Origin of the sequence: Enterovirga sp. GCM10030262 (genome assembly GCF_042666435.1) — a bacterium.
Classification (GTDB): Bacteria; Pseudomonadota; Alphaproteobacteria; order Sphingomonadales; family Sphingomonadaceae; genus Allosphingosinicella.
Window position 1 is genome coordinate 1 of sequence record NZ_JBHTDC010000001.1, and the last position, 55,435, is coordinate 55,435.

At 66.5% G+C, this 55,435-nt stretch carries 54 protein-coding genes and 2 tRNA genes (1 of these 56 cut by a window edge); 31 read left to right on the forward strand and 25 right to left on the reverse strand.

The window, feature by feature from the left end:
- The coding region (locus ACFQRC_RS00005; RefSeq protein WP_379956460.1) for a hypothetical protein at positions 1 to 185 on the forward strand (185 nt) is incomplete at its 5' end.
- 495 nt (positions 186 to 680) lie between these two features.
- Here ACFQRC_RS00005 and ACFQRC_RS00010 read toward each other — a convergent pair.
- From ACFQRC_RS00010 to ACFQRC_RS00030, 5 genes are read right to left on the reverse strand one after another with little or no spacing between them, the layout of a single operon-like run.
- On the reverse strand, positions 681 to 2,117 hold the full coding sequence (locus tag ACFQRC_RS00010) for an amino acid permease (RefSeq protein WP_379956462.1): 1,437 nt from the start codon (positions 2,115 to 2,117) through the stop codon (positions 681 to 683).
- 49 nt (positions 2,118 to 2,166) lie between these two features.
- Positions 2,167 to 2,820: a GntR family transcriptional regulator gene (locus tag ACFQRC_RS00015; protein ID WP_379956464.1), complete on the reverse strand. Its 654-nt coding sequence runs from the start codon at positions 2,818 to 2,820 to the stop codon at positions 2,167 to 2,169.
- A 7-nt stretch (positions 2,821 to 2,827) separates the two neighbouring features.
- Positions 2,828 to 4,264 (reverse strand): aldehyde dehydrogenase family protein, encoded by a 1,437-nt coding sequence (locus ACFQRC_RS00020; protein ID WP_379956466.1) that lies wholly within the window; start codon positions 4,262 to 4,264, stop codon positions 2,828 to 2,830.
- 7 nt (positions 4,265 to 4,271) lie between these two features.
- On the reverse strand, positions 4,272 to 5,270 hold the full coding sequence (locus ACFQRC_RS00025; RefSeq protein WP_379956468.1) for a 4-hydroxyproline epimerase: 999 nt from the start codon (positions 5,268 to 5,270) through the stop codon (positions 4,272 to 4,274).
- A gap of 6 nt (positions 5,271 to 5,276) precedes the next feature.
- Entirely contained in the window at positions 5,277 to 6,179 is a 903-nt protein-coding gene (locus ACFQRC_RS00030) for a dihydrodipicolinate synthase family protein (RefSeq protein ID WP_379960357.1), read from the reverse strand.
- A gap of 63 nt (positions 6,180 to 6,242) precedes the next feature.
- Between ACFQRC_RS00030 and ACFQRC_RS00035 the strand changes: the two genes are divergently transcribed.
- The 3 genes from ACFQRC_RS00035 to ACFQRC_RS00045 are packed head-to-tail and all read left to right on the forward strand — an operon-like array spanning position 6,243 to position 10,393.
- Positions 6,243 to 7,520, forward strand: a complete 1,278-nt coding sequence (locus ACFQRC_RS00035; RefSeq protein WP_379956470.1) for an NAD(P)/FAD-dependent oxidoreductase — start codon at positions 6,243 to 6,245, stop codon at positions 7,518 to 7,520.
- On the forward strand, positions 7,520 to 9,916 hold the full coding sequence (locus tag ACFQRC_RS00040) for a beta-L-arabinofuranosidase domain-containing protein (protein WP_379956472.1): 2,397 nt from the start codon (positions 7,520 to 7,522) through the stop codon (positions 9,914 to 9,916). Before ACFQRC_RS00035 ends, ACFQRC_RS00040 begins: the two co-directional genes overlap by 1 nt.
- 12 nt (positions 9,917 to 9,928) lie before the next feature.
- On the forward strand, positions 9,929 to 10,393 hold the full coding sequence (locus ACFQRC_RS00045; RefSeq protein ID WP_379956474.1) for a YybH family protein: 465 nt from the start codon (positions 9,929 to 9,931) through the stop codon (positions 10,391 to 10,393).
- Positions 10,394 to 10,481: 88 nt separating this feature from the next.
- On the opposite strand, the gene ACFQRC_RS00050 is transcribed toward ACFQRC_RS00045, so the two are convergent.
- The 5 genes from ACFQRC_RS00050 to ACFQRC_RS00070 all read right to left on the reverse strand — a co-directional run bounded on the left by ACFQRC_RS00050 (position 10,482) and on the right by ACFQRC_RS00070 (position 15,139).
- Positions 10,482 to 11,567, reverse strand: coding sequence for an alpha/beta fold hydrolase (locus tag ACFQRC_RS00050; RefSeq protein WP_379956476.1), 1,086 nt, complete (start codon positions 11,565 to 11,567; stop codon positions 10,482 to 10,484).
- A 25-nt stretch (positions 11,568 to 11,592) separates the two neighbouring features.
- Positions 11,593 to 12,606 carry an Ldh family oxidoreductase gene (locus tag ACFQRC_RS00055; protein WP_379956478.1) on the reverse strand — a complete coding sequence of 338 codons (1,014 nt, stop codon included), beginning with the start codon at positions 12,604 to 12,606 and terminating at the stop codon, positions 11,593 to 11,595.
- A gap of 16 nt (positions 12,607 to 12,622) precedes the next feature.
- Positions 12,623 to 14,095: an amidohydrolase family protein gene (locus ACFQRC_RS00060; RefSeq protein WP_379956480.1), complete on the reverse strand. Its 1,473-nt coding sequence runs from the start codon at positions 14,093 to 14,095 to the stop codon at positions 12,623 to 12,625.
- Between the two features lie 138 nt (positions 14,096 to 14,233).
- Positions 14,234 to 14,308, reverse strand: a tRNA-Asn gene (locus ACFQRC_RS00065).
- 66 nt (positions 14,309 to 14,374) lie between these two features.
- Entirely contained in the window at positions 14,375 to 15,139 is a 765-nt protein-coding gene (locus tag ACFQRC_RS00070; RefSeq protein ID WP_379956482.1) for an NAD kinase, read from the reverse strand.
- Positions 15,140 to 15,307: 168 nt separating this feature from the next.
- On the opposite strand from ACFQRC_RS00070, the gene ACFQRC_RS00075 reads away from it, so the two are divergent.
- Together ACFQRC_RS00075 and ACFQRC_RS00080 are read left to right on the forward strand one after the other, a co-directional pair.
- Positions 15,308 to 17,329 carry a putative bifunctional diguanylate cyclase/phosphodiesterase gene (locus tag ACFQRC_RS00075; RefSeq protein WP_379956484.1) on the forward strand — a complete coding sequence of 674 codons (2,022 nt, stop codon included), beginning with the start codon at positions 15,308 to 15,310 and terminating at the stop codon, positions 17,327 to 17,329.
- Between the two features lie 69 nt (positions 17,330 to 17,398).
- Positions 17,399 to 17,722 carry a DUF6481 family protein gene (locus ACFQRC_RS00080; RefSeq protein WP_379956486.1) on the forward strand — a complete coding sequence of 108 codons (324 nt, stop codon included), beginning with the start codon at positions 17,399 to 17,401 and terminating at the stop codon, positions 17,720 to 17,722.
- A gap of 38 nt (positions 17,723 to 17,760) precedes the next feature.
- Here ACFQRC_RS00080 and ACFQRC_RS00085 read toward each other — a convergent pair whose 3' ends face one another.
- From ACFQRC_RS00085 to ACFQRC_RS00095, 3 genes are all read right to left on the reverse strand, one after another.
- Positions 17,761 to 18,549, reverse strand: coding sequence for an energy transducer TonB (locus ACFQRC_RS00085; RefSeq protein WP_379956488.1), 789 nt, complete (start codon positions 18,547 to 18,549; stop codon positions 17,761 to 17,763).
- An 81-nt stretch (positions 18,550 to 18,630) separates the two neighbouring features.
- Positions 18,631 to 22,092 (reverse strand): transcription-repair coupling factor, encoded by a 3,462-nt coding sequence (gene mfd / locus ACFQRC_RS00090; RefSeq protein WP_379956490.1) that lies wholly within the window; start codon positions 22,090 to 22,092, stop codon positions 18,631 to 18,633.
- Positions 22,093 to 22,359, reverse strand: a complete 267-nt coding sequence (locus tag ACFQRC_RS00095) for a succinate dehydrogenase assembly factor 2 (RefSeq protein WP_379956492.1) — start codon at positions 22,357 to 22,359, stop codon at positions 22,093 to 22,095.
- 186 nt (positions 22,360 to 22,545) lie between these two features.
- Here ACFQRC_RS00095 and recG point away from each other — a divergent pair, with 186 nt between their 5' ends.
- Positions 22,546 to 24,603: an ATP-dependent DNA helicase RecG gene (recG, locus tag ACFQRC_RS00100; protein WP_379956494.1), complete on the forward strand. Its 2,058-nt coding sequence runs from the start codon at positions 22,546 to 22,548 to the stop codon at positions 24,601 to 24,603.
- An 83-nt stretch (positions 24,604 to 24,686) separates the two neighbouring features.
- Here recG and tyrS read toward each other — a convergent pair whose 3' ends face one another.
- On the reverse strand, positions 24,687 to 25,916 hold the full coding sequence (gene tyrS / locus ACFQRC_RS00105; protein ID WP_379956496.1) for a tyrosine--tRNA ligase: 1,230 nt from the start codon (positions 25,914 to 25,916) through the stop codon (positions 24,687 to 24,689).
- Between the two features lie 425 nt (positions 25,917 to 26,341).
- Here tyrS and ACFQRC_RS00110 point away from each other — a divergent pair, with 425 nt between their 5' ends.
- The 3 genes from ACFQRC_RS00110 (at position 26,342) to ACFQRC_RS00120 (ending at position 28,580) form a co-directional block, all read left to right on the forward strand.
- A complete protein-coding gene (locus ACFQRC_RS00110; protein ID WP_379956498.1) occupies positions 26,342 to 26,575 on the forward strand; it encodes a hypothetical protein in 234 nt (77 codons plus the stop codon).
- Entirely contained in the window at positions 26,572 to 27,768 is a 1,197-nt protein-coding gene (locus ACFQRC_RS00115; RefSeq protein WP_379956500.1) for an exo-beta-N-acetylmuramidase NamZ domain-containing protein, read from the forward strand. The genes ACFQRC_RS00110 and ACFQRC_RS00115 overlap by 4 nt, the downstream gene beginning before the upstream one ends.
- A 164-nt stretch (positions 27,769 to 27,932) precedes the next feature.
- The gene (locus ACFQRC_RS00120; RefSeq protein ID WP_379956502.1) at positions 27,933 to 28,580 is read left to right on the forward strand and encodes a L,D-transpeptidase family protein; all 648 of its coding nucleotides are present in this window, start codon (positions 27,933 to 27,935) and stop codon (positions 28,578 to 28,580) included.
- Positions 28,581 to 28,720: 140 nt separating this feature from the next.
- Here the strand turns inward: ACFQRC_RS00120 and ACFQRC_RS00125 are convergent, their stop codons facing one another.
- A complete protein-coding gene (locus ACFQRC_RS00125; RefSeq protein ID WP_379956504.1) occupies positions 28,721 to 29,899 on the reverse strand; it encodes a VWA domain-containing protein in 1,179 nt (392 codons plus the stop codon).
- 228 nt (positions 29,900 to 30,127) lie between these two features.
- Between ACFQRC_RS00125 and ACFQRC_RS00130 the strand changes: the two genes are divergently transcribed.
- The 3 genes from ACFQRC_RS00130 to ACFQRC_RS00140 all read left to right on the forward strand — a co-directional run bounded on the left by ACFQRC_RS00130 (position 30,128) and on the right by ACFQRC_RS00140 (position 33,822).
- Positions 30,128 to 31,537, forward strand: coding sequence for a methyl-accepting chemotaxis protein (locus tag ACFQRC_RS00130; RefSeq protein WP_379956506.1), 1,410 nt, complete (start codon positions 30,128 to 30,130; stop codon positions 31,535 to 31,537).
- A 66-nt stretch (positions 31,538 to 31,603) separates the two neighbouring features.
- Complete coding sequence (locus ACFQRC_RS00135; RefSeq protein WP_379956508.1) at positions 31,604 to 32,029, forward strand: iron-sulfur cluster assembly scaffold protein; 426 nt, start codon at positions 31,604 to 31,606, stop codon at positions 32,027 to 32,029.
- Positions 32,029 to 33,822 (forward strand): cation:proton antiporter, encoded by a 1,794-nt coding sequence (locus ACFQRC_RS00140; protein ID WP_379956510.1) that lies wholly within the window; start codon positions 32,029 to 32,031, stop codon positions 33,820 to 33,822. Before ACFQRC_RS00135 ends, ACFQRC_RS00140 begins: the two co-directional genes overlap by 1 nt.
- 4 nt (positions 33,823 to 33,826) lie before the next feature.
- Here the strand turns inward: ACFQRC_RS00140 and ACFQRC_RS00145 are convergent, their stop codons facing one another.
- Positions 33,827 to 34,399, reverse strand: a complete 573-nt coding sequence (locus ACFQRC_RS00145; RefSeq protein ID WP_379956512.1) for a shikimate kinase — start codon at positions 34,397 to 34,399, stop codon at positions 33,827 to 33,829.
- A gap of 53 nt (positions 34,400 to 34,452) precedes the next feature.
- Between ACFQRC_RS00145 and ACFQRC_RS00150 the strand changes: the two genes are divergently transcribed.
- From ACFQRC_RS00150 to ACFQRC_RS00165, 4 genes are read left to right on the forward strand one after another with little or no spacing between them, the layout of a single operon-like run.
- Positions 34,453 to 34,590, forward strand: a complete 138-nt coding sequence (locus tag ACFQRC_RS00150; protein ID WP_379956514.1) for a hypothetical protein — start codon at positions 34,453 to 34,455, stop codon at positions 34,588 to 34,590.
- Positions 34,571 to 36,361, forward strand: coding sequence for a hypothetical protein (locus tag ACFQRC_RS00155; protein WP_379956516.1), 1,791 nt, complete (start codon positions 34,571 to 34,573; stop codon positions 36,359 to 36,361). The genes ACFQRC_RS00150 and ACFQRC_RS00155 overlap by 20 nt, the downstream gene beginning before the upstream one ends.
- Positions 36,358 to 37,260 (forward strand): tyrosine recombinase, encoded by a 903-nt coding sequence (locus ACFQRC_RS00160; protein ID WP_379956518.1) that lies wholly within the window; start codon positions 36,358 to 36,360, stop codon positions 37,258 to 37,260. The genes ACFQRC_RS00155 and ACFQRC_RS00160 overlap by 4 nt, the downstream gene beginning before the upstream one ends.
- Before the next feature lie 12 nt (positions 37,261 to 37,272).
- Complete coding sequence (locus ACFQRC_RS00165; RefSeq protein WP_379956520.1) at positions 37,273 to 38,214, forward strand: acetyl-CoA carboxylase carboxyltransferase subunit alpha; 942 nt, start codon at positions 37,273 to 37,275, stop codon at positions 38,212 to 38,214.
- An 89-nt stretch (positions 38,215 to 38,303) separates the two neighbouring features.
- On the opposite strand, the gene ACFQRC_RS00170 is transcribed toward ACFQRC_RS00165, so the two are convergent.
- Positions 38,304 to 38,483 carry a Flp family type IVb pilin gene (locus tag ACFQRC_RS00170; protein ID WP_379956522.1) on the reverse strand — a complete coding sequence of 60 codons (180 nt, stop codon included), beginning with the start codon at positions 38,481 to 38,483 and terminating at the stop codon, positions 38,304 to 38,306.
- A 113-nt stretch (positions 38,484 to 38,596) separates the two neighbouring features.
- On the reverse strand, positions 38,597 to 38,785 hold the full coding sequence (locus tag ACFQRC_RS00175; protein WP_379956524.1) for a Flp family type IVb pilin: 189 nt from the start codon (positions 38,783 to 38,785) through the stop codon (positions 38,597 to 38,599).
- A 112-nt stretch (positions 38,786 to 38,897) separates the two neighbouring features.
- Here ACFQRC_RS00175 and ACFQRC_RS00180 point away from each other — a divergent pair, with 112 nt between their 5' ends.
- Positions 38,898 to 39,287 (forward strand): (deoxy)nucleoside triphosphate pyrophosphohydrolase, encoded by a 390-nt coding sequence (locus ACFQRC_RS00180; RefSeq protein WP_379956526.1) that lies wholly within the window; start codon positions 38,898 to 38,900, stop codon positions 39,285 to 39,287.
- On the opposite strand, the gene ACFQRC_RS00185 is transcribed toward ACFQRC_RS00180, so the two are convergent.
- A complete protein-coding gene (locus tag ACFQRC_RS00185) occupies positions 39,284 to 40,180 on the reverse strand; it encodes a class I SAM-dependent methyltransferase (protein WP_379956528.1) in 897 nt (298 codons plus the stop codon). The two genes, ACFQRC_RS00180 and ACFQRC_RS00185, sit on opposite strands and share 4 nt — an antisense overlap.
- A gap of 10 nt (positions 40,181 to 40,190) precedes the next feature.
- On the opposite strand from ACFQRC_RS00185, the gene ACFQRC_RS00190 reads away from it, so the two are divergent.
- The 7 genes from ACFQRC_RS00190 (at position 40,191) to folE (ending at position 45,099) form a co-directional block, all read left to right on the forward strand.
- On the forward strand, positions 40,191 to 40,937 hold the full coding sequence (locus ACFQRC_RS00190; protein ID WP_379956530.1) for a ComF family protein: 747 nt from the start codon (positions 40,191 to 40,193) through the stop codon (positions 40,935 to 40,937).
- Between the two features lie 35 nt (positions 40,938 to 40,972).
- Positions 40,973 to 41,230, forward strand: coding sequence for a glutaredoxin 3 (grxC, locus tag ACFQRC_RS00195; RefSeq protein WP_379956532.1), 258 nt, complete (start codon positions 40,973 to 40,975; stop codon positions 41,228 to 41,230).
- Positions 41,231 to 42,058, forward strand: a complete 828-nt coding sequence (locus tag ACFQRC_RS00200) for a carbon-nitrogen hydrolase family protein (protein ID WP_379956534.1) — start codon at positions 41,231 to 41,233, stop codon at positions 42,056 to 42,058.
- Positions 42,055 to 42,495 (forward strand): DUF1178 family protein, encoded by a 441-nt coding sequence (locus tag ACFQRC_RS00205; RefSeq protein ID WP_379956536.1) that lies wholly within the window; start codon positions 42,055 to 42,057, stop codon positions 42,493 to 42,495. Before ACFQRC_RS00200 ends, ACFQRC_RS00205 begins: the two co-directional genes overlap by 4 nt.
- 35 nt (positions 42,496 to 42,530) lie before the next feature.
- Positions 42,531 to 42,607 (forward strand) — tRNA-Arg (locus ACFQRC_RS00210).
- Between the two features lie 90 nt (positions 42,608 to 42,697).
- A complete protein-coding gene (locus ACFQRC_RS00215) occupies positions 42,698 to 44,374 on the forward strand; it encodes a M10 family metallopeptidase C-terminal domain-containing protein (protein ID WP_379956538.1) in 1,677 nt (558 codons plus the stop codon).
- A 116-nt stretch (positions 44,375 to 44,490) separates the two neighbouring features.
- A complete protein-coding gene (folE, locus tag ACFQRC_RS00220; RefSeq protein WP_379960359.1) occupies positions 44,491 to 45,099 on the forward strand; it encodes a GTP cyclohydrolase I FolE in 609 nt (202 codons plus the stop codon).
- On the opposite strand, the gene ACFQRC_RS00225 is transcribed toward folE, so the two are convergent.
- From ACFQRC_RS00225 to rpsF, 4 genes are all read right to left on the reverse strand, one after another.
- Positions 45,093 to 46,190 carry a glycosyltransferase family 87 protein gene (locus tag ACFQRC_RS00225; RefSeq protein ID WP_379956540.1) on the reverse strand — a complete coding sequence of 366 codons (1,098 nt, stop codon included), beginning with the start codon at positions 46,188 to 46,190 and terminating at the stop codon, positions 45,093 to 45,095. The genes folE and ACFQRC_RS00225 overlap by 7 nt on opposite strands.
- A 199-nt stretch (positions 46,191 to 46,389) precedes the next feature.
- Entirely contained in the window at positions 46,390 to 47,004 is a 615-nt protein-coding gene (rplI, locus tag ACFQRC_RS00230; protein WP_379956542.1) for a 50S ribosomal protein L9, read from the reverse strand.
- A 12-nt stretch (positions 47,005 to 47,016) separates the two neighbouring features.
- The gene (gene rpsR, locus ACFQRC_RS00235; RefSeq protein WP_379956544.1) at positions 47,017 to 47,241 is read right to left on the reverse strand and encodes a 30S ribosomal protein S18; all 225 of its coding nucleotides are present in this window, start codon (positions 47,239 to 47,241) and stop codon (positions 47,017 to 47,019) included.
- 18 nt (positions 47,242 to 47,259) lie between these two features.
- On the reverse strand, positions 47,260 to 47,682 hold the full coding sequence (gene rpsF / locus ACFQRC_RS00240) for a 30S ribosomal protein S6 (RefSeq protein WP_379956546.1): 423 nt from the start codon (positions 47,680 to 47,682) through the stop codon (positions 47,260 to 47,262).
- Between the two features lie 529 nt (positions 47,683 to 48,211).
- Here rpsF and ACFQRC_RS00245 point away from each other — a divergent pair.
- Positions 48,212 to 48,364 carry a hypothetical protein gene (locus tag ACFQRC_RS00245; RefSeq protein ID WP_379956548.1) on the forward strand — a complete coding sequence of 51 codons (153 nt, stop codon included), beginning with the start codon at positions 48,212 to 48,214 and terminating at the stop codon, positions 48,362 to 48,364.
- A 66-nt stretch (positions 48,365 to 48,430) separates the two neighbouring features.
- Here the strand turns inward: ACFQRC_RS00245 and ACFQRC_RS00250 are convergent, their stop codons facing one another.
- Complete coding sequence (locus ACFQRC_RS00250) at positions 48,431 to 50,125, reverse strand: response regulator (RefSeq protein ID WP_379956550.1); 1,695 nt, start codon at positions 50,123 to 50,125, stop codon at positions 48,431 to 48,433.
- 3 nt (positions 50,126 to 50,128) lie between these two features.
- The gene (locus ACFQRC_RS00255; RefSeq protein WP_379956552.1) at positions 50,129 to 51,640 is read right to left on the reverse strand and encodes an ATPase domain-containing protein; all 1,512 of its coding nucleotides are present in this window, start codon (positions 51,638 to 51,640) and stop codon (positions 50,129 to 50,131) included.
- 504 nt (positions 51,641 to 52,144) lie between these two features.
- On the opposite strand from ACFQRC_RS00255, the gene fabD reads away from it, so the two are divergent.
- The 5 genes from fabD to fabF form a co-directional block, all read left to right on the forward strand.
- The gene (gene fabD, locus ACFQRC_RS00260) at positions 52,145 to 53,065 is read left to right on the forward strand and encodes an ACP S-malonyltransferase (protein ID WP_379956554.1); all 921 of its coding nucleotides are present in this window, start codon (positions 52,145 to 52,147) and stop codon (positions 53,063 to 53,065) included.
- Positions 53,066 to 53,107: 42 nt separating this feature from the next.
- Complete coding sequence (locus ACFQRC_RS00265; RefSeq protein ID WP_379956556.1) at positions 53,108 to 53,551, forward strand: GxxExxY protein; 444 nt, start codon at positions 53,108 to 53,110, stop codon at positions 53,549 to 53,551.
- Positions 53,552 to 53,553: 2 nt separating this feature from the next.
- Positions 53,554 to 54,291, forward strand: coding sequence for a 3-oxoacyl-[acyl-carrier-protein] reductase (gene fabG, locus ACFQRC_RS00270; RefSeq protein ID WP_379956558.1), 738 nt, complete (start codon positions 53,554 to 53,556; stop codon positions 54,289 to 54,291).
- A gap of 110 nt (positions 54,292 to 54,401) precedes the next feature.
- Positions 54,402 to 54,638 (forward strand): acyl carrier protein, encoded by a 237-nt coding sequence (locus ACFQRC_RS00275; RefSeq protein ID WP_379956560.1) that lies wholly within the window; start codon positions 54,402 to 54,404, stop codon positions 54,636 to 54,638.
- A 141-nt stretch (positions 54,639 to 54,779) separates the two neighbouring features.
- Positions 54,780 to 55,435: the 5' portion of a beta-ketoacyl-ACP synthase II gene (gene fabF, locus ACFQRC_RS00280; protein ID WP_379956562.1), read on the forward strand. 604 nt of this gene lie beyond the right edge of the window; the window shows 656 of its 1,260 coding nt (coding positions 1-656); its start codon is at positions 54,780 to 54,782; its stop codon lies off the right edge, out of view.

Below are 55,435 nucleotides of genomic sequence, written 5' to 3' on the forward strand. Positions count from 1 at the left end.
TCTTCCCCGCGCTCTATCTCATCAGGGGTGTAGCCGCGCTCTTCTTCATCCATCGCGGACGTTTCACATGGTCGCGCGATGTCCGCAATGGGTCGTTTTCGGACATTGCGCCGCAGCCGACGCAAAATGTCCGCAACGGGTGGAAAGCGGACGTTCTCGACGACGGCTCAGGTGTCAGAATCTGACATTGGTTTCGCCCCAGCCGATGCCGTTCACCCTAACTGTGTAGGTCCGACCGCTAATCGCCGATAGCGGGACGACTTTCCTGCCAACCCTTTGGCACGTCACCAACAGCCACTGACGCGAGATCAAGACACTGAACGTCGCCTTTGGCCTCGATAAGCCATGCAGCCCTATCTCGGGCGTAAGTTTCCGGTTCATGCAGGCCAACCTCGCGAACGCAGGGGGCTTCCTCGCCGCCGAATAGGATGCCCCAGTCCTGATGAGCAACCGTCCTCCAACTTTCTCGACGGAGATGTCGATGTCGGGCGGCGAGCACGACGATAGGAGCGCCGAAGCTCCCAGCAAAAACAGCCGTCTGGTCGTTGCACTCACCTGCTTACTCACGTGGGAATCGAGCGTCGCCTAAGGCAGGAATGGACATCGACCTTTTCAGGCCCGGCGCAGTCGTTTTCAGCTTGTCGTCTCGCAGGGGGCGGCCGCGGCCGCCCCCTTCCGCCTCACGAGCGTTCGACGGACAATATGTCCCGGGTGAGCATGCTCCGCGTCCGGCCGTAGAGCAGGTAGACGACCAGGCCGATCGCGTTCCAGATGAGGAAGCGGACCAGGGTGATCTCCGGCAGGCTGATCATCAGATAGGCGCAGCCGAGGATGGCGAGGGTTCCGACCACATAAGGCTGCGGGCAGCGGAACACGCGCGGCAGTTCGGGCCGGGTCTTCCTCAGGATCATCAGGCAGGCGCCGACCGCGATGAAGGCGAGCAATGTGCCGGCATTGGCGAGCTCGGCCAGGTCGCCGATCGTGAAGAAGCCCGCGAAGGCCGCCACGAACACGCCCGTCAGCCCCGTGATGAGCACCGGCGAGCCCGTGCGCGGCGACACCTTGCTCGCCCAGCGCGGCAACAGGCCGTCGCGCGACATCACGAAGAAGATGCGGCTCTGGCCGTACATCATCACCAGGATGACCGAGGGCAGGGCCACGATGGCGGCAAGCGCCACCGCCGACGCCGCGAACGGATGGTCGAGCGCGCGCAGTACGAAGGCGAGCGGCTCGGCGGAATCGGCCAGCACCGTGTAGCTGATCGCGCCGATCGCGCCGAAGGCGACGAGCATGTAGATGGTGGTCGCCGTCAGCATCGAACCGATGATGCCGATCTTGAGGTCGCGTCCGGGATTCTTGGCTTCTTCGGCGGACGTCGCGACCGCGTCGAAACCGTAGAAGGCGAAGAAGACGATCGCCGCCGCCGCCATCACGCCGCGCGTCTCGCCGTCCTGGACGACGCTGCCGAAGCCGTAAGGCATGAAGGGCGAGAGATTGGCGGAGTCGAAGGCCGGGAGCGTGAGCGCCACGAATACGGCGAGCGCAGCCAGCTTGATGAAGACGAGGAGGATGTTGAAGGTGGCGCTCTCGCGCGTTCCGGCCATCAGCATCCCGGCGATGGTTAGCGCCACCAGCACGGCCGGAAGGTTGACGATGCCGCCTTCATGGGGCCCCACCAGCAACAGGGGTGGAAGATGTATCCCCGCCGCCTCGAGCCAGCCGACCAGATAGGCGGACCAGCCGACCGCGACCGCGCTGCACGCCACCGAATATTCGAGGATCAGGCTCCAGCCGACGATCCAGCCCAATGTCTCGCCCAGCACCGAATAGGTATAGGTATAGGCGCTGCCCGAGGTCGGGATCATGGTGGCGAGCTCGGCATAAGCGAGCGCGGCGCAGGCGCAGACCGCGCCGGCGATGGCGAAGGCGAGGATGACGGCGGGTCCGGCGCGGTCCGCGCCGACGCCGGTCAAGGTGTAGATGCCGGTGCCCACGATCGCCCCCACGCCGAGCGCGACCAAGTGCGGCCAGCTCAGCGTCTTGCGCAGGGTTCGATCCTGCTCATGCGCCCCGTCGCCGCCGATCGGCTTGCGCGGGCCAAATATGCTTTGCGCCACTCGAATTTCCTCTCTTGGTTTGAAAAGCGGCCGGTATTCCGGCTCGGGTCTATCGATCCGTTCCGAGCTGCCGGCGCAAATCGTCCAGGGTCTGGCCGATATGCGCGCGCATCAGCGTGGCGACGCCCTCGCCGTCGCGCGCGAGCCAGGTTTCCAGCAGGGTGCGATGCTCCTCGTTGGCGCGTTCGTCGCGGCCGAGCGGCTCGAGATGCTTGCGGACATAGCGCTCCGAGAGAACCTGGAGCCGTTCGAGGATGTTGAAGGTGATCGGCTGCCCGCACGGCTGGATGAGCGCCAGGTGAAAGGCGCGGTTGGAAGCGCCGACGCCCGCGCCATGCGCGTCGGTGATCCGGTCCAGCGTTTCCAGCGTCTGGGTGGCGATACGCTGCTGGTCGGCATTCGCGCAGACCGAGGCGCGGGCGGCGGCCTCGGGCTCCAGCTTCAGCCGCAGGGCATAGACCTCTTCCGCTTCCCCGGTGCTGAGCGAACGCACGAAGAAACCGCGATTGGCCTGCGAGCGGAGCAGCCCTTCCTGCTCCAGCCGCGTCAGCGCCTCGCGCAGCGGGATCTTGCTCACCCCCAGCTCCGTCGCCAGGGCATCCTGGCGAATTGGAAGGTCTGGTGGAACCTCGCCGCTGAGGATGCGATCCCGCACCAGCTCGACGAGCTGGTCGGCAAGGTTGCGGACGATGATGCTGCTCATGCGCGGATCATAGCGGTTTCTGGTAGCTTGTCTTCATAATCGTATAAAATGTACGGGCAGCCCGGCCCTGTTCGCGCGGCCCGAGGCTCGAAGCGGCGGTGCCGCCGAACGGCGCGTGATAATCGACACCCGCGGTGGGCAGGTTCACCATCAGCATTCCGGCGCGAGCGCGGCGCTTGAACTCCTCGGCGTGGAGCAAAGAACGCGTGCAGATGCCGGCGGAGAGACCGAAGCGGTTGCCGTTCAGCGCCTCGATCGCGGCGTCGAACCCGTCCACCCGGAAGATGCCGGCGACGGGGCCGAAAATCTCCTCCTGGCCGAGCGCGTCCGAAGTGGCAACATGGTCGAACAGGGTCGGCGCATAGAAGCATTGCTCCATCGCCGCTTCACTGCCGCCGAACAGGGGACGGGCGCCGGTGGCTTCGACATCGCCCACCTGGCGGGCGATGAGCTCTTTCTGGCGCGGCGCCGCGAGGGGGCCGATCTGGGTCGCGGGGTCGCGGGGATCGCCGATTTTCAGCGTGGCGACTTTCGCGCGCACCGCTTCGACGAAGCGGTCGGCGATGCCATTATCGACGATGATGCGCGACGTCGCGGTGCAGCGCTGGCCGGCGGCGAAGAAGGCGCCGTTCACCGCGCAGTCGACGGCATTGTCGAGATCGGCGTCGGCGAGGACGATGAGGCCGTTGACGCCGCCCATTTCAAGCTGGACCCGGACGTTGCGCCGGGCGGAGAGGCGGACGCGGTCGCCGGTCGCGACCGATCCGGTGAAGCTGATCGCGTCGATGCCGTCGGCCTCGCTCAACGCCTTGCCCGCGCCGCCGGCGCCGAGCAGCATGTTGACGCTTCCGGCGGGGAGGCCGGAGGCGGCGATGATCGCCATCAGGGCGTCGCCGGTGGCCGAAGAGATTTCGGATGGCTTCCACACGACCGCATTGCCGAAGGCGAGGGCGGGCGCGATCTTCCAGGCCGGAATGGCGATCGGGAAGTTCCAGGGCGTGATCGCGGCGACGACGCCGACCGCGGCGTATTCGACCTCCACCGTCGCGCCCGGGCGAGTGGACGCGAAGCGCTCGCCGACGTTGCGCAATGTCTCGCCGGCGAAGAAATCGAATATCCGGGCGGCGCGCATCACCTCTCCCTTGGAGTCGCCCAGGGTCTTGCCGGTCTCGCGGGCGATGAGCAGGCCGAGCCGGTCGGCGTCGGCCATGAGCGCGCGGCCGATGCGGGCAAGCGCATCGGCGCGGGCCTCGATGCCGGCGGCCTCAATCGCAGTCACGGCGGCGCGGGCGGCGGTGACCGCCTCGGCGACCAGCGCGGCGTCTGCTTCAGGGCCTTCGATGCGCAGGTCGTCGGCGACGGCGGGGTTGCGCTGCTCGAACGCGGCGCTGCCGGCAACGGCGCGGCCGGCGACGTGGTGGGAGAGGGTGATGGTCTCGGTCATATTATCCTCAAACGACCGTGAAGCCGGCCCAGAATGGGTCGGCGCGGTCTATCCAGATGGTGTTGAACCCTGTCGCGATGGCGGAGCCTTCGATCGACGGGACGACGGCGGGCCGGCCGCCCAATGTCGTTTCCTCCTCGACTCGGCCGATGAAGCGGCTGCCGATATAGGATTCGTGGACGAAGCTGTCGCCGACCTTGAGCCGTCCGGTCGCATGGAGATGGGCAAGGCGCGCCGAGGTGCCGGTGCCGCAGGGGCTGCGGTCGATCGCGCGCTCGCCGTAGAAGACGGCGTTGCGGCCGTCGGCGCCGTCGCCGCGGGGCTTGTCGGCCCACAGGACGTGGCTGACGCCGTGGATCGTCGGCTCGACGGGATGGACCGGCTCGTAGGCGGCGCGGACCAGTTCGCGGATGGTACGGCTGAGCTCGATGATGCGCGCGGCGCCGAGGTCGTCGAGACTCGTATAGGGGCCCTGCGGCTCGATAATCGCGTAATAATTGCCGCCATAGGAGACATCGAGCGTGAGCGGGCCGAAGCCCGGCACGTCGATCGCGATCCCCGTCCTAGCGAGATAGGCCGGCACGTTGCGGATTTTCACCGCCGTCACCTTGTCGCCCTCGGCCGTGTAGTCGATGTCGATCATGCCCGCCGGCACCTCGATCCGAAGCTTGCCCGGGGTGCGCGGGGTGATGAGGCCGTGTTCGAGGCCGAAGGTCACGATGCCGATCGTGCCGTGGCCGCACATCGGCAGGCAGCCGCTGGTCTCGATGAACAGGATGCCGCAATCGGCATCGTCGCGGGTCGGCGGATAGAGAAAACCGCCGGACATCATGTCATGTCCGCGCGGTTCGAAGCAAAGGCCCGTCCTGATCCAGTCGAAGCGGGCCAGGAAGTCCTGCCGCCGTTCCGCCATGCTGGACCCCTTGAGCAGGGGAGCCCCGCCCGCCACCAGGCGGACGGGGTTGCCGGCGGTATGGCCGTCGATGCAGAAAAAGGTATGCCGCATCGGCGCTCAGGCCGCTTCCGCCCGGAGGGTCGGCCGGGTCGCGGCGCATTTCTCGACCATCGCGATGACGTCGGCGCGGCGCTGGCCGGTGAGGGGCAGGCGCGGCATGCGGACGCGCTCGGAGCCGCGGCCCATCACCTGCTCGGAGAGCTTGATCGCCTGGACGAGGTCGGGGTCGGCGTCGAGGTGGAGCAAAGGCATGAACCAGCGGTAGATGGCGCGGGCTTCCTCCAGATCGCCGCGCTCGAAGGCTTCGATCAGCGCCACCGATTCAGGCGGGAAGGCGCTGGTCAGGCCCGATATCCATCCGGTCGCGCCGAGCAGGAGCCCTTCCAGCGCGACGTCGTCGAGCCCCGCCATCAGAGTGAAGCGGTCGCCATAGCGATTGATGACGTCGGTGAAGCGGCGCGAATCCGGCGCGCTCTCCTTGATCGCCACGATGTTGGGAATTTCGGCCAGCCGATCGAGCGTGTCGAAGCCGATCGACACTCGATAAGCGGGCGGGTTGTTGTACAGCATGATCGGCAGCGACGTCGCCTCGGCCACCGCCTTGAAATGCGCGAAAAGCTCGTCCGCGGTCGGCACATAGACCATGGCGGGGAGCACCATCAAAGCGGTCACGCCGAGCGCTTCCGCATCCCGTGCATATTGGACGGCGCGATCCGTGCTGAGTTCGGAGACGCCGGTGATGATCGGAACGCGATTGCCGAGGGCCTCGACCGACGCCTTGACGATCGCCCTCTTCTCTTCGGGGAGGAGCGAGTTGTTCTCGCCCACCGTGCCGAGCAGAACCAGCCCGTCGACGCCGTCGTCGACCAGCGCCGTCTGGACCTTCAGGGTAGCGTCGATATTCACCGACATGTCGGCGTCGAATTGGGTGGTGGCGGCGGGGTAAACGCCATGCCACATCGGTCTTGACGAATTCACGATGGTCCTCCGTTGCGTGTGATAATCGTATACGGTATATGATTGATGATGCCAACGGAAATCAAGCAATCGGCTGAAACGGCTGTGGTTGTCGGCGGCGGCCTGATCGGCCTTTGCACTGCTCTGAACCTCCAGGCGAGGGGCATCAAGACGCTTGTCATCGATCCGGTCTCGGTGCGCCGCGCGGCCTCCTGGGGCAATGCCGGCCACATCGCCGTCGAGCAGGTCGAGCCGCTCGCCTCGGCCGCTACCTTCCGAAGCTTTTCGCGCCGTCTGTACTGGCGGGGTGGCGCCTTGTCGCTGCCGTTGCGCGATATCGCCGCCTGGCTGCCTTTCTCGCTGCGTCTGCTCGCGGCGAGTCGCCCCAAGCGATTCGAGGCCGGCAAGGCGGCATTGAAGGACGCTCTTTCGGGGGCCATGCCCTCCTGGCGCCGGCTGACGGGAATGATCGGGGCGCCGCAACTGCTGATCGAGGACGGTCATTTCATCGTCTGGGAGACGATTGAGAGCGCCGCCGCCGGCCGTGCTTCATGGGCGCGGATCGATACCGGCAGGGCGACCTTCCGCGACGCGACCGCGGCGGAGCTCGCGCTCCTGACAGCGCAGATGAAGAGGCCGCCCGCCGGCGCGATCCGGTTCCTCGGCACCGGCCGCATCGCCGACCCCGGCGATCTGGCGGAGATTCTCGACGCCGAGTTCGCGAGACTGGGCGGCGACCAACGCTGCGCGTCGGTCGAGTCGATCATTCTTTCGGGCGAAAAGGCGTCGATCAGGCTGGACGGCGGAGTGACGCTTACGAGCGACGCCATCGTCATCGCGGCGGGAGTGGAGTCGGGCCAGCTCCTCGCGCCGCTGGGAATCAAGGTGCCGATCGTCGCCGAGCGCGGCTACCATATCCAGTCCGCCCACAGCGAATGGCCGGAGAGCCTTCCGCCCGTGGTTTTCGAGGACCGGTCGATGATCGTCACCCGCTTCCGCTCCGGCCTGCGCGCGGCAAGCTTCGTCGAATTCGCGAAGAGCGCAAGCCCGCCCGACCGGCGGAAATGGGCACGGCTTCGCGCGCACGTCCGCGCCCTCGGTCTTCCCTTTCATATGCCCGGGAAGAGATGGATGGGTGCGCGGCCGACGCTGCCCGATTATCTGCCCGCCATCGGCCGTGTGTCCCGCGCCGCTAACCTGTTCTATGCCTTCGGCCACCAGCATCTGGGCCTCACCCTCGCGCCGCTGACCGGCGAGGTGATCGCTGCTCTGGTCGCCGGCGAGGCGCCGGCCATCGATCTCGCGCCTTTCGACATCCAACGCTTTCAGGGGAATCGCGGATAATGACTTCAACCATCCCGTCGAAGCCGGACATGAAAGATTGTTGGCACCTCAGCCGCCGCACCCTTCTCGCCGGCGTCGCGGCTTCGGCGCTGATGCCCGCTTCGGGCTGGACAATGACAGGAGTATCCACGCCGATGGCCCGTCCGCTGCCGCTGTCGCGGGTTCGGCTGCTGCCGTCGCCCTTCCTGGAAGCCGTGGACGCGAACCGCGCCTATCTGCATCGGCTGGAGCCCGACCGGCTGCTCCATAATTTCCGGACCAGCGCCGGCCTCGAGCCCAAGGGCGCGGTCTATGGCGGCTGGGAGAGCGATACGATAGCCGGGCACACGCTCGGCCATTATCTCACCGCTTTGTCGCTGATGCACGCCCAGACCGGCGACGAGGAATGCCGGCGCCGGGTCGGCTATATCATCGAGGAACTGGCGGAGGCGCAGGCGGCGCATGGCGACGGCTATGTCGCCGGCTTCACCCGCAAGCGCGGCGACATAGCCGAGGACGGAAAACACCTCTTTCCCGAGCTGATGCGCGGCGACATCCGCTCCGCCGGCTTCGACCTCAACGGCTGCTGGGTGCCCTTCTACAATTGGCATAAAACGTTCGCCGGCCTGTTCGACGCCGAGACCCATTGCGGGAACCGAAAGGCGATCGGCGTCGCAACGGCCTTGGGCGGCTATATCGACCTAGTCTTCGCCGCGCTGGACGACGCCCAGGTGCAGACCGTGCTCGATTGCGAACATGGCGGCATCAACGAGAGCTTCGCCGAGCTCTACGCCCGCACCGGCGACGAGCGCTGGCTGCGGCTCGCCGAGCGGCTGCGGCACAAGAAGGTCCTGGACCCGCTGGCGGAGGGCAGGGACGTGCTGCCTTGGATCCACGCCAATACGCAGATCCCCAAGCTAATCGGCCTCGCCCGGCTGCATGAACTCGCCGGCAAGCCCGCCGACGCCGCGGCGCCGCGCTTCTTCTGGGAGACGGTGACGCGGGACCATAGCTATGTGATCGGCGGCAATGCCGACCGCGAATATTTCACCGAGCCGCGCACCATCTCCAAGCATATCACCGAGCAGACCTGCGAGAGCTGCAACAGCTACAATATGCTGAAGCTGACCCGGCACCTCTATGCCTGGCGGCCCGAGGCGCGGCTGTTCGATTATTACGAGCGCGCGCACATCAACCATATGCTCGCGCACCAGGATCCGAAGACGGGCGGCTTCGCCTATATGGTGCCGCTGATGTCGGGCACGCACCGCAGCTTCTCGTCTGACTTCGACGATTTCTGGTGCTGCGTCGGGAGCGGCATGGAGAGCCATTCCAAGCATGGCGAGTCGATCTACTGGCAGTCGGGCGACAGCTTGATCGTCAACCTGTTCATCCCCTCGCGCCTCGACTGGCGCGAGCGGGGAGCGACGCTGGAGCTCGAAACCGCTTATCCTTTCGGCGAAGAGGTGGCGCTGTCGATCGCGGACCTCGCCCAGCCCTCCGATTTCGCAATCGCCTTGCGAGTCCCCGGCTGGTGCGAGGGTGCGCGCCTGTCGGTCAACGGCGAGTCCGAACCTCTCGCCGCGAAGGACGGCTACGCCACCGTCCGCCGCATTTGGCGCGACGGCGACCGGGTCACCCTGAATTTGCCGATGAATCTCCGAGCCGAGCCGACCGTCGACGACCCCTCGACCATCGCATTGCTCCATGGCCCGGTCGTGCTCGCCGCCGACCTCGGCCCCGCGAGCGAGCCGTTCGACGGGCCGGCGCCGGCTCTTGTGGCCGCGAATGTGCTCGACGGCTTCACGCCGCTATCCATCGGCGACAAGCAGTTCCGTACAGAGGGCATCGCTCGCCCGGCGGACCTTCGGTTCGCGCCCTTCTACGCGCAGCGCGACCGCCGCACCGCCGTCTATTTCCGCCGCTTCACCGACGAGCAATGGAGCGTCGAGCAGGTCGCCTTCACCGCCGAGCAGGCGCGGCTCAAGGATCTGGAGGCGCGTTCGGTCGACGTCATGCATCTGGGCGAGATGCAGCCCGAGCGCGACCATCAGCTCACTTCCAAAAACTCCTACCCCGTCACCTATCGCGGACGCCACGGCCGCGACGCCCGGGCGGAGGGCTTCCTCCAGTTCCGGATGAAGGTCCGGCCCGGGCCGCTCGTCCTGCAGGCGACCTATTGGGGCGAAGAGCGCAACAAATTGTTCGACATCAAGGTGGACGGCACCACCATCGCCACCCAGCGGCTGGACGGAGACAGGCCCGGCGAATTCTTCACCATCGACTATCCGATCCCGGCGGATCTCACCGGAGCCAAGGAGCATGTCATGGTCCGGTTCGAGCCGGCCGCCGGCCCCAATCGCTGCGGCCCCGTGTTCGGCGTCCGCATCTTCACGCCGCGCGCGGCCGACGCCTGAGGAATATTCGTAATGAAACGTCTCGCTCTTGCTCTCCTGCTCCTGGCCACGCCCGCCATCGGGGCCGAACCCGATCCCGCGCCCGTCGTCGATGCGGAATCCGAGAAAGCGGCGATCCGCGCGGTCATCGCCAGGATGGAGGCGGCGTGGAACCGGGGCGACTTCGCCGGCTATATGGAGGGCTTCGCCAATCCCGACGTGGTCTTCGTCTCGCGCGGCAAGTTCCAGAAGGACTGGCAGGGCACGCTCGACCATTATGTCCGCGATTACGGCGCGTCGGAGGATGTGCGCGGCACGCTCCATTTCTACGACATACGGATCGAGATGCTGGCGCCCGACGCGGCGCAGCTCATCAGCCGCTACCGCCTCGCGCGGCCGAAGAACACGCAGGACGGCATCAACACCCGCCTGATGCGCAAGCGTAACGGCCAATGGGTCATCGCCCTGAACCACGTTTCGGCGACCGAGACGCCGTAACCTGATATCGTCATTCCAGCGAAAGCTGGAATCTCATGTCGGGAAGAACAGAGAGATCCCGGCTTTCGCCGGGATGACGGTGGGAGGCTTATTTCCCTTCCGTCCGCGCCAGCAGGTCGATCAATTCCTGCTTCCAGAATCTGGCCCAGGTGTGGGTGCCGTGGCCGCGCGTCTCGTCGGTGGCCTTGATGAGCACATATTTGCCGTCGGGGAGCCGCGCCGCCGCTTTCTCCGCGATGCCGTAATCCCAGGGATTGATGAAATCGTCGCTCGAATTGATCCACGTCATCGGCGTTGTGATCGTCTCCAGCCCCTTGGACGGATCGTAGTTTCGCGACGAGGCGAGCTGGTAGATGAGATCGTTCGCCTCGCGGGTCGGTATGTCCCTGGCGATGCGCTCGACGATATAGGCGTCGGCCTTGTCGCGCGTCCCATATTCCCTTTGCAGGTAGAGCGGGGCGAAGCCGGCGACCTGAAGCAGGCTGACGGCGGTGCGCAGGCCCTGGACGGGCTGGCTGGCATAATTGCCGCCGGCCCAGGCCGGGTCCGCCTTGATCCCCTCGATCGCGGCCTTGCGCCACATCCGGTTGTGACCCGCGATCTCGACCGGCAGGCACGCCATCGGCATCATCGCCTGGACAAAGTCCGGATGCTTCTCGCCCCACATGAAGCCGTGCATGCAGCCCATCGAGGTGCCCATCATCAACCGCAGCCGATCGACCTTCAACCCCTCGACCAGCATTCGTCGCTGCGCCTCGATCATGTCGTCATAATCATATTCGGGAAATTCCATCCGCAGGCCGTCGCTGGGCTTGGACGATTTTCCGTGGCCGATATTGTCGGGGAGGATGATGAAATAGCGGCTGATGTCGAGCGGCTGGCCGGGGCCGTACAGCTCCTGCGAGAATTGGGGGGACAGGAACTGCCGGCCGCTGCCGCCGGTGCCGTGGAGGACCATGACGGCGTTGGTGACGCGGCCCTCGGCATCGCGCGTCGGCGTGCCGAGCGTCTGATAGTGGATCCTCAGCTCCTCCATCGTCTCGCCGGAGCCGAATTTGAAATCGCTCAGGACCGCATCGCCTTCCTTGAGCTGCGCCGCATAGTCGACCTCGGCCGCGGCGGGCGCCGCCCACAGCAATGCGAAGGCCAGGAGAGGCTTGAGGGATAGAGACATGGCGATTCTCCGGTGGGTTGTGATGTCAGTCGAGCTGGGCAAGGATATCGTCGTGGAGCTTCTTCGACACGCGCACGCCATTGGCAAGGCTGCGCGCCCGCGCCTCGTAGCGCCTGAGCGAAGGCAGCCGCGCGCCCTGGCCGGTGATGCCATCGAAAATCTGCTCGGCGCGGGCGAGATGTTCGGCCGCCGCGGCGCCGAGGAAGCCATTGGGGTCGATGGCGATTATCAGCTCGCCGCCCAGCGGCGAGACCTTCGCGCCGTCGTCCGCGGCAAGCGATTCGGCGCTGGTCATGTCGCCGATCAGAGGCCCCGCGATCAGCTCGACCATCGCCGACAGCGCCGAGCCTTTGTGGCCGCCGAAAGTCAGCATCGATCCGGCCATGGCGGCCGCCGCGTCCGTCGTGGGATTGCCCTCCGGGTCGAGCCCCCAGCCCAGGGGAATCGGCTTGCCGGCGCGGCGATGAAGCTCGATCTCGCCGCGCGCGACGGCGCTGGTCGCGAAGTCGAAGACGAAGGGCGGCTTGCCGGGACGCGGCCAGCCGAAGGCGATCGGATTGGTGCCGAAAAGCGGCCGCGTGCCCCCGGCCGGCGCGACCCAGGCATGGCTGGGGGTGAAGGCGAAGGCGGCGAAACCTTGCGCGGCCATCGCCTCGACCTCGGGCCAGAGCGCGGCGAAATGGACGCAATTGTTGAGGCCCAAAGCGGCGATGCCGCAGCGCCGCGCTTTCTCGGCGAGGATCGGCCGCCCAGTTTCGAAGGCGAGCTGGGCATAGCCGCCGCCGCCGTCGACGCGGACGAGAGCCGGCGCCATGTCGTGGACGGCGGGCTCGGCGTCGAGCGCGACCTTGCCCGCCCGGATGGTTTGGGCGCAGCTGAGCAGCCGGTAGATGCCGTGAGCGCCGCATTCGTCGCGCTCGCCGGCGACGATGGTCTCGGCGACGGGTCCGATCTGGCGCTCGGACAGGCCGAGCCGCGCGAGCACGCGGTGGGCCAGCGTTCGGACCTCTTCGAGGCTGAGGGCTAGCGTGTCGTCCATTGCAAACTCCAGTGGGTCATTGTGCCGCGCCGAAGATGGCGCGATCGGGAAGGGCGGCGGTGTCGACCACCTCGCCGCGCGAGATGACCAGGGACAGCCGACGGATGTTGCGTATGTCGGCGCTCGGATCGGCGTCGAGCAGGAGGAGGTCGGCGATCTTGCCTGGCGCGATCGTGCCCAGATCGTCGGCCATCCCTGCCGCGGCCGCGCCGTTCCGCGTCGCCGCCGTGATCGCCTGCAAGGGCGTCATGCCGAGTTCGACCAGCCCCTCGATCGCGCGCAGGCTCCCTTCGCCCGGCTCCTGCTCGGGCGGCTTCACCTCGCGGCGGAACTCCGGCGCGTCGCCCAGATAATTGTCGGTCGCGATGGTGACGCGGCAGCCGGCCTTGATGAGACGCTCCGCATTGCGTCGCTGGATCTCGGCGCTCTCGCCCAGCGCGTCGGCGCGGCGATTGCGCTCGGCCGTCGTCGTCGCGGGCGGAGCGTTTGCAAGCCCGGTTTCGGCCGCCATACGCTCCTCGATCTGGCGGCGACGTATGTCGCCGGTCACCATGTTGGACCGGATGGCGCACAGCACGTCCTTGTCGACGATCAGGCGGATGAGGTCGTCGGGCAGGTCGCGGCTGTTGAGCTCGGGATGCTGGATGAGGTCGATCCCGGCCTCGACGGCCAGGCGCAGCCCTTCCGGCGTGGTGGCGTGGGTCTCGGCGATCTTGCCGCGCTTGTGCGTCTCCTCGACGATGACCCGTTGCGCGCGCGGCGAAAAGCCGATCAGCGACGGGCGCGGCGTGTGGCTGGTGCCGCCATATTTGATGAAGTCGACGCCCTTGTCGAGATAGGCGCGCATCGCGCCGCGCAGTTCCTCGGGCGTCATGTCGACCAGTTCCTCGCCGACGCCCTGGGCGACCTGATCGTTCCATTTTTCCTGGAACAGCGACAGATCCGATTCCTCGGTCAGCGAGAAAGTGAGCGAGAAGGGGCCGCCCCAGCCGACGATATTGCCGGCCACCAGCATCCGCGAACCCACCGTCTCGCCGCGCGCGATGCGATCACGCACGGCCAGAAGCGGCGCCAGCACGCCATAGCTGTCGCGGATGGTGGTCACTCCGGCCTTCAGATGGCGCTGGGCGAATTCCAGCGCTAGTTCCTCGCCGCGCTCCGAATATTTGACCGACGTGTCGCGTCGCTTCGGATTGCCGTAGACAGTGCCATGGACGTTGCTGTCGATGAATCCGGGCAGCAGATATTTCCCCGTCCCATCTATGATGCGCGCATCGCCTGGCGCCTCGCGGCTCTTCCCGACAGATTTGATGCGCCCGTCCCTGACGACGACCGTCATGTCCGGGCGCGGTGCCGCCCCCGTGCCGTCGATCAAGGTCACGCCCACGATCGCAAACGGTTCCGCCTGGGCGCCCGTCGCGCCGATGCCCAGCAGGAAAAGCGCGGCCAGACGGCCTAGCCAGTGACGCGGCCTCGCAAATTTTCCCATTCCGCCATCCTCACCCGTTCGTGCGTTCGTATATCGTATACACAATGGGGGCAGTTTCAACGGGCATCATGCCAGCGCGAGATGGCCGCCAGCGTGCCTTTGCGAGGCAGGGAAAATGGCGAAGATATGGGTGAAAAGTGGCTCCCCGGGACGGATTCGAACCATCGGCCATCCGATTAACAGTCGGATGCTCTACCGCTGAGCTACCGGGGAGCAGCCATCAGGCGAGCGCGCCTATAGCAGTCTGATTTCGCGGCTGGCAAGCGCCTGGCGCGGATTTTAGACCGCGAACTGCTCCATGGCGATTCGCTCGTCCAAAGCATGTTCGGGATCGAACAGCAGAGTGAGCGCGCGGCTTCGGTCGACGGACACTTCGACCGTCGCGACGTCGCGGACCTCGAGTTGATCGGCGACCGCCGAGACCGGGCGCTTCACCGGGTCGAGGATCCGGAACGCGACTTTGAGATCGTCGGGAATGATGGCGCCGCGCCAGCGGCGCGGGCGGAACGGACTGATAGGCGTCAGCGCGACCATCTTCGACGCCAGCGGCAGGATCGGACCGTAGGCCGAGAGGTTGTAGGCGGTGGACCCCGCCGGAGTCGCGACCAATACGCCGTCGCAGACCAGTTCGGGCAGCACGACTCTTCCGCTGACCGAAACCTCGATCCAGGCGGTCTGGCGCGTCTGGCGGAGCAGCGACACTTCGTTGATCGCCGGATTGACGAGCGTCTCGCCCGCGACGGTCGTGGCGATCATCCTGAGAGGCGCGACGGAGAAGGTCTTCGCCCCGGCGAGCCGGTTGCGCAGCCGGTCGATCCGCCAGTCGTTCATCAGGAAGCCGACCGTGCCGCGGTTCATGCCGAAGATGGGGCACAATTTCTCGCGGTGGAGCATCTCGTGGAGCGTCTGAAGGAGAAAACCGTCGCCGCCGAGCGCGACGATCATCTTGGCCTCTTCCAGGGGCACGAAATCGTAGCGCTTTCTCAACATGCGTTCAGCCGCCCGCGCCGCCTGGGCCGGCGAGGCGACGAGCGCTAAAGGCATGTCGGCGAAATCCTGCACGCTTCATTGCTAGGGGGCTTCACCCGTCGCGGCAAGGGAGCGGAATGTGCCAAGGCGGGCCGCGCGGCGAAACGCGATTGGCGCGGCCGCGGGGGCAGGCTAGGCATTGGCCGTGCGCCGCCGCCGACTGGCAAGGGGATCAAGGATAAAATGACCGCTGCCGGGACGGCCGCCTTGTTCATCCTCTCTTTCCGCCACCGGGACGAGCTGACGAAAGTCGCGGAAGAGGCAGGCTGGCAGCCGATCGCCGCCCGGCGGGCGGCGAATGCCGAGGCGCGGTTCATCGCTTCGGATGCGTCGGTCGCCGTCGTCGACGCTCGCGGTGCGCTGGGCGAAGGCCATGAGGCGGTGCGTATGCTCGCCGACCCCGCCGAGGCCAACGCCGCCGCGTTGCTGGTGCTGCTGTCGCGCAACGATGGCGGCGCGCTCGACCGCTTCCATGCCGACGGCGCCACCCATTTCCTGGTCAGTCCCTTCAGCGAGCACCAGTTCGTCAAGGCGGTCCAGTTCGCCGGGCGTCATGCCGACCGCGTCGGCGGCGGCTATCGTACGCGGCGCCGGGCGGATTCGCGGGACGATGCTTCCTGGCGGTGGCGGCCGGGTTCTTCGACCGTCGAGCTCAGCCCCGCTTTGGCGCGCAGGGCCGGGCTTGGCGAGGAGCAGGGTCGGCGGATCAGCCTCATGGAGCTGTTCCGGAAGCTCGACGCGGACGGCCGCAAGGCGGCGCGAGCGGCCGTCGACCGAGTGCTCGCGACCGGCGGATCGACGGCTTTCGCGCATGAGGACGGGGCGGACGGAGCGAGGCTCGCCCACCACCTCCGCGTTACCGGCGCTGGAGCGGAAATCGTCGGTCGCACCGAGACGCTCGCGGCGCCCGACAGCGGCGCCTTCCAGTCCCGCGACCCGCTGACCGGCCTTCGCGATGCCCGCGCCGCCCGCGTCTGGATCGAGGACCAGTTGGTGCGCGGCGCCGGGAAAGAGCCGGAGCTGGTCGTCTTGCTCCTCGCCGTCAGCCGGTTCGACGCGATCAACGGGGCGTTCGGCCGCGCCACCGGCGACGCCGTGCTGCAGGCCGCGGCGCGGCGGATCGAGCGGCTGGTCGAGGCCGACGGCAAGCACCGGTTCGCCGCCCGCATCGCCGGCGCCGAGTTCGCCGTGCTGCTGGCCGCGCCGACCAGCCTGGCGGAGGGCCGCTTCCTCGCTGGCGAGCTGATCGAGGCGATCGGGCGGCCGTTCATGTCGGGCGATCACGTCATCGCGCTCGGCAGCCGGGCCGGCGTTGCGGCCTCCACAGCCGGGGACGATGCAGCCGGCCTGCTCCGCCGGGCGAGTGCGGCGCTGGTCGATGCCAAAGAGGCCGATACGGGCGCGATCCGGGTCCATAAGGGCGAGGGCGATGATGGCGGCCTGGGCGGGCGGCTCGAAATCGACCTGCGCCGCGCGCTCGACCAGGACGAGATCGAGATAGTCTTCCAACCGCAAGTCGCGGTGGCGACAGGCGAGATCGTCGGCGTCGAGGCGCTGGCGCGCTGGCGGCATCCCGTCTTCGGGGAGCTCGGCGCGGTGACCCTGTTCAACGCGGCCGAACGCTCCGACTATCTGGTCCAGCTTTCGGACCATGTGCAGAAAAAGGCGATCGCTGTCGCCGCCGCCTGGCCCGATTCGCTTTCCCGGCTGCGGCTCGCGGTCAACATCACCGCCGCCGACATCGTCCGGCCCGGCTTCGCGGAGCAGTTCATCGCCCTGGTCAGGAACAGCGGTTTCAGCCCCGCCCGGCTGACCGTCGAGGTAACGGAGAGCGGCCTTATCGAAGACCTTGGCGCCGCAGCTACCCTGTTGGCGGGCCTCCGCGAGGGTGGCTTGCGCGTCGCCATCGACGATTTCGGCACCGGCTATTCGAGCCTTGCCTATCTGAAGGCGCTGCCGCTCGATTATCTCAAGATCGACAAGCGCCTGTGCGAGGATATTACGGGCAGTCCGCGCGATCGTGTCGTCGTCCGCGGCGTCATCGACATGGCGCGCTCGCTCGGCATCGACGTGATCGCCGAAGGGGTGGAGACCGAGGAGCAATTGGGCCTGCTCGCCCAGGAAGGGTGTATCCTGTACCAGGGTTTCCTGTGTTCGAGGCCGATCGGCGCGGCGGCACTGGCGGAGCTGGTCGCGCATCGCTGAGGATTATGGCCGCGCGCGCCGGATGTGCTAGGCGCGCCGCACCAGCAAGCTTACGGGAATCGAACCATCATGAAGTCGTACAAGGATCCTTCGTTCCAGGATCGCGTCGGTCGCGCCGCCAAGGCGAAGCAGGAAGCGCTCGACCGGTTGCGGACCAAACCGCCGGTGGACGAGGCCGTCCTCGCCGCCCGCCGCGCCAAGGCCGAAGCCCGCGAAGCCGCCGCCGCCGAGAAGCGCGAGGCGAAGCGCGCGGAGAGGGAACGGGCAGAGGCCGAGAAGGCGGCCGTCGCGCAAGCGACCAGCAAGCCTTCCACCGACCGTGCGCCGCTTACCGAAGCCGAACGCAAGGCGGCCCGCGATGCCCGCTATGCCGCCCGCAAGAAGCGGAAATAGCGCGGCCGGATCGATGCGCACCTCATGAGGGCCGGCGCTCAGTCGCGGCGGCCCGGCGCGGCGCTCCTCGCGATCGCCCAGCTATGGTCCTCGACGATGACGGATCGCACCGGTCGCCCATCCTCGTCCCGCGACGGCTCGTATCGATAGCGTTGCTCGATCAACCGGCAGGTGGCGGCGTCCAGCTCCGCGCTTCCGCTGCTATGCGTCACCATGCAGTCGGCGACGCGGCCGGTGGTGGTCACCGTATACCGAACCGATACCGTCCCGCCGATTCCGGCGGCCGCGGCCCCGGGAGGATAATCGGAATTTCTGAGGCGTCCGCTTCGCCAGCGCGGCGGCGTCTCCTCGCCACCACCGCCGCCGCCGCCATCCCCGTAGCCCTGGCCGCCGCTACCGGTTCCGGTGCCGATGCCCCCGCTTCCCGTGCCCGGTCCCGGCACGTCCGCCGCGCCCGCCTCGTCGGCGGTGCCCAGCCCCGCGACCGGCGCCGCGACCACCGGCGGCGGCACGTTCAGCCGAATTGCGGGTGGTGGCGCCACGATAGGAGAAGGACTGTTCTCAAGGTTCGCGGGAGCGGCCGATCCTTCCGGATCTCTGGTCCGGCCCTCGTCCGATATCGTCTGGTCCGGGGGCGGCGGCGAGGCCGGCTGAGGCGGCGGCTCTTCGAAGACATTGAACGTCTTCAGCTTGGCCTGAACTTCGTGGGCGATGTCGATACCGAGTCCCGCGATGAAGACATAGCCGAGCAGGGCATGAACGGAAGCGACGACGATCGCGGACTTGATCCGGTCGCGGTTCGTCTCCTCCTTCAGCCGAGCCAGCACGATCCGTCCTCCCGCGAAAATCGGCCTTCACTTCCAACGACATGCAGGATAAACGTCCGCTTGCCACGGCGCAAGGCCGGCTCAGGCCAGTATCTTCGCCAGCCCCTTCGACAATTGCAGCGCGCCGTTGATCCGCGCCTGCGGGTCGGGCCAGTTGCGGGTGATGACCAGCTTGCTGTCGGGCCGAAGCCTGGCGGTGCCCTGAAGCCGCTGGACGTAGGCGATCAGGCCTTCGAGGTCGGGGAAGCGGTCGTTCTGGAAAGTGACTAGCGCGCCCTTGGGGCCGACGTCCAGCTTGACGATCTGGGCCTTTCGGCAGTTGAGCTTGGTCTCGATCACCTTGAGGAGATTCTCGGTCGCCTCCGGGATCTTGCCGAAGCGGTCGATCAGCTCGGCCGCGAAGGCGGCGATGTCCTGGCGGTTTTCCAGCTCGTTCATGCGCCGATAGAGTCCCATGCGCAGGTCGAGGTCGGGGACATAATCCTCGGAGATCATGATCGGGGCGTCGACACTGATCTGTGGCGAGAAGTCTTCTGCCCGACGCTCCAGGCCCGCGGCGCCCGCGCGGGCATCGACGATCGCCTCCTCCAGCATCGACTGGTAGAGCTCGAAGCCGACTTCCTTAATGTGGCCCGATTGCTCGTCTCCGAGCAGATTGCCGGCGCCGCGTATGTCGAGGTCGTGGCTGGCGATCTGGAAGCCCGCGCCCAGCGAATCGAGATTGACCAGCACCTTGAGCCGCTTCTCCGCCGCCTCGGTGACGAGCCGGTTGGCCGGCGTGGTGAGATAGGCATAGGCGCGCGTCTTGGCCCGCCCGACGCGGCCGCGCAGCTGATAGAGTTGGGCGAGGCCGAAGCGGTCGGCGCGGTGGATGATGAGGGTGTTGGCGCTCGGGATGTCGAGGCCGCTCTCCACGATCGTGGTGGAGAGGAGCACGTCATACTTGCGATCGTAATAAGCCGACATCCGCTCCTCGACCTCGGTCGGCGACATCTGGCCATGGGCGGTGATGAACGTCACTTCGGGCGCTTCGTCACGCAGGAACTGCTCGATGTCGGGCAGATCGGCGATCTTGGGGGCGACGAAGAAGCTTTGACCGCCGCGATAATGTTCGCGCAGCAGAGCCTCGCGGATCACCACCGGATCCCAGGGCATGACGTAGGTCCGCACCGCTAGGCGATCGACCGGCGGTGTCTGGATGACGGACAGCTCGCGCAGGCCAGACATCGCCATCTGCAGGGTGCGGGGGATGGGGGTCGCCGTCAGTGTCAGGACATGAACGTCGGATTTAAGAGCCTTCAACCTTTCCTTGTGGGTGACTCCGAAACGCTGCTCCTCATCGACCACGACCAAGCCGAGCTTCTGGAAGTCGATCGACTTGGCGAGAAGGGCGTGGGTGCCGATGACGATATCGACCTGACCGCTGGCGACGCGCTCGCGAGTCTCCTTGGCCTCCTTGGCGGGGACGAGCCGCGACAGGCGCCCGATCTCGATCGGGAAACCGCGGAAGCGGTCGGTGAAATTGGTGTAATGCTGGCGGGCGAGCAAGGTCGTCGGGGCGACCACGGCGACCTGCATTCCGGCCATCGCGGCGATGAAGGCGGCACGCAGCGCCACCTCGGTCTTGCCGAAGCCGACATCGCCGACGACCAGCCGGTCCATCGGCCGCCCGGCGCCGAGATCGCCGAGAACGTCGCCGATCGCGCGGTCCTGGTCGTCGGTCTCCTCGTAAGGGAAGCGATCGACGAAGGCGGCGTAGCCGGTATCCGGTTCGGCGACCGCGCCGGCGCGCAGCGCGCGGGCGGCGGCGGTCTTGATGAGTTCGCCGGCGATCTCGCGGATCCGCTCCTTCATCCGCGACTTGCGCCGCTGCCAGGCTTCGCCGCCCAATTTGTCGAGCGTCACGCCCTCGCCTTCGCTGCCGTAGCGCGAAAGGACGTCGATATTCTCGACCGGGACGTAGAGCTTGTCGCCGCCGGCATAGGACAAGGCGACGCAATCATGCGGGCTCTTCTGAACCGGTATCTGGGTCAGACCTTCGTAGCGGCCGATGCCGTGATCGGCATGGACGACAAGATCGCCAGGCGAGAGCGTCGCGAGCTCGTTGAGGAAGGCGTCGGTGCTCTTCTTGCGCTTCTTGCGGCGGACCAGGCGGTCGCCGAGCATATCCTGCTCCGTGAGGAGGGCTATTTCGGCGGTGGTGAAGCCATGGTCGAGCTGGATGACGGTAAGCGCGACCTGCCCCTTGCCGGCGGCGCCGAGCGCCTCCTGCCAGCCGTCGGTCTCGGCGACCTTGGTGAGGCCGTGATCCTCGAGCAGGCCGCGCAGTCGCTCGCGCGAGCCGGCGGAGTAGCTGGCGAGCACCACCTTGTGCTTCGATTTGCGGAGCGCGGCGACATGATCGACCACCGCTTCATAGACGTTGGCATTCTGCGTTCGCTCCGGCGCGAAATCGCGCGGGCCGTCGACCGCGAAGTCGATGACGGTGGCGCTCTCGGGCTCGTGATAGGGCGTCACCACGTGGAGCGGCCGCTCGGCGACGATCCGGTCCCATTCCGCGCGGGTCAGATAGAGCTTCACGGGATCGAGCGGGCGGTAGCTGCCCGGGTCCGACGATTGCGCGCGGGCGCGGTTGTCGTGATAGTCGGCGATCGCGGCGAAGCGGGCGTCGGCCGCGCCCGCGTCGCCGGCGTCGCGGACGATGATGTCGTCCTCGCCCAGATGCTCGAACAAGGTATCGAGCCGCTCCTCGAACAGAGGCAGCCAATGGTCGAGCCCGGCCAGGCGGCGGCCTTCAGAGACCGCTTGGTAGAGCGGATCGCCCGTCGCCGAGGCGCCGAATAATTCGCGGTAGCGCGAGCGGAAACGCTTGATGCTGTCCTCGTCGAGAAGGGTCTCGGAGGCGGGGAGGAGGGTGAAGCCTTCCACCCGTCCGGTCGTGCGCTGGGTCGCGGGGTCGAAGCGGCGGACGCTCTCGATCTCGTCGCCGAAGAAATCGAGCCGCAGCGCCTCCTCCTCGCCCGACGGGAAGAGGTCGACCAGCCCGCCGCGCACCGCGAATTCGCCGGCATCGGCGACGGTGTCGGTGCGCGAATAGCCGTTGGCGTGGAGGAGCTGGGTGAGCTTGTCGAGGTCGATCCGCTCGCCCGGCGCGAGGTGGGCGACGAGCTGGCGGATGCGGAACGGAGTAAGCGTGCGCTGGGTGGCGGCATTGACGGTCGTGACCAGCAATTGCGGCTTGTCGGTCTTGCGCTGGAGCGCGTGCAGGGTCGCCAGCCGCTCCGAGGTGGAGCGCAAAGACGGCGAGCTGCGGTCGTAGGGAAGGCAGTCCCAGGCCGGGAAGCTCAATGTCTCCAGCTCGGGCGCGAAATAATGGGCGGCGTCGACGATGTGCCGCATCGCCGCCTCATCGGGCGCGATGAATACGGCCCGGCCTTTAGCCGCGCGGGCGAGGTCGGCGGCGAGCCACGGAATGAATCCGATCGGCGCGCCGGCCAGCGTGGTCGGCTTGCTAGCCGAGAGGATCTTGGGAAGATTGGTCACTTATTCCGCGTGCCTGATGTAATCGAGGGCCTGGAGGTCGCGCATCATCGCGCCCTGCCAGCGTTCGGGAACGGCCTGGGTTCCGATCGCCCAGGCCATGATGTCGACATCCTGTTCCTCGAGGAATGCCTCATACCATGCGATCTCTTCGTCGCTCCACCGCAGGTGGTGGCGCTCGAAGAAACCGCCGATCAGCATGTCGGCTTCCCTGGTGCCGCGATGCTCGGCGCGAAAACGGAGGCGTTTGAGGCGGGCGTCGCGGTTCACTCGGACTCCATGCGGAAAAGGCCGCTCTGGTGGATCCAGGCGGCTTTGGCTTTGGGAGCCTCTAGCGCCTCATCCCGACAAGGGAAAGTTGGCGTCATTCCAGCGAAAGCTGGAATCTCCCTTCCCAACAGGCAAAAGAGATTCCAGCTTTCGCTGGAATGACGATCAAGGCTTGCCGACCAAAATATGCGCCCCGACATTCTCAATCCGCTGTTCGCCGAAGTGGAGGTGCTCAAGGGCATCGGGCCGACGCTCGCCAAGCCGTTGAAGCGGCTCGGGCTGGATCGGATCGTCGACATCCTCTTCCACCTGCCGGTGAGCTGGATCGACCGCAAACGGGTCGAGATGCTGGACATGGCCGATGCCGGCTCCGTAGTGAGCGTGGTCGTGACCGCGGTCGACTATCGTCAGGGTGGGCCGCGCAGCCCGTTCCGGGTGCTGGCGACCGACCGTTCCGGCAATTATCTGACGCTCACCTATTTCCGCAATCCGGGCTGGGCCAAGAAGCAGTTTCCGCTGGGCGAGGCGAAGCTCGTCTCGGGACGGATGGAGATGTACGGCCAGGAGCTGCAGATCGTCCATCCGGACTATGTGCTCGATCCGGCCGAGGCGGCGACCCTGCCGGAGCGCGAGCCGGTTTATCCCTTGTCAGAAGGGCTCACCAACAACCGGATGGGCCAGCTCGCCGCGCAGGCGCTGGCGCGGGTCCCAGAGTTGGCCGAATGGGTCGAGCCGAGCGTGATGGAAACGCGCGGCTGGCCGGGCTGGGCCGACGCGCTGGCGCTCGTCCATGGCAATCCCAAGGAAGACAAAGCGCGCGAGCGGCTCGCTTATGACGAGGTGTTCGCCAACCAGCTCGCCTTGATGCTGGTGCGGGCGTCGTCGCGCAAGCGGCGGGGGGTGCCGCTGAAAGGTGACGGCCGGCTGCGGGACGCGCTGAAGGTCCCTTACGCGCCGACGGGGGCGCAGAGCCGCACCATCCGCGAGATCGAAGGCGACATGCAGCAGGAGGTGCCGATGCTGCGCCTGCTGCAGGGAGATGTCGGTTCGGGCAAGACCATCGTCGCCTTGATGGCTTTGCTGACCGCGGTGGAAGCGGGCGCGCAAGGCGCTCTGCTCGCGCCGACCGAGATACTTGCCCGCCAGCATTACGAGACGCTGTCGCGCCAGCTCGCCGGTCTGCCGGTCAACGTCGCCATCCTCACCGGCCGCGACAAGGGCCGCGCGCGCGAGGCGACTTTGATGGGTCTCGCCGATGGTTCGATCCACATCCTGATCGGCACCCATGCGATCTTCCAGGAGAAGGTCGCCTATAAGCGTCTCGGCCTCGCCGTCGTCGACGAGCAGCACCGCTTCGGCGTCGCCCAGCGGATGATGTTGGCGAGCAAGGCCGAACGGCCGCCGCATTTGCTGGTGATGACCGCGACCCCGATCCCGCGCACGCTCACCCTGACCCATTATGGCGAGATGGACGTCAGCCGTTTGGACGAGATGCCGCCCGGCCGCCAGCCGATCGAAACAAGGGTGCTGAGCGGCGAACGGCTTCCCGAGGTCGTCGATGCGCTCGGCCGCCATATCGCCGAGGGCAAGCAGGCTTATTGGGTGTGCCCATTGGTCGAGGAGAGCGAGGCCTCCGACCAGGCCGCCGCCGAGGATCGGGCGCAAGTGCTCAAGCTCCGCTTCGGCGACCGCATCGGCCTTGTCCACGGCCGCATGAAGGGGCCGGACAAGGACGCGGTGATGGACCGCTTCCAGCGCGGCGACCTCTCCGTCCTTGTTGCGACCACCGTGATCGAGGTCGGCGTCGATGTCCCAAACGCCACCCTGATGATCATCGAGGGCGCCGACCGCTTCGGCCTCGCCCAACTCCACCAGTTGCGAGGCAGGGTGGGGCGGGGCGATCAGAAATCCATTTGCCTGCTGCTGCGCGGCAACGCCTTGTCGGAAACGTCGCGGGCGCGCCTCGCCTTGATGCGCGAAACCAATGACGGCTTCCGCATCGCCGAGGAGGATCTGCGCCTGCGCGGCGCCGGCGAGATATTGGGGACGAAGCAGTCCGGTGAAGCGCAATTCCGCCTGGCGAACCCGGAGCAGATACAGGCGCTCGCGCCAATTGCCACCGACGATGCCCGGCTCCTCGTCGACCGCGACGGCGGTTTGGAGGGCGCGCGCGGAAAGGCGGCGCGAACGTTGCTTTACCTGTTCGAGCGCGATGCGGCGGTGGGGCTTCTGAGGAGCGGGTGACGTCATCCCAGCGAAAGCTGGGATCTCGGTCCCTTTCCAAAACCAACAAAGCAGTGAGATTCCAGCTTTCGCTGGAATGACGGCTATCGGGTGAGCAGCGCGTGCTTCTTCTTGCCGAGGCTCAGCCTCAGCGGCTCGTCCATTTCCAGCACGATGATGAAGGCCGGATCGGAGATCACGACATTGTTGAGGCGCACGGCTCCTTCGGCGATCTTGCGCCGGGCCTCGCCGTTCGACGCGGCGAAGCCGAGCACGGTCAGCGCCTGGACGATGCCGAGCCCGTCGCCCGTGACCTTCAGCGTCGGCAGCGACTCGCCCACGGCGCCTTCCTCGAACGTCCTGCGCGCCGTCTCGGCGGCCTCCTCCGCGGCGGCCGCTCCATGCGCCATGGCGGTCGCGAGATCGGCCAGCACCTTCTTCGCCTCGTTGATCTCGCTGCCTTGCAGAGCCTCCAGCCGCGCGATCTCGTCCAGCGGCAGGTCGGTGAACAGCTTCAGGAACCGCCCGACATCGGCGTCCTGCGTGTTCCGCCAGAACTGCCAGTAATCGTAGGGCGGCAGCTGTTCCGCGTTGAGCCACACCGCGCCCGACACCGTCTTGCCCATCTTGCCGCCGTCGGCGGTGGTGATGAGCGGGGTGGTGAGGCCGTAAACCTGGGTCGAATCGACGCGGCGGGCGAGCTCGACGCCGTTGACGATATTGCCCCACTGGTCCGATCCGCCGAGCTGGAGCCGGCATGAAGCGCGGCGCGAAAGCTCCAGGAAGTCGTAGGCCTGGAGGATCATATAGTTGAATTCGAGGAAGCTCAGCGACTGCTCGCGGTCGAGCCGGAGCTTGACGCTGTCGAAGCTCAGCATCCGATTGACCGAGAAATGCTGACCGATTTGCCTCAGGAACGGAATATATTCGAGCGCGTCGAGCCATTCGGCATTGTCGAGCATGATCGCGTTCGTCGGCCCGTCCCCGAACGTCAGGAATCGCTCGAACACCGTCTTGATCGAGGCGATATTGGCGGCGATGGCGTCGCCTCCGATCAGCTTCCTCGCCTCGTCCTTGAAGCTCGGATCGCCGATCTTCGAGGTGCCGCCGCCCATCAGCACGATCGGTTTGTGTCCCGCTTGCTGGAGGCGCCGCAGCATCATGATCTGGACGAGGCTGCCGACATGGAGCGACGGCGCCGTCGCGTCGAAGCCGATATAGCCCGGGATGACCTGCTTCGCGGCGAGCGCGTCGAGACCCTCGGCGTCGGTCAACTGGTGGATATAGCCACGCTCGTCGAGCAGGCGGAGGAGGTCGGATTCATACTGATTCATGGCGCGCTGCTTAGCCTTCCCGTCATCCGCGCGAAAGCGGGGATCCCGCTGGATTCTTGCTGTCCCCTCTTAAGGAGCGGGATTCCCGCTTTCGCGGGAATGGCGTAGTGGGAGATATGCGTCATGCCCTCAAGCTTTATCCGGACTCCGTTTGCCCGGCGGTGGCCGACCTTGAAGTGGAAGTCTTGCGCCCGCATTCCCGCGAATTGGCGCTTCGCTATTTCCTGTCCGGTGCGATCCACGACGTCAGGCTGCCGTCCGCGAAGGCTCCCACCCGCGCGGACGGGCTCTGGCAACATACCTGTTTCGAGGCGTTCGTTCGCGCATCGCCCGGCGGCCCCTATTGCGAATTCAATCTGGCGCCATCGACGCAGTGGGCGGCCTATCGCTTCACGCACTATCGGGAGGGGAGGGAGGATTTAGCCATGCCTCCACCCCGCATCGAAACGCGCGCCGCCGGCCATTTCTACGAATTGCGCGCCTTGCTCGAAGTGCCGGACCTATTGCCCGATATGCCTTGGCAGCTCGGCCTCTCCGCCGTGATCGAGGAAACGAACGGCCGCAAATCCTATTGGGCGCTGGCGCATCCACCCGGCGATCCCGATTTCCATCATGAGGATTGCTTTGCGCTGGAACTCGCGGCAGCGAGAACGCCATGAAAACAGGCCTCGATCGTCTCCTCGCCGACCCCGCATTGCGCGCTCCGCTTGCGGGCAAGCGCATTGCGCTGCTCGCTCACCCCGCCTCGGTGACGGAGAACCTCACCCACTCGCTCGACGCGCTCGTCGCCACCGGCTTCGACGTTACCGCCGCTTTCGGCCCGCAGCACGGCCTGCGTGGCGACAAGCAGGACAATATGATGGAGTCGCCGGACTTTACCGATCCGGTGCACGGCATCCCCGTCTTCAGCCTCTACGGCGAGGTCCGCCGGCCGACCGACGCGATGATGGAGACGTTCGACGTCATGCTGGTGGACCTGCAGGACCTTGGCTGTCGCATCTACACCTTCATCACCACCTTGCTCTACGTTCTCGAAGCGGCGGCCGCGCATAAAAAGACCGTCTGGGTGCTCGATCGGCCCAACCCCGTCGGGCGTCCCGTCGAGGGGCTGACGCTCCGCCCCGGCTGGGAAAGCTTCGTCGGCGCGGGTCCGATGCCGATGCGCCACGGCATGACTCTGGGCGAGCTGGGTCTCTGGTTCGTCGACCATTTCAAGCTCGACGTCGATTATCGCGTGATCGAGATGGAAGGCTATTCATCCGATGCCGCCCCCGGCTACGGCTGGCCGGCCGAGCGCCTCTGGATCAACCCGAGCCCCAACGCGCCCAACCTCAACATGGCGCGCGTCTATGCCGGCACGGTGATGCTCGAAGGCACGACGCTCTCGGAGGGGAGGGGCACCACCCGTCCGCTGGAGATTTTCGGCGCGCCCGACATCGACGCCAAGCGCATCATCGCCGAAATGCGCGGCTTCGCGCCGCAATGGCTGCAAGGGTGCGGCTTGCGCGAAATCTCGTTCGAACCGACCTTCCACAAGCATGTCGGGAAATTATGCAGCGGCGTGCATATCCATGCGGAGGGCGCCTTCTACGACCACGCCGCCTTCAAGCCCTGGCGCCTGCAAGCGCTCGCCTTCAAGGCGATCCGCCGGCTCTATCCCGATTATCCGCTGTGGCGCGATTTCCCCTACGAATATGAATTCGGCAAGCTCGCCATCGACGTCATCAACGGCGGCCCGGCGTTGAGGGAATGGGTCGACGACTCAGCCGCGACGCCGGCGGGCCTGGAGGCTCCTACCATGCTGGACGAAGCAGCCTGGGATGCGGAGCGCCAGCCTTATCTTCGCTACTGAAGAGGCGCACCTCTCGCACTGAACCGGCTCATTCTTCGCAGCGGCATGAGTCGCTCATACTGAAGAAAATCCGGACCCCGGCGGTGCTGGAGCAACGTGGTTAATCGTCCGTTTACGAGTCTTGCAGGCGCGGCTATCGTGCCTGTGCTGGTTCGGGGACGAGAATGAAGCGACTGAGCCTATTTTGCGCGATCGCCGGGCTGACGCTCGGCACCGCCAGCCTGCCGCAAACGCGCGCGGTCGATACGCCGGTCCTCCTTCTCTACGCCCCGATCGATTGCACGCCCACCGTCGCCTATAGCTGCGCGCCGATTGTCGGCGAACAGAGCCGCCCGCCGTCCGATGCCACGCCGGACGCGCGGCTCGAAGTGGTTCAAGCCCCGCCCTCCGAGGACGAAGCCGCCGTCGCCGCTCGGAGCGCCGATCCCACGGAAGGGGTGAGGGTGGTGGTCAGCCTGCCTGGGCAGATGGTCTACGTCTTCCGTGACGGCGAGTTCATCGATTCGTCGCCCGTCTCAACCGGCAAAAGCGGGCATCGCACGCCGACCGGCACCTTCCCCATCCTGCAGAAGAAGGTTCGTCATCGCTCCAGCACATATGACAATGCGCCGATGCCCTATATGCAGCGCCTCACCTGGCGGGGGATCGCGCTCCATGCCGGCGACCTGCCGGGCTACCCCGCCTCCCACGGCTGCATCCGCATGCCGTGGAGCTTCGCGAAGAAGCTGTACGGCCTCACCGATTACGACACCAAGGTCACGGTTACCGACCAGGAACCCGAAAGCGCGGAGGCGGCGCTGGACCTCGTCTGAGGTCCCGTTCGCTCGCGCGGCGTCTCGTCATTCCAGCAAAAGCTGGAATCTCCCTTCTTTTCAGCGAAGAATAGTGAGATGCCAGCTTTTGCTGGCATGACGATCAAACCCTTAACAGTCGGGCCGCGGGCGGGCGGACATCAGCTCTTCCGGCTAAGCGTCCGCATTGCGTCGTCCAGCCCGGCAAGCGTCAGCGGGTACATGCGGTCGTTCATCAGCGCACGAATGAGGCCGATCGACTGGCTGTAACCCCAATATTGCTCGCCCAGCGGGTTCAGCCAGACGGCACTCGGATAGGTGTTCGCCATCCTCTGCATCCACACCGCGCCGGCCTCTTCGTTATAATGCTCCACCGAACCGCCCGGGTGGCTGATCTCGTAGGGGCTCATCGATGCGTCGCCGACGAAGACGAGCTTGTAGTCGTGGCCATATTTGTGGAGCACGTCCCAAGTCGGAGTCCGCTCCGCGTGGCGCCGCCGGTTATCCTTCCACACGCCCTCGTAGACGCAATTGTGGAAATAGAAGAATTCCAGGTTTTTGAATTCGCTATGCGCCGCGCTGAAGAGTTCCTCGCAGACCTTGATGTGCGGGTCCATCGATCCGCCGACGTCGAGGAACAGGAGCAATTTTACCGCATTGTGCCGCTCGGGCCGCATCCGGATGTCGAGCCAGCCCTGGCGCGCGGTGCCGTCGATCGTGGCATCCATGTCGAGCTCGTCGGCGGCGCCTTCGCGAGCGAAGCGCCTGAGACGCCGGAGCGCGACCTTGATGTTGCGTGTGCCGAGTTCCCTGGAGCTGTCGAGATTGCGGAACTCACGCCTGTCCCAGACCTTAATCGCCTTGCCCTGGCCGCCTTCGCCGCCGATCCGGACGCCTTCTGGGTTGAAGCCCGAATTGCCGAACGGCGAGGTGCCGCCGGTGCCGATCCATTTGCTGCCGCCCTGGTGCCGCTCCTTCTGCTCGGCGAGGCGTTGCTTCAACGCCTCCATGATCTCGTCCCAGGAGCCGAGCGCCTTGATCTCCGCCATCTGCTCGGGCGTCAGATAAAGCTCGGCGACCTTGCGCAGCCACTCCTCGGGGACCGGCGCCCCCACGGCCTCGTAGCGCGTCTCCAGCCCCTTGAAGACTTTGCCGAACACTTGGTCGAACCGGTCGAGCAGGCCTTCGTCCTTCACGAAGGTGGCGCGGGCGAGATAGTAGAATTGCTCCGGTCGGCTCTCGATCACGGCGGCGTCGAGCGCTTCGAGCAGGGTCAGATGCTCCTTCATCGAAGCCGGGATGCCGGCGGCGCGCAATTCGTCGACGAAGGAGAAGAACATGGCGCCGCTCTACGCCCTTCAGGATCGGGAGGCCAGCGAACCCTCGCCCCCGCTCATCCTGAGCTTGTCGAAGGACTGTTCTTCTCTTTGTCCAGTGCTCGCAAGGGCAGGGCTTCGACAGGCTCAGCCCGAGCGGGTGGGGGCACACGCAACACCAGACCTTAGTTAACGCCCTCTCAACATTTCGGCCCTAGAACGACCCGCAACGAAAAGAGCGGGGGCTGTAGCGTGGCGAGCAGTGCGATCGAGCGGGCGGATGGCGACGCGATCAACATCGTGGCGCGCAATTGCGGCTCCTTGGCGATCGAATGCAGCGACGTTTCGGGCTATGTCGCCGGCGTCTCCGATCGCATCTCGTCCAACCTCAAGACGCTGGATTCACTCGAGGACGTGACCTCGCGGCTGATGGAAGATCAGGCCCGGGTAGCCGATTCCACCGACGAGGCGCGCCTCCTCGCCGAGCAGGCGCGCGAGAAGCTGGGCCAGGGACGGGCGGCGATCGAGGATACGATCGCCATCTTCAGCGGCCTGACCGACCTCGTCGTCCAGCTCGGTGATCGCATGGCGGGTTTCGCCGACGCGATGGTCCAGGTGCAGAAGGTCTCCTCCAGCATCGAGAGCATTGCCAACAAGACCAACATGCTCGCCTTGAACGCCACGATCGAGGCGGCGCGGGCGGGGGAAGCGGGACGCTCGTTCGCGGTCGTCGCCGCCGAGGTCAAGAAGCTCGCCCACGACACCCGCGCCGCGACCAGCGAGATCGCCGGCACGATCGCCTCGCTTACCCGCGAGGCGGAGGCGGTCACCTCCGAGATCAAGACCGGCGTCGACAAGAGCCGGGTTGCCCAGCGCGGCTTCACCACCATCAACGACACCGCCCGCGACGTCGCCGACATCGTCGCCATGGTCGATCGCCAGACCGACGGCATCGCGCAATCGACGGCGCTCATCCAGCAGAGCGTCGACAGCATGACGGGCGGCCTTTCCGCCTTCGCCGCCGACGCGCGTGAGAATGGCGGGCAACTCCACGCGGCTCAGGAACGGCTGACCCAGCTCGAGCGCCTGTCCGGAGACATGCTCGATCGCCTCGCGGGATGCGGCGTGCGCATCGACGACACCTGCTTCATCGAGCGCGCCCAGAACGCGACTCGCGAGCTCGTCCGCATGATCGAAGCCGCCATAGCTTCGGGCGAGATCGACGCCCCCGCCGTCTTCGACACCGATTATGTCGCCATGCCCGGCACCGATCCGGTCCAGTACGAGACTCGCTTCTGCGAATTCGCCGACGCTCATGTCCGCCCGATACTTGACCGCGTGATGGCCGCCGACCCGCGCCACATCGGCTGCGTCATGAGCGACATCAAAGGCTATCTGCCGACGCATGTCAGCGAGCGCTCGCAGCCGCAGAGCCCGGATCCGTCGTGGAACGCGAAATATTGCCGCAATCGCCGCAACTTCATCGACGACGCCACACAGCGCGCGATCGACAGCGACAAGGAAGCGATGCTGGTCACCTATCGCATGGATCTGGGGCAGGGGCGCTATCTGCCGGTCAAGAACGTGTTCGTGCCGATCCGCGTGAACGGGCGGCGCTGGGGCAATTTCGAACTCGCCTATCGCGACGAGGCGATGCGCTAGGCGCTACCTGGTCGACGTCGCGGGAAAGCGGATGCGTTTCGTTTCGCGTCCACCTATATGCGCGGCATGACGGCGACGCTTTACAATCGCGACATTTTGAGGCTTGCCGCTTCGATCCCGCACCAGCGGCGCCTCGATGCGCCGCAGGCGAGCGTCGAGAGGCGGTCTCCCGTCTGCGGCAGCCGGGTCATTGTGGACGTCGTACTCGACGATGATGGCCGGGTCGCGGCGCTGGGGCAGGAGGTGAAGGCCTGCGCGCTCGGCCAGGCGTCGGCCTCGCTGATGGGGGCGAACGCTCTCGGCCGCGACCAAGCCGAGCTTTCGGAGGCGAGAGACGCGCTGGCGCAGTATCTGGCCGGCGAGCGCGACGATCCCGGCCAGTGGCCGGGCCTGGATATCTTTCGCCCGGCGCGGTCGTTCAAGGCGCGGCATCCCTCGATCCTGCTGGCTTTCGAGGCGGTCGCTGAGGCCGCGGCGCGCGCGACGCGCTGATGGGACCCGCGACCGTCGAGGCGGCCCAGGCCGCCGAAGCCACCGCCTTGGTGCTTCGCGACGGTGTCATCATGCTCGGCGCGGCGATGCTGTTCGTCACGCTCTTCCGGCGCTTCGGCCTCGGCGCCGTGCTTGGCTATCTGGTCGCGGGCGCATTGGTCGGGCCGGACGGGCTTGGTCTCGTCGGCGCGACCGAGGCGATGCTCCACATCGCCGATTTCGGCATCGTCCTGCTGCTGTTCCTGGTCGGGCTGGAGCTTCACCCCAGCCGGTTGTGGCGGCTGAAGCACGATATTTTCGGCCTGGGGCTGCTCCAGGTCGCGGTCAGCGGCGTCGCGCTGACAGCGCTGATCTACGCCGCCACCGGCTTCACGCTGGCGGCTTCGCTGGCGATCGGCCTGCCGCTGGCCTTGTCCTCGACGGCGCAGGTGCTGCCGAGCCTGCGCGCCTCCGGCGAGATCAACACGCCGGGCGGCGAGCGCGCTTTCTCGGTACTGCTCTTCCAGGACCTGTCGATCGTCCCGCTCATCACCATCGTCGCCGCGCTGTCGCGGGCGCCGCCTGATCCCGCGACGCCGCCCGGTTTGCAGCTCGCCGCTTATACGCTCGCGGCGATCGTAGGGCTGGTTCTCGCGGGCCGGTTCCTGATCAACCCGCTGTTCCGCATCGTGGGACGGGTGAGCGAGCGGGAATTGTTCGTCGTCGCCGGCCTGTTCACGGTGCTGGCGAGCGCGGCGGTGATGGAGGCGCTGCACCTGTCGACCGCGCTGGGCGCCTTCATCGCCGGCATGATGCTGGCCGATTCGCCCTATCGCCATGAGCTTGAAGCCGACATCGACCCGTTCCGGTCGATCCTGCTCGGGCTCTTCTTCGTCGCCATCGGCATGATGCTCGATATCGGCGCCATCCTCGATCGCCCCTATTTCGTCGTCGGCATGGCCGCGGCGCTGATCGCCGTGAAGGCGGCGGTGCTGTTCGGCCTCGCCAGATTGTTCCGGATGGAGACGCGAAGGGCGGTCAAGCTCGGCCTGCTGCTCAGCCAGGGCGGCGAGTTCGGATTCGTGCTGTTCGCGGCGGCCCAATCGGCCTTGCTGATAGACCCGGAGGCGGCGAGCCTGTTCGGCGCGATCGTCACCGTTTCAATGGCTTCGACGCCGTTCCTGATGAAGTTCAACAGCTGGTTCGACCGGCGCGGGGTCGGCGGAGAGGCCGACGGACTGGACGGCCCCGAATTATCGGACGAGTCCCGGGCGATCATCGTCGGCTATGGCCGCTTCGGCCAGACCGTGGCCCAGTTGCTGATGGCAAAGGGGGTCTCGGTCACGCTCATCGATTCCAAGCCGAGCCAGATCGAACTCAGCCGCACGTTCGGAATGAACGTCTATTATGGCGATGGCACCCGCCTCGACCTGCTTCGCTCGGCGGGGGCGGCGGAGGCGCGCGCCTTGCTCTTCTGCATCGACGGCGACCGCCTGAACGCGGCGAAGCTGGCGCCGATCGCGAAAGCCTTCCCACAAGCGGCGCTGTTCGTCCGCGTCTTCGACCGCAAGCAACTGATCGGCCTGGACGGCCTCGATCTTGCCGGCGCGTATCGCGAAGTGTTCGAATCGGCGGTGACGATGGGGCGCGAAGCGCTCGCCATGTTCGATTCGACGGAAGCGAGCATCGCGCGGATCGAACACGCCTATCGCGACCGGGACAGGGAACGGCTCGAGGGCCAGAGCAAGTCGGGCGACCTCCATACGCTCAAGGAGCGCATGTTCCGGCCCGGCAGCGCCTTGGAGGACGGGTAGGCCGTCAGGCGCGGTCCGACCGGCCTTGTTCCAACGTCGCGAGCGCCTCCACGATCAGATCGACCGCGCGCTCGTGCGGCGCCGGCTGGCTGCGAACGTGGAGATGGGCCTCGGCGTAGAGCGGATTGCGTGCTCCGGCGAGGTCGCGGAGGAGGGGCAGGGGCTCGCGGCCCTTGAGCAAAGGGCGATGGTCACGCCGGGAAACTCGCTCGGCCAGCGTCTCCAGATCGGCGTCCAGCCAGACGGCGATGCAGCGCTCCAGGATCAAGGCGCGTGTCTCCGGATTCACGAAAGCGCCACCGCCAGTGGCGATCACCTTCGGCGGCCCCTCGATCAGCCGGGCGATGACGCGGCGCTCGCCGTCGCGAAAGCTGGGCTCGCCGAACCGCTCGAATATGTCGGCGATGCCGCGAGCGGCCGCCCGCTCGATCTCGTCGTCGGAATCGACGAACTCAAGTCCCAGCCTGCGGGCGAGGCGTTTGCCCACGGTCGACTTGCCGACCCCCATCAGGCCTACGAGTACGATCGGGCGATCCAAGCGGGCGGGGGCTGGCGACATGAAGCCGGGGCTATACATGGAGCGTCATCGTGGGGCAAAAGGCCCGCGACATCCAATCATCGGGATCCAAAATGTCGCGAACCGCTCTTCTTTTCCTGATTCTGCTCGTCCTCATCATCGGCGGCGCCGTCTATCTTTCCACCCTCGATACCGAGGTCGCGCCCACGCGCATCGAGCAGGACGTGACGAATGAAGCGCTGGCGCAATAAGCTTCTCCTCCTCGGTGGCGCGGCGGTGCTTGGCCTGGCGATTCCGGCGCTCGGCCAGGAAGCGCCCGAATCGCTGCTGCCGCCGGGATTCGGCGATCCCGGCGCTCCGCTGCCGGCGCCGGTCGAAACCACTCCCGCGCCCCGACCCTCCGCTCCGGCGCCGGCGCCCGTCTCGGCGCCGCCGCCGCCCGGTCTGACCGAGGAGGATCCGGAAGCGCTCGACGAAGCGGAGCTGCCCAAGCCGATCGAGATACCCGACGCGTCGCGCCGGTCGATCGATATCGTCGGTCCTTTGGGACCCGGCGAATGGGGACTCGGCACCGGCGCCTTCGGCAACGCCAATGGCCGCTTCCTCTCCTCGCTGATGCGGCGGCTCGACGCGCCGCTGCCGTCGCGCTGGTCGTCGATCCTGCTGCGCCGCGCATTGCTGTCGCGCGTGCCGGCGCCCTCGAACGTGCATCCTGTCGACTGGGTGGCGGAGCGCGCCTGGCTGCTGTTGCGGATGGGGGAGGCTGATGCCGCGCGGATGCTGGTCCAGTCGGTCGACGTCGACCGTTTCACGCCCAAGATGTTCGCCATCGCCGTGCAGACCGCGCTGGCCACCGCCGACCCCGCCGGTCTGTGCCCGCTGATCGAGCCGGGCCGGGAGACGTCCGACGAGCCGGTCTGGGCGCTGGGCGAGGCGATGTGCGCCGCGCTCGAAGGCGATGCGGCGCGCGCCAGCACGCTCATCGACCAAGCCCGGCGGCGGAGCGATGCGCGCGACATCGATCTGTCCCTCGCCGAAAAGGTGATCGGCGCCGGAACCAACACCCGCCGCGCCGTCACCATCGAATGGGACGCCGTCGATGCGCTCAACAGCTGGCGCTTCGGCCTGGCCAGTGCGACAGGCATCGAAGTGCCCGACCGGCTGATGGACGGGGCCGGCGCCCATGTGCGCGCCTGGAAGGCGCGGGCGCCGATGCTGCCCGTCGAGCAAAGGATCGAGGCGGCGCAATGGGCGGCCTCGCTCGGCGTCTTCTCCAACGCCTCTCTGGTCGAGATGTACAGCTTGATCGCCGACAGCACCGATCCTTCGGAGATAGAAGCCTCGGTGGGCGGGCGCGTCCGTCAGGCCTATGCCGGCGATGCCGGGGCGCGGATGACCGCGATGCGCGGCCTCTGGGACGAAGCGGACAGCCCGATGGAGCGCCACGCCCGCCGCGTCCTCACTGCCTCCGCCGCCGCCCGGATGGCGCCTGCCCAGTCGCTCGAGGGGGATGCGGCCGAGCTCATCGCTTCGATGCTGGCCGCGGGCTATGACGAGCGCGCCGCGCGCTGGTCGAACGTTGTCGAGGCGATGGACGAAGCCGCCGCCGATCGGGCCTGGGCCGTGCTAGCGGTCGCCTCGCCCCGTCCGACCGTCGCGATCGGCGCCGCGCGGTTCGATGGCTTCAGGGATCGCGACGAGAGCGAGAATGGCCATCGCGCGAAGATGCTGCTTGCCGCGCTTGCCGGGCTCGGCAGGATCGACGACCAGGCGCAGGCGCGTCTCGCGGGTGACCTCGGCCTTCAATTCGACGCCGAGAATCAATGGACCCGGATGCTCGAACAGGCGGTCAGAAGCCGGCAGCCCGGAACCGTGGCGCTGCTGGCCGGGATCGGCATGCAGACCGGCGACTGGCGCGGGGTACCGCCCGAGCACCTCTATCACGTGGTCAGCGCGCTGAGGCGCGTGGGCCTCGATTATTATGCGCGGATGATCGCCGCCGAGGCGCTGGCAAGGCTGTGACCCCGAGCGAGGACCGGCAGCTCATCGCGGCCTTCCTCGAGATGATGGCGGCCGAGGCCGGCGCGGCGCGGAACACATTGCTCGCATACGAGCGCGACCTGCGCGGCGCGTCGGAGCTGATGGAAAGCGGGCTCGCCGCCGCGTCGCCGGAGCGGCTGAAGCTGCTGGGCGAAGCGTGGCTGCCGCTCAAGCGGGCGAGCGTGGCGCGCAAGGCGGCGGCGCTGAGGCGCTTCTTCGCTTTCCTCGCCGATGAGGGGCTGCGCGCAGACGACCCTTCCGCCGCTTTGCCGCGGCCATCCCGCGAGCGACCCCTGCCGAAGATACTGGATCACCGTTCCGTCGATGCGCTGTTCGCCGAAGTGGAGCGCAGGAAGGCCGAGAGCGCCGGCCCCGCCGCGCTGCGTCTGTCTGCCCTGGTCGAGATGCTCTACGGTTCGGGCCTCCGCGCGACCGAGCTCGTGTCGCTGCCGCGCAACGCCATCGCTTCGGACAAGCCGTATCTGATCCTGCGGGGCAAGGGCGGGCGGGAGCGGCTGGTGCCGATCTCCGATCGTGCCCGCGCCGCCGTCGCCGCATGGGCGGTGCTGGTGCCGCGCGAGTCGCTTTGGCTCTTTCCCTCCGGCAAGAAGCATTTGAGCCGGGTGCGGCTCTACCAGCTCCTGAAGGGCCTTGCCGCCGACGCGGGCATCCCGCCCGCGCGGGTCAGCCCCCACGTCCTGCGTCACGCCTTCGCCACGCATCTGCTCGAAGGCGGCGCCGATCTGCGCGCGCTACAGACATTGCTCGGCCACGCCGACATCGCGACGACTCAAATCTATACCCATGTCGATAGCAAGCGGCTCGTCGACCTGGTCAACAGCCGCCACCCGCTCGTTGACGCCAAGCCCAAAGCGACCTAACCCCCGCGCCTCATGGCGACCTTTCTCGACTTCGAAAAACCGATCGCGGAGCTCGACGCGCGCGTCCGCGAATTGCGCGACACCGCCGCGGCGGGCGAGCTCAACATCGATTCCGAGATCGACAAGCTCCAGGCCAAATCCCAGAAATTGCTGCGCGAGACCTATGGCAAGCTTTCGCCCTGGCAGAAGACGCAGGTCGCGCGTCATCCCGAGCGGCCCCATTTCAAGGATTATATCGCCGGGCTGATCGACGAGTTCGTGCCCCTTTCGGGCGACCGCGCTTTTGGCGAGGACCAGGCGATCATCGGCGGCCTCGGCAAGCTGGGCGGCCGCAAGATCGTGCTGATCGGCCACGAGAAAGGCGACGATACCGCGTCGCGGCTCCGGCATAATTTCGGCATGGCCAAGCCCGAAGGCTACAGGAAGGCGATCCGGCTGATGCGGCTGGCCGACCGCTTCGGCCTGCCGGTGGTGACTTTGGTCGACACGCCGGGAGCTTTCCCCGGCGTGCAGGCAGAGGAGCGGGGCCAGGCGGAGGCGATCGCCCGTTCGACCGAAGTGTGTCTTGGCCTCTCTGTCCCGCTGGTCGCGGCGATCGTCGGCGAGGGCGGGTCCGGCGGCGCCATCGCGCTCGCCGCCGCGAACCGGGTGCTGATGCTCGAACATTCGGTCTATGCGGTGATCTCGCCGGAAGGCTGCGCCTCGATCCTCTGGCGGACCGCCGAGAAAGCGGCGGATGCGGCCGAAGCGATGCGGGTCACCGCCGGCGATCTGAAGGAACTGGGCGTGATCGACCGCATCGTGCCCGAGCCCCTGGGCGGCGCGCATCGTGCTCAAGCGGAGGCGGTCGCGTCGCTCGGCGCGGCGATCGGGGAAGAGCTGGACGGCCTAGCCATGCTGTCCGCGAGCGAGATCCGGGCGCAGCGGCGCGCCAAGTTCCTCGCCATCGCCTGATACCGCCCGGCGCGCGGGAAGCAGTCGGCACAAGGAAAGGGCGGCGGAACCAGGTTCCGCCGCCCTTCTATTTAACACGCGAGCGGTTATCAGACCGCGTCGGTGCCTTCCTTCATCTCGCTGCTGACGGTGCCGAAAGTGTTCGACAGCTGGTTGCCCAGACCCGACATCGCGGTGATGGCGGCGACGGCGATAAGAGCGGCGATCAGGCCGTACTCGATCGCGGTGGCGCCTTGTTCGTTCTTGATGAACTTCTTGAAGAATTTCATTTTCCGGTCTCCTGTTCCATCGCTTGTGGAAGTCCACACTTCCATGCCGCCCCCCAATTTGGAGCAGTGGAGCGAGCATCTTCACCTTTTAAGGGGCAGAAGTTTTCAAAACCTTAATTTGCTCCGCGCTCGCTGGCCTCGACGACCTCGTTCGATACGGTGCCCCACATGTTGGTGGTGACGTCGGCGACCCCGGTCAGCGCGCTGATCATGCCGATGACGACCAGGGATATGATCAGGCCATATTCGACCGCGGTCGCGCCGCGCTCGTCGCTGAGGAGTGTTGATGTCCGGTGCGTCATTTCTTACCCCCACACAGGCGCGGAACATAAATTTCCCGATTGCCGGACGAATATCCCTGCCGTCGTTAACGACCTCCTACCGCAAAGGCTTAAGGTGCAAAAAAATCCGACAATGACGGTGGTCGCGGCGGCGCTGGTCGACGGCGAAAGGCGCGTGCTCCTCCAGCAGCGCGGCCCCGGGCGGTCGATGGCGGGATTGTGGGAATTCCCGGGCGGCAAGGTGGAGGAAGGCGAACTGCCCGAACCCGCTTTGGTCCGCGAGCTCAAGGAAGAGCTCGGCATCGATGTCGAGGCGGCGAACCTGGCGCCGGCCGCATTCGCCAGCGCATTCGTCGGCGACCGCCATATGCTCCTGTTGCTCTATGTCTGTCGCGTCTGGGACGGCGCTCCGGAGCCGCTCGATGCGACGGCGTTGCGGTGGGCGCGGCCCGACCAGATGTCGGCGCTCCCCATGCCGCCCGCCGATGAGCCGCTGGTCGGGCTGCTCGACGCTTTTCTCTAGGGCCGCGCATCCTTGAGGGCGGCGGCGAGCGAAGCGGTCGCGCTGCCGCGCCGCGCCTGCTTGGGCTGATCGGGCGACGGCGCCCAGCCGGTCATGGTGACGATTTCGAAGGTTTCGCTGGTCTTGCCGTCGGCTTCGGCATGGGCCGCGAAATCGGCCATCGCCGCCGCCAGCCCGAAGCGGCCGATCGGGCGCCGCCCGCGCGAGGCGAGGATGTTGGTGGCGCCCATCGCGCGGAGGTCGCCGACCAGGCGCGCGAAGCTCGAAAAGCGGATCTGGACTTCATGCGAATCGGCCACCGGCAAGGCGAAGCCGGCGCGCGTCAGCAGGTCGCCGGCGGCGCGGACGTCGATCTGGGGATGGATGCGGGGCGACGCGGCGCGTCCATCGGCCTCTTCCGCGGCGGCCATCGCGCTCCTCAGGCGCGGCAGGCTTCCCGCGCCGGCGAAGGCGCCGAGGAACAGGCCGTCCGGCCTAAGGGCGCGTCTGGCGAGGACCAGTGCCCCCGGCAGATCGTTGACGCTGTCGAGAACGCCGACCGAAAGGATGAGATCGAAAGAGCCCTCGGCGAACGGAAGGCGGTCCTCGTCGCACTGGATACCGCTCGCTTCCGTTGCGAAGAGCGAGCCGGCATCGACGGAGGTGACTTTCATTCCCCGGGACCGAAGCCGTTCGGACAGAAAACCGTTCGCGCAGCCGAGGTCGAGCGCGTCCCGGAATTCCCGCTTCACCAGGTCGAGTCGGTCGAGCAGCTCGTCGGCGGCGAGGCGGTGGAGATAGTCCGCGTCGAAGGCGCGCGCGGCCCGGTCTCGTCGCAGGCGGCGCAGGCGGCGGTCGAAAGGCTTGTCGGCATCCACGAGCGGGCTTGTGCAGCGGCGGAGCTTCGCGGACAAGGGGAATGCCATGCAATTCGGGGTGCACGCGGCGCGGGGCGCCGTCCGCCAGATCGTCGATTTCGCGCTGCCGCCGCGGTGCGCCGGCTGCGGCTCGGTCACCGACGATCCGCACCGCTTCTGCATCGGCTGCTGGCAGCAGCTTCATTTTCTGGGCGAGCCTTGCTGCCGGCGCTGCGGGCTGCCGTTCGAATATGACAGCGGCCTCGATGCCGAATGCGGTGCGTGTCTCGCCGAACCGCCGGCGTTCGGACGGTTGCGCGCCGCCGTCGCTTATGGCGAGATCGCGCGCAAGGTCGTGCTCAAGCTCAAATATAGCGGCCGGCCGGGCGTCGCCGACACGCTGGCCCATTTCATGCGGCGGCACGTGAGCGCCGCGGACGGTGACGCCATCCTCACGCCGGTGCCGCTCCATCGCTGGAGGATATGGAAACGGGGCTACAACCAGTCGGGGCTGATGGTCTCGGCTTTGGCGAGGCGCACCGGGCTGCGCGCCGAGCTGGGGCTTGTCGACCGCGTCAAGTCCACCCCGCCGCTCAAGGGCAAGGGGCGGCGTGAGCGGGCGCTCGCGGTGCGAGGCGCCTTTCGCGTGCCCGAACGGGCGAAGGGGCTGGTCTCCGGCCGCGCCGTGCTCCTGGTCGACGACGTCTACACGACCGGAGCGACGGCCAATGCCTGCGCCAGGATATTGAAGCGCGCGGGCGCGGCCGAGGTGAACATTCTGTGCTGGGCGCGGGTTGTGCGTACCGAGGATTAACGGCAAGGCGGCAAGCCCGGCGAATGAGGACGAAAATGGCGCGCGTCGAAATCTACACGAAATTTCTCTGCTCATATTGCTTTCGCGCCAAGCGGCTGCTCGACGACAAGGGCGCGGCCTATGAGGAGCATGACATCACGATGGGCGGCGACAGGCGCGCCGAGATGATCCAGCGCGCGAACGGGCGCACCACGGTGCCGCAGATATTCATCGACGGGCGGCATATCGGCGGCTCCGACGACCTCGCCGCGCTCGACCGCGACGGCAAGCTCGACCCGCTGCTCGGGGCCTGAATGCGTATCGCCCTTTTCCAGGCGCAAACCGGGATCGACCCGGCCGCCAATGCGAGTGCGCTGACGCAGGCGGTCGAGGCGGCGGCGGCGGGCGGGGCGATCATGCTGTTCACCCCCGAGATGAGCGGCCTGCTCGACCGCGACCGGGCGAGGGCCGAGCGTCACCTGCGGGACGAGGAAACGGACCCTGTGCTTTCGGCCCTGCGGAGAGCGGCGGCGGAGCATGGCATCTGGATTCATGTCGGCTCTCTTGCGCTGCGCGGGGGAAGCGACGGCAGGCTCGTCAATCGCGGCTTCCTGATCGACGGCGAGGGCGCGATCCGTGCCCGCTACGACAAGATTCACTTGTTCGACGTCGATCTTCCGACCGGAGAGAGCTGGCGCGAATCGGCCGCTTATGCGGGCGGCAAGCGCGCGGTGGTGGCCGAAACGCCGCTTGGACCGGTGGGCCTGTCCATCTGCTACGATCTTCGCTTCCCGGACCTCTACCGGGCGCTCAGCAATGCGGGCGCCACGTTGCTCAGCATCCCCGCCGCTTTCACTGTCCCCACCGGCGAGGCGCATTGGCATGTGCTGCTGCGCGCGCGCGCCATCGAGGCGGGCGCGTTCGTCGTCGCCGCGGCCCAGACCGGGTGCCATGAGGACGGCCGCGAGACCTACGGCCATTCGCTGGTCGTCGATCCATGGGGCGAGGTGCTCCTCGACATGGGCCTGGAGCCGGGGCTCGGCTTCGCCGATCTCGATCCGGCCCGGATAGAAGAAGTGCGGCGGCGCCTACCCGCGATCCGGCATCGGCGTAGCATCGGCGAACCGGAGGTGATGCGATGATCGTGTTCGACCTCAAATGCCTGTCGGAAGGCCATGTCTTCGAAGCCTGGTTCGGCTCCAGCGACGCCTATGACGACCAGCGCGCCCGCGGACTGGTCGAGTGTCCGTTGTGCGGCTCGGGCGAAGTAGAAAAGGCCGTGATGGCGCCGAGGGTCGGAGCGAAGGGCGACCGCGCGACACAGGCCGTGTCCTCCGACCCCGGAGCGGTGAAGGCCATGCTCGCCGCGATGGCGGCCGCGCAGAGGAAGATGCTCGAAGGTTCCGATTATGTCGGCGACGGATTTGCCGACGAGGCGCGGGCGATCCACCTGGGCGAGGCCGAGGCGCGCTCGATCCACGGTCGCGCGACCCGGGAGCAGGGCGAAAGCCTGCGCGATGAGGGGATCAGCGTCGCGCCGCTGCCATTCCCGATAGCCGAGCCGGGGCGCGAGAATTGACCCAGAACGCCTCCCGGCCTAACCAGCCGTCGGCTGGCCCCGTAGCTCAGCAGGATAGAGCATCAGATTCCTAATCTGAGGGCCACAGGTTCGAATCCTGTCGGGGTCACCAGCCGCCCTCAACTCCTTGCTTCCATTAGATAAAACGAATAGTCCGTCGGAGGGCGGAGCGGAAGCGACCGCGCGGCGGGGATAAAGACCAATGGATTTCAATTCGCTTCTGGCGCCTTATGCGAGCGGCTGGCACGATGGTGGCGGGCGGATCACCTTCTCGTTTCTGACAACCGTCCCGCGTTACTATAGTGATCGCCAGGATATTACCGGGGACGGCTTTTCCGATGTCGTGTGGATCACGCCATGGGATCCGCTCAGCCTCAGCACGAGCGTGGTGATGAGCGCGACGGAAAAGGAGTTCACCCATCTCGCCGTCCAGGCGATGAACGAAGTGGCCGACATCGGGCTCGTAGAGGGCACGATCGGCGGGACGACCGTCGGCGACATCACTTTCGCATCCGCGCGATTCGGCGAGGCGGCCACATTCGGATTCGCCGCCGACTTTCCCGGGACGCTCGGCGTGGCGTCGAGCCATGGCGACATCTGGCTCAACCGCACCAATCCCAACCAGGCGGTTCCGCGCTACGGGGACACCGGTTGGCACACCATATTGCACGAGCTCGGCCATGCGCTGGGACTCACCCATCCCGACGAGGATCCGAACAATTTCCGGGGCGATCCCCGCAACAACCAGCAGTGGACGATGATGTCCTATGTGCCCCATCCCGGTCAGGCCGACGTCCACGAGCCGAGCGCGGGCTGGCCGGTCACGCCGATGATGTGGGACATCCAGGCCCTGCAGGCGATTTACGGCCCCAATCTCGAAACGCGAACCGGCGCGACGACCTATTTCGGCTCGGCGGCGCGCGGTTCGGTCGCGGCCTTCTCCCTCTCCGAGGCCGGCCGGTTGTCGCCTGCCTTCCCGGCTATCCTCACCATCTGGGATGCCGGCGGCATCGATACGATCAGCGCCGACAACCAGAGTGCCCGGGCGGTCATCGACCTCAATAACGGCGCCTTTTCGACGATTGGCCTCGTCGCTGACAATATTGGGATCGCCGAAGCGGTCATGGTCGATGACGCGATCGTCAACCTCATCGAAAATGCGGTGGGCGGCGCCGCCGACGATCGGCTCACCGGCAATGGCGGCGACAACCGGCTGGACGGCGGCGCCGGCGCGGACCGAATGTACGGCAATGGCGGCGACGACCTGTTCATCGTCGACGCCACCGGGGACAGGGTCGTCGAGCGTGCTGGCAGCGGCGTCGATACGGTACATAGCTTCGTCTCCTTCGCGCTGACCACCCAGGTGGAGAATCTGGCTCTCAAGGGAACGGCCGCCATCGCCGCGATCGGCAGCAGTCGAGGCAATGCGTTGACCGGAAACGGTTCTGCCAACCTTATCGACGGAGGAGGGGGCGCGGACAAGTTGAAAGGCGGGGACGGGTCCGACAGGCTTGACGGAGGTTCCCACCGCGACACGATGATGGGCGGCGCGGGCGCCGACAGGTTTCTGTTCGACGACGGCGACAGTTCGGCCATCCGCGCCGCGGCCGACCGGATCGTCGATTTCGATCCTTCCGAAGGCGATCGGATCGATTTGCGCGCCATCGACGCGCGATCCGCCTCTCCCGATGTCAACAACGCCTTCCGCTTTCTTGGCGCCGACGCGTTTTCCGGCAACGGGCGGGGCGGCGAGCTTCGTTTCCGGGAAGTGCGCGGCAATATCTTCATATCGGGCGATGTCGACGGCGACGGCGTGGGCGACTTCGCGATCCGCCTCGACGGGGTGCATGATCTGGTCGCGACCGACTTCCTGCTTTAGAGCGTCGTCACCCGGTCCATGTCCGTGGCTCTGCGCTTCGCGCGGCGGCGCGGGCCATGGGGGTCTCGTCTTTTAGGGAGCGGGCAGTCGCAGCGTTGGAGCCCAGAATGAGCCAGATGGATGAAGCGGTCGACGGCGACCTGGTCCGGAGCCCCCGCGATATCGCCGTGCCGGTGGACGTTCGGGATGCCGTGCGGACGCTGATCCGCTGGGCGGGGGACGATCCCGACCGCGAGGGCCTGATCGACACGCCGGCGCGGGTCGCCCGCGCCTGGCGGGAATATGCACAGGGTTATGCCGAGGATCCTTCGCATCACCTCAGCCGCACCTTTGAGGAGGTCGGCGGCTATGACGAGATTGTGCTGCTCAAGGACATACCCTTCCAATCGCATTGCGAGCACCATATGGCGCCGATCATCGGCAAGGCGGCGATCGCCTATCTGCCCGGGAACCGCGTCGTCGGCATCTCGAAGCTGGCGCGAGTGCTCCACGGCTTCGCCCGCCGGCTCCAGGTCCAGGAACGGCTCACCGCCCAGGTCGCCGACTGCATCTGGGAGCATCTGGAGCCGCAGGGCGTGGCAGTGGTGATCGAGGCGAGCCACGCCTGCATGACCGCTCGCGGTGTTCGTACCCCCGGCGTGATGATGACGACCAGCCGGATGATGGGCACCTTCCGCCAGGACGAGCGCAGCCGGCGCGAGGTGCTGGCGCTGATGGGCTATTGAGCCTCCAGAACCGGCCGCCGATAGGTCTTGACCGCGAAAAGGCGGCGGCAGCAGAGAATCAACAAGGCGATGGTGACGACCGGCAGCAGGTTGACCGTCTGGTTGAGGCCCCAAGTCTGCGCGATGCTGACCAGCGGCAGGCACCAGAGCAAGGCGAGCAGTTTTCGGTTCGTCCCCTCCGCAGCCAGCCAGAGGAACGGGACGATCAGGATGAGCGTGTCGTAGATGTAGAAATAGGGGCTGACGAGCGTGGTGGCGACCGCCAGCATGGCCGCCTTGGCGGGAAGCCCGCATTCCTTGCGCCAGACGAGCCACACCGCCGCGGCGGCGGCCAGCGCGACGAGGATGTGAAGAGCCCAGGCGATGTCCGCCGGCATCCCGGCGAGCCGCAGCGACGCATAGACGCTCGCCATCTTGTGCCAGCCGACCAGCCCGTCCGAGGCGATCGAGGCGTAAAGCGGCATCAGATCGATCATCGCCCGATAGGGTTCGGCCCCGAACAGGATCAGCGCCAGCAATAGCAGGCCGAGGGAGGAAAGCGCGGCGCCGGCGACGGCGCGCCAATGCCCTCCGGCGATGAAGGCGACCGGAAGGAGCACGCCCAGTTGCGGCTTGATGACGAGGCAGCCGAGGATGAGGCCGGCGACGAACGGCCGTTTGGGCAAGGCGAGCAAACCGGCGATGAAAAGCGCGGCCGTTAGGAAACCGTTCTGACCGATGAGACCGTTGACGAGCACCGCCGGAAAGGCCGCGGCGAGCCAGCCGGACCCGGGAGCGATCCGGCGAGCGGCGGCGAAATAGCCGGCGAAGGTCGCGGCGATCCACAAGCCCGCGGCGCCCGCATAAGGAAGCAGGCCGAACGGCAGCAGCAGGATGAGGAACGGGGGCGGGTAGGGGAAGGGCATCAGGCCGTCGAAATCGACGACCCTGGCCTCGACGGCGCGATGGGTGGCGATGTCGTAGGCCGCGGCGGGATCTCCGCCGAGCGTCAGCACCGACGCCGCCCAATAGCTGACGAAATCCATCTGGTAGGGATGGAGGGCGTTGACGAAGATCGCGGTCGCGCTTGCGAACAGGAAGGCGAGCGCCATCCATCGAGAGGCCCTCGGGAAGAGCGCAGGCGCCGAATGCTCCTCCATCATCGTCTCACACCTCTCCCGGTCGGGACGAGGATTAGGGAAAGCTGGTTAACGGAGCGTTGCCTCGGGCGTTCGCCGATTGCTGCTTCAAGACAAAAAAAGGCCGCCGGTTCCATCGAACGGGCGGCCTCTTTCTTGAAGTGGCGGGAGCTTAGCCCTGGGCTTCCTCTTCGCCTTCGGTCTCGGCCGGAGCCGCTTCTTCCTCGGCGGCGATGGTGCCGGGCTCGGCATTCGCGTCATAATCCTCGGTGAAGCCGGCCTCGTCCTTCTCGAACATCTCGGCCATCACGTCGACGCCCTGCGCCTGGAGCTCGGCCTCTTCGGGCGAGCGGGCGACGTTGACCTGGATGGTGACCGAAACCTCGGGGTGGAGCGAGACCTTCACGTCCTGCACGCCGATCGCCTTGATCGGGCGGTCGAGGACGATCTGGTTCTTCTGGACCTTGTGGCCCTGGGCGTCGAGCGCCTCAACGAGATCGCGGGCCGAGACCGAGCCGTAGAGCGCGCCGGCGTTGGACGCCTGGCGGATCAGCTGGATCTTGGCGCCTTCGAGCCCCTTCGAATCCTTTTCGGCGACCGTGCGACGCTCGGCATTGTCAGCCTCGATCTTCTCGCGATTGGATTCGAAGACCTTGCGGTTCGATTCGTTGGCGCGCAGCGCCTTGCCGTTGGGAAGGAGGAAGTTGCGGGCGTAGCCGTTCTTCACCTTCACCACGTCGCCGATGGCGCCGAGCTTCTCGATGCGTTCGAGCAGAATGATGTCCATGATGTCTGCTCCTTACTTCACGACGTAGGGGAGAAGGCCGAGATGCCGGGCGCGCTTGACCGCCTTGGCGAGCTCGCGCTGCTTCTTGGCCGAAACGGCGGTGATGCGGCTGGGGACGATCTTGCCGCGCTCGGAGACGAAGCCCTGGAGGAGGCGAACGTCCTTATAGTCGATGACGGGAGCGTCCTTGCCGGAGAAGGGGCAGCTCTTGCGGCGGCGGAAAAATGGGCGGGCCATGTGTCTTGTCCTTCTCGCTTAGCTGTCGCGGTCTTCGCGGTCGCGGCGCGGGCCGCGATCGTCGCGGTCGCCCCGTCCGCCGCGGTCGTCACGGCCGCGTCCGCCGCGGTCGCTGCGCTCGTTGCGGCGCATCATCGCCGACGGACCCTGCTCGTGCGCGTCGACCTTGATGGTCATGTAGCGGACGACGTCCTCGTTGATCTGGGTCTGGCGCTCGAGCTCGGCCACGACCGGCGCCGGAGCGTCGACGTCGAGCATCACATAATGCGCCTTGCGGTTCTTCTGGATGCGATAGGCGAGGGAGCGAAGCCCCCAGGTCTCCGTCTTGACGACCTTGCCGCCATTATCCTCGATGATCTTGGTGGCGTTTTCCGCCAGCGCATCGACCTGGGCTTGGGCCAGATCCTGACGCGCGAGAAACACATGCTCGTAGAGAGGCATGGACTCGTGTCCTTCATATTGGCCGATCGCTGACGCCGCACCATGCGAACGCCCCTCCGGCTGTCGTCACGTATTTGTTTGTCGCGATTTCCGAGCCGGCGGCGTTGCCGCCTCGCAATCGCTTCAGTCAATGCAAACCGGGGCTGGAGAAACATGCCCTCCGCCCCGGAAGGCGGCCTAATGGCGGATGAGGGGGCAAAAAGCAAGCCTCCAGAACGATCGCCCGTGCGGCCGGGGCTTACCCAGGATAAGCGATCCCGGCGAAATGTCCCAATGTTCGCAGTCGCCATGGCGATTCCGCCAGCTACGCAACCGCCGAGCGTTGAACCCTTGGCACGCCAGACATCCGCCCAGCAACCCGCGCCCTCTCGCCAAGCTTGCAGACATGCTCATGTTTCGGAACATAACAGAAACAGGCGCCTGTAGGAAAGCCCGGCGCTCGCCGCGCAACGACCGCTTGTGGCCGTTTCACGACGTCTGCTTCCGGCTCGCGAAGCCTGGAAGCCGACGTTCAGCGCGTAGGATTGTAGTGTTCGCTATCACCCCAATGGTCATCCTCGCGGAGGAACTGCTACATGGCGGGCTCGACCTTCAAGGGCGGATCGAGATCCCCGACGAGCCACAGGATGTGACGAGCATCGTCTGCTTCGCCGAGGCCGTCGAGCTGCGTCCTGGACAGTAGGCAAGTAATAGACCGACCCCGACAGGCCAGCATGGCGACGACCGGCCCGAGCGCAAGCGGCTGTGCTCAACCGGTCGTGGCCAGTGCGCGCCCCTCGGCCAGCGCCGCCCGCACGGCGGCCGCCAGGTCGTCGATCCGAAACGGCTTGCGGAGGACGCGATCGGCGGCAACGACCTTGTCCACGGCATCCATGTCGGCGTAGCCGGTGGCAAGGATGATCGGAAGCTCGGGGAGCTGATCACGTATCGCCAGGGTCAGCTCCGCCCCGTTCATTTCCGGCATCGCGAAATCCACGATCATCAGGTCAGGCCGCCCATCGGCCAGGCAATCGAGCGCCTCCATTCCACTGGCCGCCTGCAGCACCGCGAAGCCGAGCATCTCGAGGCACTCGACGAGGAAACGCCGGACGGCGGCATCATCCTCAACGACGAGGATCCGCTCGCGGGCCCCCGGACGCAGCATCCTGTCCGCCGCAGCACTCTCGCCACCGCTCGCCTTCGAGGGGGCGGTTGACGGAAGCCAGATCGATACCATCGAGCCCTCGCCGGGCGAGCTTTTCAGCTTGACGGTCCCTCCTGACTGCCTCGCGATACCGTAGACCTGGCTCAGGCCGAGCCCGGTTCCCTTTCCGACCGGCTTGGTGGTGAAGAAGGGATCGAACACCTTCTCGATCAGCTCGGGCGGGATCCCGGTGCCGGTGTCGCACACGCTTATCACCCCGAACGAGCTCGCCGCTTCACTGCTATCGCCTTCCCCGTCACGTTCCAACGAGGAGCTTATGGTGATGATGCCGCCGTTCGGCATCGCATCGCGAGCATTGATGGCAAGATTGAGCACTGCGAGCTCGAGCTGGTTGGCATCCGCCATCGCCCACGGATCAGACGCCGCGAAACACATTTCGACGCGTGCCTCGGCACCGATCGTCCGCTCCAGGAGATCGCTCATGCCAGAGAGCAGAGCATTGATGTTGACGGGAGCCAGGTCAAGCCGCTGGCTTCGGGAGAAGGCGAGCAGCTGCTGAGTCAGCCTTGCAGCGCGATTTGCCGCTTGAACGGCGAAGCCCGCCTGGCGGATGGTCTTCTCGTCAGACGCCCGTCGCTGGATCATGTCGAGATTGCCCGAGACGACGGTAAGGAGATTGTTGAAGTCGTGGGCGATGCCGCCGGTGAGCTGTCCCATCGCCTCCATCTTCTGGGCCTGCACCAGTGCCGCCTGTGCGCGCTCGCGCTCGGTGATCTCCTGTATCAGCTGGTCATTGGCACGAGACAGCTCGGCGGTGCGCTGGAGGATGCGCGCCTCCAGCGTCGCGTTGAGCTGGGTGAGCCGCTCTTCGGCTTCCTTCAGCTCCTCGAGATGGCTGCGCGCCTCATACTGACGGCGACGGCCGCGCAATGCCGACGACACCGTTCGCAGCAGCGTTTCACCATGGATCGGCCGCTCGAGCAGAATCACATTGCCGAGCTGCTCCAGCATCTGCGCCGCCTCGGGCGGACGGCGGCCGGATCGCTTGGTGGCGAGCAGGACGAACGGGAAGTCGGACCAGGGCGGCTGGCTTGCGAGCGAGGAGACGAGCCCTTCCCGATCCGCGTCGACTAGCGATTCCTCGGTGACCACAGCGGTGCCCGCGCCAGCGGAGAGCTGCTCGGTAAGCTCGGCCACGCTGGTGCAGATGCAACATGCATGGCCCTGCCTGGAGAGGAGCTGGTCGACGACCTGTGCGTCCCGGCCTCGCAGCGCCAGGAGCAGAATCCGTTCCTCCACCGCCTAGCTCTCGGCCGCGGCCGGCTCGGCCGCCAGCAAGGGAGTGGCGCCGCGATAGGCGGGAGCGCCGGTCAGCACGCCTTCGAAATCCTTGAGCGGCTCGCCGACCTCGATTCCGCCTGATGTGAGCTGGAACTCGCGAATGCTCGACTGGTGGGGAGTGACCCGACTTTTGACCACCGACAATGCCTTCAGCAGCGAGCCTTTGGCCTCGAAATAGCGAAACAGGAAGATGGTGTCGGAGAGATAGCTGAGATCGACGTCAGACCGAACATCCCCGACCATGCCGTGCTGGCCCAGGATAAGCATGGTGATCACGCCCTGCTGATTAAGATAGCTAAGCATCTCGTGCATCTGCAGCAGCAGATATTTCTCGCCCGGCATCGCCTGGAGAAAGGCGTTGAGGCTGTCGATCACAAGAAAGCGCACGCCGTCATGCTCGACGGCGCAGCGGACCCGGCTGGCGAACTCCCCCGGCGACAGCTCGGCGGGATCGACCTGCGACAGCTGGAGCATGCCGCTGTTCAGATGCGCCTGAAGATCCATGCTCATCGCGGCGGCGCGGGCAAGCATCGTCGCCCTCCCCTCGTCGAACAGGAAATAGGCCGCCTTATCGCCGCGCTCCATCGCCGTGAGCCCGCAGCGGACCGCGGTGCTCGTCTTGCCTACGCCGGATGGCCCACTCAGCAACGTGTTCGTGCCGGGCGCGAGGCCACCGCCAAGCATTTCGTCCATCCGCGGGATGCCGGTCGAGACCAGGCTGCCGGTGAAGGGACGATGATGCTCCGCCGCTATCAGCCGCGGGAAAACCGCGACGCCGCCGGTCTCGATCTCGAAGTCGTGAAACCCACCGCGATACTTGACCCCGCGCATCTTCACCACCCGCAGCCGCCGCCGCTCGGAGCCGTAGTCGCCGGCGGCCTGCTCGAGAGTGATGACGCCGTGGGCAATGCTGTGCAACTGCAAGTCGTTCGGATCGGAGCTGCGATCGTCGAGCATCAGCACGGTACATTCACGCGTGGAGAAATATTGCTTCAGCGCGAGGATCTGGCGCCGGTAGCGCAACGAGTTCTGCGCGAGCAGGCGAAGCTCGGAGAGACTGTCGAACACCACGCGCCCAGGGCGGAACCGGTCGACGCAGCCCATTACGCCCTTGATCGTCTCGCCTAGCTCGACCTCGGACGGTTCGAGAATCGACTGCTCACTGTCGAGGTCGAGGCCGTCCTCGCTCACAAGCTCGAATATCTCGATGTCATCGAGCGACCAGTTGTGGCTCCGCGCTACCTCCCGCAACTCCGCCGCGGTCTCCGATAAGGTAATGTAGAGACCTCGCTCGCCCGCCTTCGCGCCGTCGAGAAGGAACTGCAGAGCTATGGTCGTCTTGCCGCTCCCGGGCGTGCCTTCGAGCAGATACACGCGGTGGGCGGTGAGTCCGCCACCAAGCACATTGTCGAGATCAGGTATGCCAGTTGAAACGCGCGCGGCGGGTTGGACTCCTTTGGTCGTTGGCTGCATTTATTCCTCATGTTCATGTGCGGTGAAGCTTTCGCTCACGAAACGTATCCGGCGCGAATTGGATGCATCGACCGCCGCCATCCCCCATTGCGGATCGCCGAACTTTGGCCGGCGCTGCGTTAGAGGGTTGAGGTGCAATGGACTTGATAGGCTTGGTCGCCCCGACGGACGCGCACGGCATAGGCGATGATGACCAGGCCCTCTTGCGGCCTCGCCACCCGGGGGTCCCCGACAGCTCGACCTCGTCCCAGCACGGACGTCCCTGAAACCCCTCGATCGCCTACTTCGCGTTCATCAGATATGGCGCTCCCGGCGCCGAACGTCGCCTTGTAGGAACATCATCGGCAGGCTTGTGCGTCCGGAATGGGCGCAATGCCGCCATGAAGGAGCGACCAGGCCGACCCGTTGGTGACCGGCTCCGCAGCGCCCCGTCAACACTCCCCAATCGCTTGCGCCTCGCGTCCGGCCCGCTTACCAGCCGCCGCGAAACAGGAGGCACGAGCGATGCGCGCATTCATTTTTCCGGGGCAGGGGAGCCAGGCGGTCGGCATGGGCCGCGCGCTTGCGGAGGCGAGCGCGGTGGCGCGCGCCTTGTTCGAGGAAGTGGATGATGCGCTGGGGCAGAATCTCGCCCGGCTGATGGCCGAGGGGCCGATCGAGGAGTTGACGCTGACCGAGAACGCGCAGCCGGCGATCATGGCCAATGCGGTCGCGACTTTGCGCGTGTCGGGCATCGCCGTCGACAAGGCGGATTTCGTCGCCGGCCACAGCCTGGGCGAATATTCCGCCTTGTGCGCGGCCGAGGCGTTCGACGTGGCGACGACGGCGCGGCTGCTGAAGCTGCGCGGAAAGGCGATGCAGGCGGCGGTCCCGGTGGGCGAAGGCGCGATGGCGGCGTTGCTCGGCCTGGGGCTGGAGGCCGCGCAGGAGGTCGCCGCCGAGGCGGCGCAAAGCGAGGTCTGCACCGTCGCCAACGACAATGACCCGGGTCAGGTGGTCGTGTCCGGCCACAAGGGCGCGGTCGATCGGTCGCTGGAGATCGCCAAGGCCAAGGGCGCCAAGCGGGCGCTGCTGCTCCCTGTCTCCGCGCCGTTCCATTGCCCGCTGATGCAGCCCGCCGCCGACGCGATGGCGAAGGCGCTGGGCGAAGCGGATATCCGGCCGCCGTCGGTCCAGGTCTACGCCAATGTGACGGCGGCCCCGACCGGCGATCCCGCCGAGATTCGGCGACTGCTGGTCGAACAGGTGACCGGCATGGTCCGCTGGCGCGAGAGCGTGGCGGCGATGGCCGAAGCGGGGGTCACGCATTTCGTAGAATTCGGCGGCAAGGTTCTCTCCCCGATGGTCAAGCGCATCGCGCCCGACGTGAAGACGACCAGCGTGATCTCGATGGATGACATCGAAGCGCTGGTGAAGGAGATTTAGGTTCACGCGGAGGCGCGAAGAAGAAAGGGAGGCGCGGAGAGGGTGAAGGAGATTGACGAGATCACCGGCGACGTCCTCGACGTGGCGCTGCGTCTTCATCGCGAGCTTGGGCCAGGTTTGCTGGAATCGGTGTACGAGACACTGCTTGCGCGCCGACTTCAGAGCTTTGGCTATGATGTTGTCTCTCAGCAGCTGATCAGCGCGGAGTTTGAGGGCGCTCGTTTCGAGGCGGCGTTCCGGGCCGATCTTCTCGTCGATGGGCGGCTGCTCATCGAGGTGAAGTCGGTGGAACGGTTGCTGCCGGTCCATAGCAAGCAGCTGCTGACCTATTTAAGACTGATGAAGCAGCCCGTTGGGCTGCTTATAAACTTTGGCGGCGAAACCTTGAAGGAAGGGATAAGGCGGGTCGTCAATGAGTATCGTCCCTCCGCGCCTCTCCCTTCTTTTCCGCGCCTCCGCGTGAACGAGCCTTCTTCAGGAGTCTGATCATGTTCGACCTATCGGGAATGACCGCTTTGGTTACCGGGGCTTCGGGGGGGATCGGGTCCGCCGTTGCGACGGCGTTAGCGGGGCAGGGCGCGCGGGTGGCCGTTTCGGGTTCGAATGGGGAGAAACTGGAGGCGTTCCGTGCCGGGCTCGGCGGCGATCATGTCGGGCTTGTCTGCAATCTCTCGGATGCCGCCGCCGTCGACGCGCTCGTTCCGCAGGCGGTGGAAGCGCTGGGCAAGCTCGACATCCTGGTCAACAATGCCGGCGTCACCCGCGACAATCTCGCCATGCGGATGAAGGACGAGGAATGGTCGGACGTCATCCGCATCAATCTCGAAGCCGCTTTCCGGCTTGCGCGGGCGGCGTTGAAGCCGATGATGCGGGCGCGGCACGGGCGCATCATCTCGGTGACGTCCGTGGTCGGGGCAACCGGCAATCCGGGGCAGGCGAACTATGCCGCGTCCAAGGCGGGCCTCGTCGGCATGTCCAAGGCGCTGGCGCAGGAAGTGGCGAGCCGGGGCATCACCGTCAATTGCATCGCGCCGGGGTTCATCGCCTCGCCGATGACCGACGCGCTGGGCGACGCGCAGAAGGAGGCCTTGCTCACGCGCATCCCGGCTGGCAAGCTGGGCGAGGGGAACGACGTTGCCGCGGCCGCCGTTTACCTGGCGAGCCGCGAGGCCGCTTACATGACGGGCCAGACCCTCCATGTGAACGGCGGAATGGCGATGCTCTAGGCGACGATTCAGTAACGCTTTCAAAAGCCACGACTTGTTCCCGGCCACTTGCCAGCAGGCGCTGCGAGCGGCTAGGGCGAATACAAACAATATCTAGGGAAGGTACATATATGAGCGAGACCGCCGAGCGCGTTAAGAAGATTGTCGTCGAGCATCTCGGCGTCGAAGCCGACAAGGTCACCGAGGAAGCGAGCTTCATCGACGATCTCGGCGCCGACAGCCTGGACATCGTCGAGCTGGTCATGGCGTTCGAAGAGGAGTTCGGAGTCGAGATTCCGGACGACGCCGCCGAGAAGATCGCCACCGTCAAGGACGCGATCGACTATATCGAGACGAACAAGGCCTGAGCCGCAAGGTTCGACGGCCGGCCCGCCCCTTCGGCGCCGCTGCGCGGCGTAGCTCAGGACAGGCTTCGAGCCGTGGTTTCAAAGCGGCTCCCCGTCCAAGGTCGGGGGGCCGCTTTTGTCTGATTACAGGAGTTTTCCGCAATGCGCCGCGTAGTCGTCACCGGTCTCGGACTCGTCACCCCGCTGGGCGCGGACGTGGAGACCAGTTGGAAGAACATCCTGGCGTCGAAAAGCGGCGCCACCCGCATCACCCGCTTCGACCCCACCGACTATGCCTGCCAGATCGCCTGCGAGGTGAAGGCGCCGGAGCATGAATGGGGCTTCGACCCGGGCAAGCGCGTCGACCACAAGGTCCAGCGCCAGGTCGATCCGTTCATCGTTTATGGCATCGACGCCGCGGGCCAGGCGCTGGAGGATGCCGGCCTTGCCGACATGAGCGAAGAGGAACGCTATCGGGCCGGCGTCTCGATCGGTTCGGGTATCGGCGGCTTGCCCGGGATCGAGAAGGAATCGATCATCCTCCATGAGAAGGGTCCGCGCCGGGTCAGCCCGCATTTCGTCCATGGCCGCCTCATCAATCTCATCTCCGGCCAGGTCTCGATCAAATATGGGCTGATGGGCCCGAATCATGCGGTCGTGACCGCCTGTTCGACCGGCGCCCATTCGATCGGCGACGCCGCGCGGATGATCGCACTCGACGATGCCGACGTGATGCTGGCCGGCGGCGCCGAGAGCGCCTTGTGCCCCCTCGGCATCGCCGGATTCGCGCAGGCGCGGGCCTTGTCGACCCAGTATAA

Coding starts and splice junctions, on each gene's coding strand:
- ACFQRC_RS00015 (WP_379956464.1), bottom strand. CDS start 2,820: ATGAGCAGCATCATCGTCCGCAACCTTGCCGACCAGCTCGTCGAGCTG.
- ACFQRC_RS00020 (WP_379956466.1), bottom strand. CDS start 4,264: ATGACCGAGACCATCACCCTCTCCCACCACGTCGCCGGCCGCGCCGTT.
- ACFQRC_RS00025 (WP_379956468.1), bottom strand. CDS start 5,270: ATGCGGCATACCTTTTTCTGCATCGACGGCCATACCGCCGGCAACCCC.
- ACFQRC_RS00030 (WP_379960357.1), bottom strand. CDS start 6,179: ATGTGGCATGGCGTTTACCCCGCCGCCACCACCCAATTCGACGCCGAC.
- ACFQRC_RS00035 (WP_379956470.1), top strand. CDS start 6,243: ATGATGCCAACGGAAATCAAGCAATCGGCTGAAACGGCTGTGGTTGTC.
- ACFQRC_RS00040 (WP_379956472.1), top strand. CDS start 7,520: ATGACTTCAACCATCCCGTCGAAGCCGGACATGAAAGATTGTTGGCAC.
- ACFQRC_RS00045 (WP_379956474.1), top strand. CDS start 9,929: ATGAAACGTCTCGCTCTTGCTCTCCTGCTCCTGGCCACGCCCGCCATC.
- ACFQRC_RS00050 (WP_379956476.1), bottom strand. CDS start 11,567: ATGTCTCTATCCCTCAAGCCTCTCCTGGCCTTCGCATTGCTGTGGGCG.
- ACFQRC_RS00055 (WP_379956478.1), bottom strand. CDS start 12,606: ATGGACGACACGCTAGCCCTCAGCCTCGAAGAGGTCCGAACGCTGGCC.
- ACFQRC_RS00060 (WP_379956480.1), bottom strand. CDS start 14,095: ATGGGAAAATTTGCGAGGCCGCGTCACTGGCTAGGCCGTCTGGCCGCG.
- ACFQRC_RS00070 (WP_379956482.1), bottom strand. CDS start 15,139: ATGCCTTTAGCGCTCGTCGCCTCGCCGGCCCAGGCGGCGCGGGCGGCT.
- ACFQRC_RS00075 (WP_379956484.1), top strand. CDS start 15,308: ATGACCGCTGCCGGGACGGCCGCCTTGTTCATCCTCTCTTTCCGCCAC.
- ACFQRC_RS00080 (WP_379956486.1), top strand. CDS start 17,399: ATGAAGTCGTACAAGGATCCTTCGTTCCAGGATCGCGTCGGTCGCGCC.
- recG (WP_379956494.1), top strand. CDS start 22,546: ATGCGCCCCGACATTCTCAATCCGCTGTTCGCCGAAGTGGAGGTGCTC.
- tyrS (WP_379956496.1), bottom strand. CDS start 25,916: ATGAATCAGTATGAATCCGACCTCCTCCGCCTGCTCGACGAGCGTGGC.
- ACFQRC_RS00110 (WP_379956498.1), top strand. CDS start 26,342: ATGCCTCCACCCCGCATCGAAACGCGCGCCGCCGGCCATTTCTACGAA.
- ACFQRC_RS00115 (WP_379956500.1), top strand. CDS start 26,572: ATGAAAACAGGCCTCGATCGTCTCCTCGCCGACCCCGCATTGCGCGCT.
- ACFQRC_RS00120 (WP_379956502.1), top strand. CDS start 27,933: ATGAAGCGACTGAGCCTATTTTGCGCGATCGCCGGGCTGACGCTCGGC.
- ACFQRC_RS00125 (WP_379956504.1), bottom strand. CDS start 29,899: ATGTTCTTCTCCTTCGTCGACGAATTGCGCGCCGCCGGCATCCCGGCT.
- ACFQRC_RS00135 (WP_379956508.1), top strand. CDS start 31,604: ATGACGGCGACGCTTTACAATCGCGACATTTTGAGGCTTGCCGCTTCG.
- ACFQRC_RS00140 (WP_379956510.1), top strand. CDS start 32,029: ATGGGACCCGCGACCGTCGAGGCGGCCCAGGCCGCCGAAGCCACCGCC.
- ACFQRC_RS00145 (WP_379956512.1), bottom strand. CDS start 34,399: ATGTATAGCCCCGGCTTCATGTCGCCAGCCCCCGCCCGCTTGGATCGC.
- ACFQRC_RS00150 (WP_379956514.1), top strand. CDS start 34,453: ATGTCGCGAACCGCTCTTCTTTTCCTGATTCTGCTCGTCCTCATCATC.
- ACFQRC_RS00155 (WP_379956516.1), top strand. CDS start 34,571: ATGAAGCGCTGGCGCAATAAGCTTCTCCTCCTCGGTGGCGCGGCGGTG.
- ACFQRC_RS00165 (WP_379956520.1), top strand. CDS start 37,273: ATGGCGACCTTTCTCGACTTCGAAAAACCGATCGCGGAGCTCGACGCG.
- ACFQRC_RS00170 (WP_379956522.1), bottom strand. CDS start 38,483: ATGAAATTCTTCAAGAAGTTCATCAAGAACGAACAAGGCGCCACCGCG.
- ACFQRC_RS00175 (WP_379956524.1), bottom strand. CDS start 38,785: ATGACGCACCGGACATCAACACTCCTCAGCGACGAGCGCGGCGCGACC.
- ACFQRC_RS00180 (WP_379956526.1), top strand. CDS start 38,898: ATGACGGTGGTCGCGGCGGCGCTGGTCGACGGCGAAAGGCGCGTGCTC.
- ACFQRC_RS00190 (WP_379956530.1), top strand. CDS start 40,191: ATGCAATTCGGGGTGCACGCGGCGCGGGGCGCCGTCCGCCAGATCGTC.
- grxC (WP_379956532.1), top strand. CDS start 40,973: ATGGCGCGCGTCGAAATCTACACGAAATTTCTCTGCTCATATTGCTTT.
- ACFQRC_RS00200 (WP_379956534.1), top strand. CDS start 41,231: ATGCGTATCGCCCTTTTCCAGGCGCAAACCGGGATCGACCCGGCCGCC.
- ACFQRC_RS00205 (WP_379956536.1), top strand. CDS start 42,055: ATGATCGTGTTCGACCTCAAATGCCTGTCGGAAGGCCATGTCTTCGAA.
- ACFQRC_RS00215 (WP_379956538.1), top strand. CDS start 42,698: ATGGATTTCAATTCGCTTCTGGCGCCTTATGCGAGCGGCTGGCACGAT.
- folE (WP_379960359.1), top strand. CDS start 44,491: ATGGATGAAGCGGTCGACGGCGACCTGGTCCGGAGCCCCCGCGATATC.
- ACFQRC_RS00225 (WP_379956540.1), bottom strand. CDS start 46,190: ATGGCGCTCGCCTTCCTGTTCGCAAGCGCGACCGCGATCTTCGTCAAC.
- rplI (WP_379956542.1), bottom strand. CDS start 47,004: ATGGACATCATTCTGCTCGAACGCATCGAGAAGCTCGGCGCCATCGGC.
- rpsR (WP_379956544.1), bottom strand. CDS start 47,241: ATGGCCCGCCCATTTTTCCGCCGCCGCAAGAGCTGCCCCTTCTCCGGC.
- rpsF (WP_379956546.1), bottom strand. CDS start 47,682: ATGCCTCTCTACGAGCATGTGTTTCTCGCGCGTCAGGATCTGGCCCAA.
- ACFQRC_RS00255 (WP_379956552.1), bottom strand. CDS start 51,640: ATGCAGCCAACGACCAAAGGAGTCCAACCCGCCGCGCGCGTTTCAACT.
- fabD (WP_379956554.1), top strand. CDS start 52,145: ATGCGCGCATTCATTTTTCCGGGGCAGGGGAGCCAGGCGGTCGGCATG.
- fabG (WP_379956558.1), top strand. CDS start 53,554: ATGTTCGACCTATCGGGAATGACCGCTTTGGTTACCGGGGCTTCGGGG.
- ACFQRC_RS00275 (WP_379956560.1), top strand. CDS start 54,402: ATGAGCGAGACCGCCGAGCGCGTTAAGAAGATTGTCGTCGAGCATCTC.